Annotated in this window: 52 protein-coding genes (2 of these 52 cut by a window edge); 15 read left to right on the top strand and 37 right to left on the bottom strand. The window is 58.3% G+C overall.

The genetic code is table 11. The features are described from left to right. The 3 genes in view from J0H39_24085 to J0H39_24075 are tightly spaced (at most 33 nt apart) and all read right to left on the bottom strand, a layout consistent with a single transcriptional unit that may run on beyond the window. Nucleotides 1-914: the 5' portion of a branched-chain amino acid ABC transporter permease gene (locus J0H39_24085; protein MBN9499840.1), read on the bottom strand. Its footprint begins 22 nt before the window's first position; 914 of the gene's 936 nt are visible here — the first part of the coding sequence; it begins with the start codon at nt 912-914; the stop codon falls past the left edge of the window. Beyond that, complete coding sequence (locus J0H39_24080) at nt 911-1,777, bottom strand: branched-chain amino acid ABC transporter permease (GenBank protein MBN9499839.1); 867 nt, start codon at nt 1,775-1,777, stop codon at nt 911-913. Before J0H39_24080 ends, J0H39_24085 begins: the two co-directional genes overlap by 4 nt. Nucleotides 1,778-1,810: 33 nt before the next feature. Next, a complete protein-coding gene (locus tag J0H39_24075) occupies nt 1,811-3,022 on the bottom strand; it encodes an amino acid ABC transporter substrate-binding protein (GenBank protein ID MBN9499838.1) in 1,212 nt (403 codons plus the stop codon). Nucleotides 3,023-3,180: 158 nt separating this feature from the next. Between J0H39_24075 and J0H39_24070 the strand changes: the two genes are divergently transcribed. The 5 genes from J0H39_24070 (at nt 3,181) to J0H39_24050 (ending at nt 11,033) form a co-directional block, all read left to right on the top strand. After that, complete coding sequence (locus J0H39_24070) at nt 3,181-4,083, top strand: LysR family transcriptional regulator (GenBank protein MBN9499837.1); 903 nt, start codon at nt 3,181-3,183, stop codon at nt 4,081-4,083. A 302-nt stretch (nt 4,084-4,385) separates the two neighbouring features. After that, nucleotides 4,386-5,480, top strand: a complete 1,095-nt coding sequence (locus J0H39_24065; GenBank protein ID MBN9499836.1) for a glycoside hydrolase family 3 protein — start codon at nt 4,386-4,388, stop codon at nt 5,478-5,480. 1 nt (nt 5,481) lies between these two features. After that, the gene (locus tag J0H39_24060; GenBank protein ID MBN9499835.1) at nt 5,482-6,066 is read left to right on the top strand and encodes a YdcF family protein; all 585 of its coding nucleotides are present in this window, start codon (nt 5,482-5,484) and stop codon (nt 6,064-6,066) included. Beyond that, on the top strand, nt 6,063-9,179 hold the full coding sequence (locus J0H39_24055; protein ID MBN9499834.1) for an AMP-binding protein: 3,117 nt from the start codon (nt 6,063-6,065) through the stop codon (nt 9,177-9,179). Before J0H39_24060 ends, J0H39_24055 begins: the two co-directional genes overlap by 4 nt. 108 nt (nt 9,180-9,287) lie before the next feature. Next, nucleotides 9,288-11,033: a dihydroxy-acid dehydratase gene (locus J0H39_24050; protein MBN9499833.1), complete on the top strand. Its 1,746-nt coding sequence runs from the start codon at nt 9,288-9,290 to the stop codon at nt 11,031-11,033. Nucleotides 11,034-11,065: 32 nt separating this feature from the next. Here the strand turns inward: J0H39_24050 and J0H39_24045 are convergent, their stop codons facing one another. From J0H39_24045 to J0H39_23955, 19 genes are all read right to left on the bottom strand, one after another. Beyond that, nucleotides 11,066-12,355, bottom strand: a complete 1,290-nt coding sequence (locus J0H39_24045; GenBank protein MBN9499832.1) for an amidase — start codon at nt 12,353-12,355, stop codon at nt 11,066-11,068. A 50-nt stretch (nt 12,356-12,405) separates the two neighbouring features. Beyond that, nucleotides 12,406-13,089 carry a DUF2848 domain-containing protein gene (locus tag J0H39_24040; GenBank protein ID MBN9499831.1) on the bottom strand — a complete coding sequence of 228 codons (684 nt, stop codon included), beginning with the start codon at nt 13,087-13,089 and terminating at the stop codon, nt 12,406-12,408. Then, the gene (locus J0H39_24035) at nt 13,073-13,771 is read right to left on the bottom strand and encodes an ATP-binding cassette domain-containing protein (protein MBN9499830.1); all 699 of its coding nucleotides are present in this window, start codon (nt 13,769-13,771) and stop codon (nt 13,073-13,075) included. Before J0H39_24035 ends, J0H39_24040 begins: the two co-directional genes overlap by 17 nt. After that, the gene (locus J0H39_24030) at nt 13,768-14,514 is read right to left on the bottom strand and encodes an ATP-binding cassette domain-containing protein (GenBank protein ID MBN9499829.1); all 747 of its coding nucleotides are present in this window, start codon (nt 14,512-14,514) and stop codon (nt 13,768-13,770) included. Before J0H39_24030 ends, J0H39_24035 begins: the two co-directional genes overlap by 4 nt. Then, complete coding sequence (locus J0H39_24025; GenBank protein MBN9499828.1) at nt 14,511-15,434, bottom strand: branched-chain amino acid ABC transporter permease; 924 nt, start codon at nt 15,432-15,434, stop codon at nt 14,511-14,513. The genes J0H39_24030 and J0H39_24025 overlap by 4 nt, the downstream gene beginning before the upstream one ends. Beyond that, nucleotides 15,434-16,330, bottom strand: a complete 897-nt coding sequence (locus J0H39_24020) for a branched-chain amino acid ABC transporter permease (GenBank protein MBN9499827.1) — start codon at nt 16,328-16,330, stop codon at nt 15,434-15,436. Before J0H39_24020 ends, J0H39_24025 begins: the two co-directional genes overlap by 1 nt. A gap of 65 nt (nt 16,331-16,395) precedes the next feature. Then, complete coding sequence (locus J0H39_24015; GenBank protein ID MBN9499826.1) at nt 16,396-17,691, bottom strand: ABC transporter substrate-binding protein; 1,296 nt, start codon at nt 17,689-17,691, stop codon at nt 16,396-16,398. Between the two features lie 56 nt (nt 17,692-17,747). Further along, on the bottom strand, nt 17,748-18,128 hold the full coding sequence (locus J0H39_24010) for a cupin (protein MBN9499825.1): 381 nt from the start codon (nt 18,126-18,128) through the stop codon (nt 17,748-17,750). A gap of 212 nt (nt 18,129-18,340) precedes the next feature. Beyond that, the gene (locus tag J0H39_24005; GenBank protein ID MBN9499824.1) at nt 18,341-18,859 is read right to left on the bottom strand and encodes a flavin reductase family protein; all 519 of its coding nucleotides are present in this window, start codon (nt 18,857-18,859) and stop codon (nt 18,341-18,343) included. A gap of 201 nt (nt 18,860-19,060) precedes the next feature. Continuing rightward, nucleotides 19,061-20,530, bottom strand: coding sequence for an aldehyde dehydrogenase family protein (locus tag J0H39_24000; GenBank protein ID MBN9499823.1), 1,470 nt, complete (start codon nt 20,528-20,530; stop codon nt 19,061-19,063). Between the two features lie 329 nt (nt 20,531-20,859). After that, nucleotides 20,860-21,438: a winged helix-turn-helix transcriptional regulator gene (locus tag J0H39_23995; GenBank protein MBN9499822.1), complete on the bottom strand. Its 579-nt coding sequence runs from the start codon at nt 21,436-21,438 to the stop codon at nt 20,860-20,862. Nucleotides 21,439-21,586: 148 nt separating this feature from the next. Beyond that, nucleotides 21,587-23,263: a thiamine pyrophosphate-binding protein gene (locus tag J0H39_23990; GenBank protein ID MBN9499821.1), complete on the bottom strand. Its 1,677-nt coding sequence runs from the start codon at nt 23,261-23,263 to the stop codon at nt 21,587-21,589. Between the two features lie 45 nt (nt 23,264-23,308). Continuing rightward, on the bottom strand, nt 23,309-24,811 hold the full coding sequence (locus J0H39_23985) for a tripartite tricarboxylate transporter permease (GenBank protein ID MBN9499820.1): 1,503 nt from the start codon (nt 24,809-24,811) through the stop codon (nt 23,309-23,311). Beyond that, the gene (locus J0H39_23980; GenBank protein ID MBN9499819.1) at nt 24,808-25,257 is read right to left on the bottom strand and encodes a tripartite tricarboxylate transporter TctB family protein; all 450 of its coding nucleotides are present in this window, start codon (nt 25,255-25,257) and stop codon (nt 24,808-24,810) included. Before J0H39_23980 ends, J0H39_23985 begins: the two co-directional genes overlap by 4 nt. A 75-nt stretch (nt 25,258-25,332) precedes the next feature. Further along, entirely contained in the window at nt 25,333-26,301 is a 969-nt protein-coding gene (locus J0H39_23975; GenBank protein MBN9499818.1) for a tripartite tricarboxylate transporter substrate binding protein, read from the bottom strand. A 53-nt stretch (nt 26,302-26,354) separates the two neighbouring features. Continuing rightward, entirely contained in the window at nt 26,355-27,779 is a 1,425-nt protein-coding gene (locus tag J0H39_23970) for a UbiD family decarboxylase (protein MBN9499817.1), read from the bottom strand. Between the two features lie 108 nt (nt 27,780-27,887). Further along, the gene (locus J0H39_23965; GenBank protein ID MBN9499816.1) at nt 27,888-28,418 is read right to left on the bottom strand and encodes a TIGR02444 family protein; all 531 of its coding nucleotides are present in this window, start codon (nt 28,416-28,418) and stop codon (nt 27,888-27,890) included. Nucleotides 28,419-28,456: 38 nt separating this feature from the next. Then, entirely contained in the window at nt 28,457-29,065 is a 609-nt protein-coding gene (locus J0H39_23960; GenBank protein MBN9499815.1) for a UbiX family flavin prenyltransferase, read from the bottom strand. Between the two features lie 359 nt (nt 29,066-29,424). Then, on the bottom strand, nt 29,425-30,921 hold the full coding sequence (locus J0H39_23955; protein ID MBN9499814.1) for a 4-hydroxyphenylacetate 3-monooxygenase: 1,497 nt from the start codon (nt 30,919-30,921) through the stop codon (nt 29,425-29,427). Between the two features lie 487 nt (nt 30,922-31,408). Here J0H39_23955 and atzF point away from each other — a divergent pair, with 487 nt between their 5' ends. The 4 genes from atzF (at nt 31,409) to J0H39_23935 (ending at nt 35,892) form a co-directional block, all read left to right on the top strand. Further along, entirely contained in the window at nt 31,409-33,205 is a 1,797-nt protein-coding gene (gene atzF / locus J0H39_23950; GenBank protein MBN9499813.1) for an allophanate hydrolase, read from the top strand. A 101-nt stretch (nt 33,206-33,306) separates the two neighbouring features. Further along, nucleotides 33,307-34,260 (top strand): NrtA/SsuA/CpmA family ABC transporter substrate-binding protein, encoded by a 954-nt coding sequence (locus J0H39_23945; GenBank protein ID MBN9499812.1) that lies wholly within the window; start codon nt 33,307-33,309, stop codon nt 34,258-34,260. A 128-nt stretch (nt 34,261-34,388) separates the two neighbouring features. Next, nucleotides 34,389-35,120, top strand: a complete 732-nt coding sequence (locus J0H39_23940; protein ID MBN9499811.1) for an ABC transporter permease — start codon at nt 34,389-34,391, stop codon at nt 35,118-35,120. Beyond that, nucleotides 35,113-35,892 (top strand): ABC transporter ATP-binding protein, encoded by a 780-nt coding sequence (locus J0H39_23935; protein ID MBN9499810.1) that lies wholly within the window; start codon nt 35,113-35,115, stop codon nt 35,890-35,892. Before J0H39_23940 ends, J0H39_23935 begins: the two co-directional genes overlap by 8 nt. Before the next feature lie 71 nt (nt 35,893-35,963). Here J0H39_23935 and J0H39_23930 read toward each other — a convergent pair whose 3' ends face one another. Beyond that, nucleotides 35,964-36,911 (bottom strand): LysR family transcriptional regulator, encoded by a 948-nt coding sequence (locus tag J0H39_23930; protein ID MBN9499809.1) that lies wholly within the window; start codon nt 36,909-36,911, stop codon nt 35,964-35,966. A 107-nt stretch (nt 36,912-37,018) separates the two neighbouring features. Between J0H39_23930 and J0H39_23925 the strand changes: the two genes are divergently transcribed. Continuing rightward, nucleotides 37,019-38,536 (top strand): CoA-acylating methylmalonate-semialdehyde dehydrogenase, encoded by a 1,518-nt coding sequence (locus J0H39_23925; protein ID MBN9499808.1) that lies wholly within the window; start codon nt 37,019-37,021, stop codon nt 38,534-38,536. 102 nt (nt 38,537-38,638) lie between these two features. Further along, on the top strand, nt 38,639-38,842 hold the full coding sequence (locus tag J0H39_23920) for a hypothetical protein (protein MBN9499807.1): 204 nt from the start codon (nt 38,639-38,641) through the stop codon (nt 38,840-38,842). Nucleotides 38,843-38,892: 50 nt separating this feature from the next. Here J0H39_23920 and J0H39_23915 read toward each other — a convergent pair whose 3' ends face one another. Then, entirely contained in the window at nt 38,893-40,329 is a 1,437-nt protein-coding gene (locus J0H39_23915) for an OFA family MFS transporter (protein MBN9499806.1), read from the bottom strand. A 502-nt stretch (nt 40,330-40,831) separates the two neighbouring features. Here J0H39_23915 and J0H39_23910 point away from each other — a divergent pair. Both J0H39_23910 and J0H39_23905 read left to right on the top strand, forming a co-directional pair. After that, nucleotides 40,832-41,731, top strand: coding sequence for a LysR family transcriptional regulator (locus J0H39_23910; GenBank protein ID MBN9499805.1), 900 nt, complete (start codon nt 40,832-40,834; stop codon nt 41,729-41,731). Between the two features lie 173 nt (nt 41,732-41,904). Next, a complete protein-coding gene (locus J0H39_23905; protein ID MBN9499804.1) occupies nt 41,905-42,330 on the top strand; it encodes an HIT family protein in 426 nt (141 codons plus the stop codon). A 42-nt stretch (nt 42,331-42,372) separates the two neighbouring features. Here the strand turns inward: J0H39_23905 and J0H39_23900 are convergent, their stop codons facing one another. From J0H39_23900 to J0H39_23885, 4 genes are read right to left on the bottom strand one after another with little or no spacing between them, the layout of a single operon-like run. Further along, nucleotides 42,373-43,071 carry an ABC transporter ATP-binding protein gene (locus J0H39_23900; protein MBN9499803.1) on the bottom strand — a complete coding sequence of 233 codons (699 nt, stop codon included), beginning with the start codon at nt 43,069-43,071 and terminating at the stop codon, nt 42,373-42,375. Next, entirely contained in the window at nt 43,068-44,978 is a 1,911-nt protein-coding gene (locus J0H39_23895; protein MBN9499802.1) for a branched-chain amino acid ABC transporter ATP-binding protein/permease, read from the bottom strand. The genes J0H39_23900 and J0H39_23895 overlap by 4 nt, the downstream gene beginning before the upstream one ends. Nucleotides 44,979-44,981: 3 nt before the next feature. Beyond that, a complete protein-coding gene (locus tag J0H39_23890; protein MBN9499801.1) occupies nt 44,982-45,857 on the bottom strand; it encodes a branched-chain amino acid ABC transporter permease in 876 nt (291 codons plus the stop codon). Nucleotides 45,858-45,897: 40 nt separating this feature from the next. Further along, entirely contained in the window at nt 45,898-47,244 is a 1,347-nt protein-coding gene (locus J0H39_23885) for a substrate-binding protein (protein ID MBN9499800.1), read from the bottom strand. 307 nt (nt 47,245-47,551) lie between these two features. On the opposite strand from J0H39_23885, the gene J0H39_23880 reads away from it, so the two are divergent. Together J0H39_23880 and J0H39_23875 are read left to right on the top strand one after the other, a co-directional pair. Further along, entirely contained in the window at nt 47,552-48,103 is a 552-nt protein-coding gene (locus tag J0H39_23880) for a hypothetical protein (GenBank protein ID MBN9499799.1), read from the top strand. A 158-nt stretch (nt 48,104-48,261) separates the two neighbouring features. After that, the gene (locus J0H39_23875; GenBank protein ID MBN9499798.1) at nt 48,262-48,735 is read left to right on the top strand and encodes a MarR family transcriptional regulator; all 474 of its coding nucleotides are present in this window, start codon (nt 48,262-48,264) and stop codon (nt 48,733-48,735) included. A 52-nt stretch (nt 48,736-48,787) separates the two neighbouring features. Here the strand turns inward: J0H39_23875 and J0H39_23870 are convergent, their stop codons facing one another. The 9 genes from J0H39_23870 to J0H39_23830 form a co-directional block, all read right to left on the bottom strand. Next, nucleotides 48,788-50,605, bottom strand: a complete 1,818-nt coding sequence (locus J0H39_23870; GenBank protein ID MBN9499797.1) for a chloride channel protein — start codon at nt 50,603-50,605, stop codon at nt 48,788-48,790. Nucleotides 50,606-50,982: 377 nt separating this feature from the next. Continuing rightward, nucleotides 50,983-51,756 (bottom strand): SDR family oxidoreductase, encoded by a 774-nt coding sequence (locus J0H39_23865; GenBank protein ID MBN9499796.1) that lies wholly within the window; start codon nt 51,754-51,756, stop codon nt 50,983-50,985. Further along, entirely contained in the window at nt 51,753-53,060 is a 1,308-nt protein-coding gene (gene hisD, locus J0H39_23860; GenBank protein ID MBN9499795.1) for a histidinol dehydrogenase, read from the bottom strand. The genes J0H39_23865 and hisD overlap by 4 nt, the downstream gene beginning before the upstream one ends. 15 nt (nt 53,061-53,075) lie before the next feature. Continuing rightward, complete coding sequence (locus J0H39_23855; protein MBN9499794.1) at nt 53,076-54,026, bottom strand: cyclase family protein; 951 nt, start codon at nt 54,024-54,026, stop codon at nt 53,076-53,078. A gap of 70 nt (nt 54,027-54,096) precedes the next feature. Further along, nucleotides 54,097-54,801 carry an ABC transporter ATP-binding protein gene (locus J0H39_23850; GenBank protein ID MBN9499793.1) on the bottom strand — a complete coding sequence of 235 codons (705 nt, stop codon included), beginning with the start codon at nt 54,799-54,801 and terminating at the stop codon, nt 54,097-54,099. Between the two features lie 4 nt (nt 54,802-54,805). After that, nucleotides 54,806-55,573 carry an ABC transporter ATP-binding protein gene (locus J0H39_23845; GenBank protein ID MBN9499792.1) on the bottom strand — a complete coding sequence of 256 codons (768 nt, stop codon included), beginning with the start codon at nt 55,571-55,573 and terminating at the stop codon, nt 54,806-54,808. Then, a complete protein-coding gene (locus J0H39_23840) occupies nt 55,570-56,556 on the bottom strand; it encodes a branched-chain amino acid ABC transporter permease (GenBank protein MBN9499791.1) in 987 nt (328 codons plus the stop codon). The genes J0H39_23845 and J0H39_23840 overlap by 4 nt, the downstream gene beginning before the upstream one ends. 13 nt (nt 56,557-56,569) lie before the next feature. Further along, nucleotides 56,570-57,454, bottom strand: coding sequence for a branched-chain amino acid ABC transporter permease (locus J0H39_23835; GenBank protein ID MBN9499790.1), 885 nt, complete (start codon nt 57,452-57,454; stop codon nt 56,570-56,572). Nucleotides 57,455-57,513: 59 nt separating this feature from the next. Further along, a protein-coding gene (locus J0H39_23830) for an ABC transporter substrate-binding protein (protein ID MBN9499789.1) crosses the window boundary here: on the bottom strand, nt 57,514-57,671 show its final stretch. Its footprint extends 1,090 nt past the window's final position; only the last 158 of its 1,248 coding nucleotides appear in the window; the start codon falls outside the window, past its right edge; it ends in the stop codon at nt 57,514-57,516.

The raw sequence follows: 57,671 nt of genomic DNA, 5'->3' as shown, positions 1-57,671 counted from the left end.
GACAGGAGACGGTCGCGGATCGACATCAATCCATGCGGGAAGAACAGGAGCAGGATGACGATGAGAACTCCCAGCACTCCACTGTGGATCTGGATGTAATTGCGCCAGACCACTTCCTCGAGGCCGAGGTAGACAAAGGCGCCGATCATGACGCCGAGCGGCGCCCCGAGCCCTCCGATCAGAGCCATGACGATCGGTTTCACCGAGTAGAGAATGTCGAACACGTCGGACGGATCGATATAGTGAACCCATGCCGCATAGACGCCGCCGGCGGCCCCAACGAAACATGCGGATAGTCCGAACGCGATGCTTTTGTAGAGAGTGGCGTTGAGCCCGATCATATTGGCTGCGGTCTCATTCTGGCGAATGGCGGCGAGACCGAATCCGAGCTTCGATCCCGCTACGATCACAACCATGATGGCTGTGCCGAGCAGCAGCGCCCACATCACGTAGAAAAACAGCATCGCGTCCGCCATGATGCCGGCGGACGACGTCACAGGAATGTTCAATCCCATTCCACCGCCCGTCAGATCGGTGGCGTTGTTCACCAATTCCCGAAACACCTCAATCAACGACAGGCTGGCGATTGCGAAATAATGTCCGCGCAGGCGAAGGAGCGCGGCGCCGAGAAGGGCTGCCACCGCAAAGGACATGACGCCCGCAACCACGACGGACACCGACAGCGCGGCTCCCTTCCCCATCAGCACGCCTGCGCTGTAAGCGCCAAATCCGAAGAATGCTGCCGTTGCAAATGAGGGATATCCCGCGAAACCGCCGACAACGTTCCACGACAGCGCCAGGATGCCGTACATGCAGGCGATGGTGCCCAGCCGTAGCGCATAGGAGCCGCCGAAGAGCGGCAGCAAGGCGATGCAAAGTATCAGTGCCAGCAGAAGGAGGTTTGAGCGTGTCATTCAAAGCCCTTCCGACCAAGCAAGCCTTGAGGGCGCACGATCAGGAACACGATCAGGATCGCGAATGAAAGAGTCGTGGCATGCGCGGGCCCGATCAGCGTCGAACCGATACCTTCGATCAGCGCCAGGAATATCCCCCCTGCCAACGCGCCGGACACACTGCCCAGGCCACCGAGGACACAAACCACGAAGGCCTTTCCGAGATAGGCCGTCGAGGTGAGCGGAGAGATAGGGAAGATCAGCGCCATCAAAACACCGGCGCAGCCAGCCAGTGCTGCGCCGAGACCGAATGCGAACGCATAGATCGAATTGACATCGACGCCCATCAGCTTGGCCGCGTCGCGATCGAGTCGGACAGCAACGATGGCACGCCCTACCCGCGATCGTCGCAGGATCAAATACAGCACACCCGTCAATGCCAGCGCCGCGACAGTGGCAACCAGACGATCGACCGGCACGACAACCCCGAAGATGGAAACCGATCCCATCGGAGGCGTCAGGATCAATTTCCGATAGTCGGCCTTGAAGTAGTAGATCATCGCGTTGTTGAGGATCAGGTCGAGACCGAACGTAAGAGTCAGCGTGACAAGAACAGGCGCAGTGATCACACGATTGAGGATTAAACGCTGCAGGACATAACCGAGAGCGAAAAACGCGGGCGCAGCGATGAAAAGCGCATACCACGGGGAAATATGCAGCAGGTTATAGAGCCACCATGCAAGGTAGGCGCCCAGCACGATGAATGAGCCGTGGATCAGATTGATAACGTTCAATACGCCCCAGACCAGCGAGAAGCCGATCGCGATACAGGCGTAAAGGCAGCCCAGAACCAGAGCATTGATCAGAACCTGGGCCGCCAGCATGTCGGACTTCCGCTTTCCTTGAGGCTATTGCGGTCAGTTCACGCCCAGCTTGAAGTCACCCTGCTTGATGATCGCCGGTGAGAGGACGACGGGTTTGCCACCCTGCAACTGAAAGACCGGCGGCTCGAGCGAGTTGATCTGACCGTTGGAACCAAACTTCACCGGTCCCCAGAAGGTCATCACGTCCATCTTGGCGAGTTCGTCACGTACCTTGTCACGATCCAGCGTACCCGCACGCTCGATGGCCATCTGGAACAAAGCACCGGACACGGATGCGGAAGCCTGCGCATAGTCAGGCTCGGACTTGTACTTCTCCTTGAAAAGTTTGACATAGTTCGCGGTCGTGCCGAAAATGTCCTTGCCCGAATATTGCGCCGCCGGATGCCACCAGGCTGCGCTGGTGATGTTGTCGCCGCTCGCACCCGCCGCGTCGATGAATTCCTGATAGGCAGGCCCGGCGATCATGGACACGACGCTGGCCTTGATTTGCTGATCCGTCATCTGCTTGCGAACCAGCAACAGGTCGTTGATGTAGCCGGTCACGAAGATCCACTGCGGCGCAAGGGACTTGATCTGCGACAGCGTGGCCGAATGATCGAGGGTATTGATGGCGTATTTTTCGAAATAAACTACCTCGAACCCGTTCGCCTTTGCCGATTTCTCCATTTCCTGAGCAATCGCCAGCGGGAAGAGATCGTTGCGCGCCAGAATGGCGACCTTCTTCACATCCGGAGCCTTGGCCTTGACGATCTGCGTCAACGGCGTGGTCAGCGTATCGTTAGGCGTGAAGGTGCCGAACAGATATTTGTAACCCTGATCGTAGACCTGCGCCGACGAAGCGGTCGCTGCGATGGTCGGCACCTTGTATTTCTCGGACACGCTGCTGGCCGCCTTGGCTGCGCCGGACCCGAACGCGCCGAACAGGAAATTGACGTTGTTCTGCGTGATCATCTGCTCGCTGGTTTGCACCGCGCGCGGCGTGTTCGACTGATAGTCCGCGTAGACGATCTCGACCTTGTACTTCTTGCCGCCGACGGAAATGCCGCCTGCCTTGTTCGCCTGTTCGGCCCACAGGTCATATCCCTGCTGCTGCTTCACCGCCTCCGGCGCGAGCGGCCCCGTCAGAGGAAGGGGCGCGCCAAACTTGATGACGTCCTGCGCCATCGCCGCAGGCGCGAATAGTCCGACGCTGGATACGAGAAGAAGTGAACTCAGGCGAGGCAACATAAGCCGGAAGCGAGTCATCTGGTTTCTCCATCGAGAACAAAAGCGTGACTTGCCGCGAAGCATGACAAATTAGGAGATCGAATAAAAGCATTGAAATTCGAAGTCAGAATTCTAAAAATTAGACCCATGTGCAGACATGCTGCATTTGCGAGCAAGCTGCCTCAAGGGCTGAAAGCATGATTGAATCAACTGCATTGCGTTATTTTCGCGAGGTCACTCTGCGGGGATCGATCAAGCGCGCTGCGGAATCGCTCAATATCGCGCCCAGCGCCATCAGCCGGCAAATGCAAGGACTTGAAGACGAACTCTCGACCAAGCTGTTCGAGCGCGGATCACGCGGCATGACGCTGACTGGCGCGGGGCAGTTGCTCTATCGTTATGCAGTCGAGAGCGAAGACAAGCTCGACCGGATTCGTGCGCAGGTCGAGGAGTTCGATACGCTGCAGCGTGGCCACGTCAGGATCGCAACTGTCGAAGGTCTTCTCGCAAGCTTCGTCTCAGACTTCGTTGTCGATCTTTCCAGGGACTATCCCGGCATATCGATCACCGTCACAACCGCCGGCACCAATCGGGTCGCGGAAATGGTCGGACAGCACGAGGTTGACCTCGGACTTGTATTCGGCCGCGCGCCTCGTCGGGATCTGATCGAACTGGCGCGCATGCGCCAATCCTTGTGTCTGATGGTCGCGCCGCATCACCCGATGGCGACACGAGAATTCTGCACCGTGAAAGATCTGGCAGGCCTGCGTGTGATCCTGCCGGACCCTTCCTTCGGCATCCGTCAGGAAATCGATCGTGCTTGTGCCAAGGCCAACATTCAACTCGATCTCTATAGCGAGACGAATTCCATCGCATTCTTGCGCACGATCGCCATGAAAACCGGCATAGGGACTTTCCTGCCCCGCGACTCCGCAATGCCCGAACTGATTGCGGGTTCATTGATCGCGATTCCCCTCCGCGACAAGCGCCTGGAGGCAACGCAAATCACTCTCGTGCAACTGGCGACGCGAAATACGACGCCTTCGAGCCTTCGTGTCGCAAAGCTTCTCATCGAACGAATGAAGGAGAGAAAGAACTAGTCGGAGCTTTTGCAGACCAGGGCCCGGCAAATGCCGGGGCGACCCAAGTCCACTTATGTTCTGCACAGGCAGTCGGACGCCATTCAGAAATAAGGCCCGGGCCTGCACTTGCCCGGAGTTCTATTGATTTAGTTGTTCTCTTCGTCCCACATGATGGTGACTAACCCCCTTTTTTCTGAAAAAAGTGCAGCTTATCGGGGCTGGCTTAATAGGTGCATGGTGCACGTAGGGTCACGCGTGCCTCTCCGGCCAAGCGGGCTGAAAGGCATCCGTTTGCCAGTCGGCTGCCCAAAGGAACGACAATGCGCCGCCGTTTATTTCTAACGGGCATGGCCGGAGCTGCCGCTGTGATCGGCGCGACCGGGGCATTTCGCCGTCCTTCGATATCTGCCAACTCCGACGTGCAGAACAGCACGGGTCAGATTTTGATCTGCGGGTTTGACGGCCGCGACGCCAGCTCCAGATCGGCCCAACTGCTCGCGAGGCAGATACGCGACGGCCGCGCTGGAGGGGTCATCTTTGTCAAAGACAACATCGGCAGCAAAAGTGACGTACTTGGTCTGACGGCGCTTTTTTCCGACAATGCCCCGCAGAAGCCGATCCTGGCGATCGATCATGAGGGCGGAGCCGTACAAAGGCTGGTCGCGGCGCATGGCTGCACCCCCTTGCCGTCCGCCAAGACCATGGCTCAGGACTACTCCATCGACCAGGCGCGAAACCTCTACGAAGAGGCCGGTCATGCCCTGGCGCGACTTGGCTTCAACTTGAATTTGGCGCCGGTTGTCGACCTGGATGATCCGCAAAACCCGGCGGTTGGTCATTTTGGAAGAGCCTTCAGCACCGATCCCCAAATTGTGACCACCTATGCAAGAACGCTCATGGCAGGCTTTGCCGCGGCTGGAATATTATGTTCCCTCAAGCATTTTCCCGGACAGGGAGGCGCCAGGTACGACCCCCATCTGGCGCTTCGGGACGACGTTTCATCATCGCGATCTGATCGAGATCTCTCGCCGTTCAGGGAACTCATTCGCGATAGGAGCGCTGTGATGGTGATGAGCGGACATTTGATCTATGAGGGTCAGCCTGCCGTTCTCTCCCGCACCGTCGTGACGGATATACTGCGAGGTACGCTCGGTTTTGAAGGCGTGGCACTAACCGACGATCTCGACATGGGGCTTGCCGGTTACGGCTTTGAGCGCCCCAGCATCGCTCGCAAGGCATTGAAAGCAGGCAATGACCTTTTCATCATCAGAAATCGTAGGAACTACGATCAGGATCTGCCTGCATCTTTCGCTGCATGGATCGCCGAGAGTTTGGCAGACGGAGACATCACAATGGACGATCTGAAAGCATCCGTTGCGCGCGTGCGCAACCTTCGCAAGACGATCTCGATCTGAAATGGGCATTCCGAACGTGCCGATGGATACCGATCTGATCGGAAGCTGCTTGTTTCTCGAAGACAATCTGATCGAGGCGGAAGTCGCGATTGTCTTCGGCATGAATGACTGGCAGCGCCCGGCAGAGCGTGCGATTGAGCTATACCGGTCCGGCAAAGCCAGATTTCTTCTTTTCACCGGCGGTTTCAATAGCAACTTGGGAGAATGCGAGGCGGTTGCCATGTCCGACTTCGCACGGAAGGCGGGTCTGCCGGATCGGGCGGTTCTCGTGGAATCTCGGGCCGCTCACACGGAAGAGAACATGCTCTTCTCCAAGGAAATCCTGGAGACGCATCCGGAGTTCCGCGATCTCAGATCCGCTATTCTTGTGACCATCCATTATCATCTGCGCAGGGCGATCCTGGCGGCAAGGCGACATCTGCCTGCGTCAATTGAGCTTGGATGGACGACTTACCCCAGCCAATATTATTCGGCGTCGGACTGGCACAAGTCAGCCCGCGGAAGATCGAATGCCACATCGGAGATCGCAAAAATCGGCAGATACTACGCCGTCTCATTGACCGATCTGGCTGGTCAGCGGCCATGACACCCGCCATTTCTCGCGGCGAGCCTGCAAACCGAGTCCCCTATTCCACACTGACTCACGCCCTCCTCGACGCGGTCGATCGATTTCCCGAAGGCCAGTTCGTCCACGCAATAAGACATGGCACTCTCTCGACCATATCCTATCGGGACACGCTGCAAAACGCGAAGCGGCTCGCCCTCGCCCTTCAGCGACGCGGCCTGAAGGCAGGCGACGACCTCGTCATCAATCTTCGGAACAGCGAAAATTTCATTCCCGCGCTTTGGGCTGCGCTTCTCTCCAATCTCTTGGCTGTGCCTCTCGTCCAAAACGCAAGCAAGCAGTTCGGAGCAACACGACGCAGAGAGATATTCTCCTTTTTGAACTCGGTCCTAAGCGATGGATATATCCTCACCGATGATCCAGACCTGACGGACACACCGGATGCGGCCGCATCGGGATTGAAGATTCTCCAATTCGACGAATTAAACAACGAAAGGCAGCCTGCCGAGATCGCTATGATCTCTGAAAATCAAGGCGGTGCGCAGCTTGCGGTGCTGACGTCCGGAACGACAGCACAGCCAAAGCTCGTGGGGTTGACCGCAGATGCCGTCCTGGCACGCTGGTGGGCGAAGGTGCCTGACGCGCGGGACGCGGTAACCTTCCTGTCGTGGTCACCCTTCGACCATATCATGGGCCTTGGCCTTGCAGCGCCCAACACCGCGCGCAAGATCCATCTCGATGCTGAATGGTTCGCGGCAAATCCGCTCTCTTGGCTCGATGTTGTCGAACAGACGGGCACCACGCACGCGACCATGACGAATTTCGGCATGTCACTGATCATCGATGCTCTCAAGAGCCAACCGGGACGGAAATGGGATATTAGTCGCGTCCGGAAAATCGGCATCGGTGCGGAGCAAATTTCCCGGCCCCTGTGCCGCAGCTTTCTTAACCTCCTGACACCATTCGGCCTGCCTGCCGACTCGATCATTCTCGGTTACGGCCTCACGGAATGTGGCCCCGTGGCCGGAGGCGGCGCCGTCTTTTCGCCAGATCTAACGGAGGAAGGACCGGTCGTCCTTGATCGACCGACCGCAGGTCATGCCGTACGGATCGTCGACGACAATGGGACCATCTTGGCGGAAGAAGCCATCGGCCTTGTCGAGGTGCAGGGTCCGACCATGACGTGCGGCTATCTGGGAGACGAAGAAGGCACCGCCGACCTGCTGACGGACGATGACTGGCTGCGGACCGGCGATCTAGGCTTCCTCCGCAATGGTCTTCTCACAGTTGTCGGCCGCGAGAAGGATCAGATCGTCATCAATGCCAAGAAATTCTCATGTCTGGAGATCGAGAAAACTATCGCCTCCGAAAGCCGATTTCGCCAGGTTTATGTCGCGCCGTTTCGGGAAAGTCTGATCCGGCGCAGCCCGGCCTCAGGGAAACCGGTAGCCATCTTCGCTGTGGCCGAAAACGACGAAGCTTACGAACTGGCAGATGCAGCCGCCGAGATTCGCTCCATCGTGACCTCGGCCTATCATTTTGTTCCTGCAGTCGTCGGATTGATCAGAAGCGAGGACGTGCCACGAACACCCCTTGGAAAGGTACAGCGCTTTTCGCTTGCTGCGATGGTTGGCGATCCACGCTTCAGCGAACAACTTCACGTTCTCGCTGGACCATCTAACAACGAGGTGCCGGATACGAAATTGATCGGTATCGAACAGATTGTCGCCGAGATCTGGTCCAGGCTTTTGAAGTGCGGTCCGCTCAGTGATTCACACGCCGACTTCTTCGCGCTGGGTGGAGACTCCGTGCTCGCGCTTCAGATGTGTTTCGCGATTGAGGAGCGTTTCGGCCTCTATCTTTCCCCGGAAGATTTTTCTGAACATTCCAGACTATCGGACTTCGTAAACCTCGTTTCCGCCCGGACAAAAGAATCTCCGGGATATCAGGACAACAAGCTCTCACCGGAAAATGCACCGTCCCTTCCGGAATGGGTCGGCGAGAGAATGAGCGAGTTTCTGGCCCAATGGCCGGGGCGGCCCGCTTCGGAGGGAGGCTTCCTGCGTCGCGTGGGAACGGCACAAGCCGGAATTCCCCTCTTCTGGTGTTTGCAAACCAAAGAGGAGGCCTTGCAGTTCGGCCGGATCGTCGGTTCGCGCCGACCGGCCTATATGATGAGGTCTGGATATTTATTTCTCGACTACAATGCACCGGCAGCGAAGGCATTCGTCACTCGCTATGTCGACGAGATCAAGAAGGTTCACCCGAAAGGGCCTTATGTGATCGGAGGCAATTGCCAGGGCGCCATGATTGCGCTCGAAGTGGCACGCGCACTTCTGGCGGAGGGGCGCAAAGTGCAACTCCTTGCAATTGCAGATACGCCCATCGTCGACTTATTCGCAGATCGTCCCTTTGAAGAACCTGTTGCGCTCTTTCTTCCCAATGGAAGCAAGTTCAATCCATACAGAAGGTTCAGATTTCCAAATGCCGGCCTGAAGAAGCTTTTTCCCGCTGGCCATAAAACCTCTGTCATATCCGCCGGCTACGCGTCCATCATGCGCGGTAAGGCATCCGAGCGATTGGCGGAGAGTCTGGAAGAAGCCATTGCGTGGTCTGCGCAACAACTGCCTTGCGATACCGGCCACAAGACGGCCGGCAGCTATCCTGAGTCGATCTACGCAGGCACGATAACGGGCCCCTATTCCAAATTGACTTTACGACCCGGTCAGCAGCTTCGAATCGACGTTGCGATACAGAACCGCAGCCCGCTGGACTGGAAGCCTTTTGATGAAAGCGGCATCGCGCTCGGCAACCATTGGCTGTCGCGCAATGGTGAAGTGATCATCTGGTCCGATGGAAGAACACCCCTGACGCAAACGATCAAAGCCGGTGCACGCAGCCGAATGTTGATCGACACCATCGCACCTCATAAACCCGGCGAGTATCTCCTGGAGCTTGATCTGGTGGAGGAAGGGGTCCGCTGGTTCAGCGAAAAGCATATGTTTCCTTTCCACATTTCCGTTGCGGTCGAGGATAGTCTTGCTGCACTCGCGAGCGATATCTGGAAAACGGGCGGCTGGCGAAGGTGGTTACGAACCGCCTGGCGTTCTCTGTCAACGCGACATCATCGGTAGCTTCTGCTAACGAGAATCCCCTGACAATATGAACACGCCGGAAGCACGTGACCGGCTGAAGTAACGATGTCCTTTTGAGGCTGACTGCCACTCCTTGTTGAGGTTGCTATGTCGAATGATTTGAAGCGTCGGCGCCCTGAAACAGCACAGGATTTACGGAGCCACCGATGGTTCGGTCCGGATGACATGCGCTCGTTCGGCCATCGTTCGCGCATGAAGCAGATGGGCTACGCGCAAGAGGACTTCGAGGGAAAGCCGATTATCGCGATCGTCAACACGTGGAGCGGATTTGCACACTGCCATGCACATTTTCCGGATCGCGTGGAGGACGTGAAACGCGGCGTGCTGCAGGCCGGAGGATTTCCGATCGAAATCCCGGTGATGGCTCTGCCGGAGAATTTCGTGAAGCCATCGACTATGCTGTATCGCAACCTGCTCGCGATGGAAGTGGAAGAAAATCTCCATGCGCAGCCGGTCGATGGCGCGGTTCTGATGGGCGGTTGCGATAAGACAACGCCAGCGCTGCTGATGGGAGCCATCAGCGCCGGACTGCCTGCGATCTATATGCCCGCCGGCCCCATGCTGCGGGGTAACTGGCATGGACAGGTCCTCGGTTCGGGAAGCGATCTGTGGAAGTACTGGGACGAACGGCGCGCCGGAAACGTCAGCGACGCTCAGTGGAACGAAATGGAAAGCGGCATCAATCGCTCCAACGGCGTCTGCATGACAATGGGAACAGCCGCCACTATGACAGCAATGGCGGAAGTTCTGGGTCTGGCCCTTCCGGGCTCGTCCTCAATTCCCGCACCCGACGCCAGTCATCCCCGCATGGCAGCAGCTTGCGGACGACGGATCGTCGAGATGGTTTGGGAAGATTTGCAACCAGCCGACATCCTGACCGCGGGCTCATTCGACAATGCGATCATCACCAGCGCCGCGATCGCAGGATCGACCAACGCCATCATTCATCTGATCGCAATCGCCCGACGCGCCGGCATCAACCTCGCGCTCGAACGTTTTGACGAACTGTCGGCGCGCGTCCCCGTTATCGCTAATATCCGCCCGTCCGGAAAATACCTGATGGAGGATTTTTATTACGCGGGCGGGTTACCGGGCCTGATGAAGAGAATTTCAAACCATCTCGACCTGTCACAGAAGAACGTGCTCGGCCACACCCTCGCGGAGGTGCTGGACGAAGCCAATGTCTGGAATGACGACGTCATTCGCACGGTCGATCAGCCTATATCCTCTGCCAACGGTCTCGCGGTTCTGCGCGGCAATCTCGCGGCGGGAGGCTGCGTAATGAAACCTTCAGCCGCGGAAGCGCGGCTTCTCAAGCATCGCGGGCCTGCTCTCGTTTTTAACGATTACAACCATATGGCATCGCAAATTAATCGCGACGATCTCGACGTGACGCCCGATCACGTTCTGGTCTTGCGCAATTCAGGACCAAAGGGCGGCCCGGGCATGCCAGAATGGGGCATGCTGCCGATTCCGACCAAGCTGGTCAAACAGGGCGTGCGGGACATGGTTCGAATTTCGGATGCGCGAATGAGCGGCACGAGCTATGGCGCGTGCGTGCTCCATGTCGCGCCTGAAAGCTACGTGGGCGGCCCGCTGGCGCTCGTCAGGACCGGCGACATGATCGAGCTCGATGTTCCGGAAAGGCGCATCCATCTGGATATCGATGATGCGGAGATAGAAATACGCAGGGCCACATGGATCGCACCTCCGCCGCGTTTCACACGCGGATATGGCGCGATGTTTTCACAGCATATCGGGCAAGCCGATATCGGCTGCGATCTTGATTTCCTGCAGGCGGGCGCCGCGACGCCGGAACCCGAAATCCACTGAGGGGTGCTGTCGTGCCGTCAGGCGCCGGATTCTCAACGCTGCAGGATAGCCTCGATGGCAGCAGCTATCTCAAGCAGCTTGCGGTCCGCGTTCCTGCGGCCGATCAGCATGAGTCCAGCGGGAAGCCCGTTGATGGGCAAAGGCAACGATACCGACGGGCAGTCGAGCATATTGGCAACGCGCGGATTGCGCAGCACCAGTCCGTTGGCCTCATGGAATCCTGCATCGCTTTCGACCGCCGACAAGAGCGGCGCACGGATGGGCGTGGTCGGCACGATGAAGGCTTCGTCAGATTCGAACGACGCTTCAAAAGCACGAACCGCCGCATCGCGAAGCCGAACCATGCGAACGTAATCGACCGCCTTGATATTGGCACCTGCCTCGATGCGCACGCGCGTCTTGGGATCGATGCCATCGAGGCTGGTGACGCCGAGGCCGACGAGAGTCGCGCCCAGTTCGATCGAAGGAAAAGTCCCGATCTTGTCGATGGCGGCAACGTCATCGAGCGCCTTGTCCATCGAACCGTCCGCGATCCGGAGGCCCGCCTTGCGCAGCCGCGCCAAGGCATCTTCGAATGCGGCCAGGATTTCCGGCTCGCAGCGATCGAACAACCGTCCGTGCGCCACTGTCAACTTAAAGGACTCTGCAGGCGCTGCACTCAGCGCACCGCTGCCTTCTTCCGACAACACCTGATCGGTGAGCGCGCAGTCACGCACGCTCGATGCAATGGGACCAAGAGTATCGAGGCTCGAGGACAGCGAGAATGAACCGTCCAGCGGTACGCGGCCACGCGTCGGCTTGAAGCCGACAGCGCCGGACAATGCCGCCGGAATGCGGATCGAGCCACCGGTATCGCTGCCGATGGCGATCTCGGCCATACCATCCACCACCGAGACCACCGCGCCTGACGACGAACCGCCCGGCACCCACTGACGATCGCGCGGATTGCCCGGCGTGCCGTCATGCGGATTGGTGCCGAGTGCCGAGAACGCATATTCCGTCATCTGAGTCTTGCCGATGATGACCGCTCCTGCCGCACGCAAGCGCTGTACGACGGCAGCATCCTTCGCGGCAGGCGGCAGGCCGCGCAGAACCGCCGAGCCCGCCGTAGTCACCGTGCCCGCCACGTCGTACAGCGCCTTCACCGAGACGATGCGACCGTCCAGAGGCCCGAGCGACTGCCCTGACGTCTCACGCCGATCGGCTGCCTCGGCCTCACGCCGGGCGCTCTCCGTAAAGACAGCGGTGAAAGCCTTCTTCCCTTCCAGATCGGGCGAGGCAATGCGCGCAAGCGCGGCTTCCAGACGTTGAACAGCAGACATCGGCAAGGTCTCATGCGGGAGTTGGTGAGGAAGATGTATCCGGCCAGCGCTCAGGATACGACCGGAAGCACCTTGATATCATAAGCATAGTTCAGTGAACGCTTCAGCACCGGATCGTGCAGTTCCATCTCAAAGCGCGACGCCGGACGGATACCACCAATCGCGCCAGGCGTGCCGCAGAACATCAGCGTGCCGGGCTGCAATGTTTCGGCATCGGCATACTTGCGGATAAGGTCGCGCGGCGTCCGCAGGCTCGCGACCTTGCTCTCCTGATATAGGACGCGCGCGCCATCGATGACAGCCCACGAACGCAGGGTGAGTTCGTCCCAGTGTCCTTCGACATCCGCGTAGGACCAGAGCTGCCGCCCCACCGGCTTGCCGCAAAGCTGTTTTGACAGCGCAATACCAGCGGCTTCCGCCTTGCGGTCGGTGTGGTCGGAGCCGATGCCAATCCACAGACCATCAGCCATGGCGACCACGACCGGCTCGATCTCGCCGGAACTGTCCGGGCCGAGAACGGTAAGCTGGTCGGCCTGAGTCAGCGTCTGCGCCGCCACCCGGTAATAGAGCGGCGTGGTCGAAGGGCGCGGCACGCCGATCGCCGCCAATTCCTCAATATGATGCTCGATCGCGGCCACGTCACGCCCCGCCCAGCCGGCGATCACCAGAGTCTCGATGTTGATACCAATCCGGTCCGTTCGGTCCTTGGCGATGCGATCAAACTGCAGAAGCATTCTCGTTCTCCGCTAGATGCGTGGATTGTTCGGAAATTTCGCCGCGCTCGATCCGCAAGGTGCGATCGGCGATCGCATTGAGTAGCGCGGGCGTGGATTCGGTGATGAACAGCGCCAGATCCGGGCGGTGCTTGCGCAGTTCGCCCAGCGTCCGCGCATAGTCCAGCGCGAGCGCCGGAGCAAGCCCCTGAAACGGTTCGTCCAACAGCAGCACCTTGCGTGCGACCATCAGCGCGCGGCCCAGCGCCACCATCTTGCCCTGACCGCCGGACACCCCGCCGCCCGGCCGCAACCGCATCACATGCAACTGCGGAAGAAATGTATAGATCTCTTCGAGCCGTAGCTTGATCTCGGCCTTGTCGAGATCAAGCGCAAGCCCCGGAAGACGGATGTTTTCCTCGACGCTCATTTCCGGCACCAGACGACGGTCTTCGGGCGCGTAGCCAATTCCGGCACGCGCGCGATAATGCGCCGGCTGCTTGCGCAAATCCTCGCCATCGAGGCGGATGTCGCCGCCGTCGAGCGGCAGAAGCCCCATGATCGCGCGCAGCGTGGTGGTCTTTCCCGCGCCATTGCGTCCGATCAGAATCGTCGTCTTGCGTTCAAGAATCTCGCAGCAGACGCCGCGCAGGACCGGAACGCCTTCGATCGAGACCGCGACCTTGTCGAGCGCCAATGTCATGCGACACCTATGACATTTTTCAGGACGCGCTCATCCTTGAAGATTTCGTCGGGATGCCCCTGGGCCATGATGGTGCCGGCGTTCCAGACCAGAACACGATTGGCATAACGCGCCACCACATCCATATCGTGCTCCACGAACAGCGCGGTGATGCTGCGCTGACGAAGCGCGCTCATCAGCGATTCCATCAGCGAAAACCGTTCGAGCGTGCTGACGCCGCTGGTCGGCTCATCGAGCAGCAGCAGGCGCGGCTTCAGCGCCAGCGCCACCGCGATATCGAGCAGTTTGCGGTGACCTTCTGGCAAGGTACGGCTGACGCGATTGCGATCATCCCGCAATCCGATCAGGTCCAGCAGCGCTATCGCCTCGTCGCGCCGGGCTCGCGATCCGAGCGGGCGCACCATGGTCCACAGACCGTCCTTCGCCGCAAGCGCCAGCATCATGTTGTCGAGCACGGTCTGGTCAGAGAACAGTTGCGGGATCTGGAAGGCCCGCGCGACGCCACGACGCGTGATGGCGCGCGGCGTCAGCCCGGTAATCGCATGGCCGTCGAGAAGAACACTGCCTGACCTCGGCCGGACGTACCCGGTGCAGAGATTGAGCAGCGTTGTCTTTCCGGAGCCGTTCGGCCCGATCACCGCGAGAAATTCACCCTCATTGATGTCGAGGCTGACGCCGTCGGCCGCCTTCACACCGCTGAATTCAACGTGCAGATTTCTCGCCTGCAGAATCGGAGCGCTCATTGGGCCGAAACCTCGCTACGGGAGAAAAGACCGTAAAGCCCTTTCGGCAGGAACATGATGACGGCGATCAGCGTCGCCCCCACGATCAGATTCCAGGCATCGGTGTAAGCCGCGGCCTTGGTGTGCAAGAGTTCAAGAAACAGCGCCCCGATAAAGGCACCGGGCACGCCGCCGATTCCGCCGAACACCGCGACCAGAACGAGATGGCCCGATGCCGTCCAGAATGCGAAATCCGGAACCACGCGGCCGATAGCGAAAGCGGAGATCGCGCCGCCAATACCCGCGAGCATCGCCGACAGAACATAAGCAACCAGCAGAACAGCCCAGACAGGAACGCCAAGATATTCGAGGCGCACCTCATTGGTGTGAACCGCCGACAGGGCATGACCGAGCGGGCTATCGAGATAACGATGAACCAGAAACCCTACCAGCACCATTAACGCCACGCTGCCGTAGAACAACACGTTCTTGAAGGCAGGCTCGCTGAGTGCAAGGCCGAACACATGCGGCACGGGAACCGGCATGCCGTCGGTGCCGCCAGTGATGCCGTAAAGCTTGGCGAACAGCGCATAGAACACCATGGAGACCGCAAGGTTGAGCATCGCGAAAAAGATGGCGCGATAACGGACAAGAAAAGCGCCGACCACCGCTCCCGCCATCCCCGCAACAACCACCGACAACACCAGCAGGATGCCAAAATCCGATATGCCGCTCCCCGCGAAGAAAGCCACGCCATAGGCGCTGATGGCAAAGAACATGGCATGACCGATGGAGATTAGGCCGGCGCGCAACAGGATGGCGACACCGAGCGCAGCGAAGCCCTTGGCGATGGCGATCGTGAGCACGAATTCGAGCCAGGGCGCGACCGTGGGCGCAATGACAAGCGCAAGAACCGCGAGGACAAAGACAAGGGTGCGTATCATATCCGCCTCGCAGTGACCGAACCAAATAGACCATAGGGGCGAACCAGCAGGACGATCAGCATCGCGGCATAGGGTGCAACCGCATCCAGCGAGGGCGCAAAATAGATCGCAAGTACCCGCGCCAGCGCAACGATCAGCGCAGCGAGCGCGGCCCCCTCGATCTGGCCAAGCCCACCGATGGCCGCGACAGCGAATGCCAGCACCATCGTGTCTGCGCCCAATCCGGGGGCAACCCCCGAGGTCGGCACCGCCAGCGCGCCGCCGAGGGCAGCCAAGAAAACGCCGAGCGAAAAGGCAAGAATGAAAATCCTGTTGGTGTCGATGCCGATCGATTGAGCCATCTCCCGATCGAACACCACGGCGGTAATCAGGCGGCCATATCGCGTATGCTTGATGAGGAGGCGCAGACCGATAACGACGAGGACCGCCATCGCGATCAGGGCAATCTGATAGTTGAGATAGACAATGCCGCCGATGGCCGTCGAGCCCATCAACCGCATGGGCGCATCCTCGTAGAGAGACTGAACGCCGAACACGATACGCTGCACATCTTCGAGAATGAGAAACAGGCCGAAGGTGATAAGGATCTGAACGGCCTCGGACTTTCCGTAAGTCCAGCGGATCAAGGTGCTTTCGATCAGCGGCCCGAGGATCACGGCGACGAGAACGGCGCTGAACAGCAACACAACAAACGAGAGATAGGGATTGAGCTGCCGGCTAACGATAAAGAGGCAGAGCGATGCCGCGACATAAGCGCCGATCGAATAGAAGCTGCCATGAGCGACATTGAGGACGCGCAGCACGTTGAAAACGAGTGTGAGTCCCACTGCCGCAAAGAAGATCAGGGCAGCACTGGAGAGCGTATCCAGCGCGAGCGGGATGATTGCATTCATCGTCGGTTCCATGCTTTCCGGCACGGCCTCCCGCGGATATGTCGCGGGAGGCCAGCTGTCACGGATTACTTGTAGCTACCGGGCTTCGGAAGCGAAGCAGCAAAAGCCGGCGTCAAGGTCGAGATCCAGCCGATCGGATCCTGTCCTTCCTTCGGCATCAGCGCATCGCCTTTGTAACGCACCATCTCGCCGATCACCGGGAAGCTCTGGTTAGGCGACTTCACCGTCACGCCGACGATCTGATCGACCATGCCATCATTGTCCGCACGCGTCACAGTGGTGCCGGTGAGCGTCGGCACCTTGCTTCCGCGCATCGCATCGACGAGTTCGGCGCGGCTCGGCCACTTACCACCGTTCTTCTTCATCGCGGCTTCATAGGCTGCCTTCACGTAGAGCAGCGTATTCGCCATCTTGATCGACGGGAACACCGGATACTCGCCATACTTAGCCTTATACGCGTCGACAAACTTCTTTGTCTGCGCGTTCGCCGCAGCGTCTGGCGACATCCACCAGCCATCGCCGAGCACGCCGACGATCACACCCTCCGGCAGCGGCACGCGCTGCAGCACAGTTTCGCCGAGCGCAAGGACAACTTGGCTGGAGCTGAAAAGACCGCGCGGCTGCGCTTGCCGCACGAAGTTTTCGAGATCCGCACCCCAAAGGTTGGAGAACACGACATCTGGCCGCGCCGTGGTCAGGCGCGAAATTTCGGTCTGGTAGTTCGGCGAGCCCATCTTCGGGAAGAGTTCGGCCACCACCTGGATATCCGGGCGCAGGGCTTTCAGCGCGGCCTTGAAGATCGTCGCCGCATCATGTCCGAACGCATAGTCCGGATTGATGATCGCAACCGTCTTTACATCCGGCTTACGGGCCAGAAGGTAAACCGCATAGGCGACGAATTCGGGAACGGTGTTGCCGTTCGGACGGAACACATACTTGCTCTTGCCATCCAGCAGAAGATGATGCGTATCGCAATTCCAGCCCACCGTCGGCACCTGAAGCTGCTCGGCGAGAGGCGCCAGCGCGAGACAGTTCGCACTCGACAACGCGGCAATCATCACCTGATTGCTCGCCTCGCCAGACAGGCGGCGATACTCCGCGATGACGCCTTGGGCGCCTTGGGCTTCATCGACATAGGTCGGCACGATCTTCACGCCGCCGATGCCGCCGGCTGCGTTGATCTGCTCGATCATCAGGTCCGCAGCGTTCTTGCCGGGCATCCCGTAAGCAGCGGCCGGTCCGGACGTAAACGTGAAAATACCCAGCCCCAGCGAATCCGGCTTGGTCTGAGCGACCGCAGGCATGGTCGCTCCCAGGCTACCGACGAGCGCAAGTGCGGAAAGTGCCGTCCTCAACTTCATGATTGTCTCCTTAAAGTGAAAGCGGCCTTCGCGAACAAGTGAAGGCCGCCCTGTCCTCAGACCGGATCGAAATAATGGATTTCAACGAGCATGCAGCCATTGATGGACTTGAACGGTCCATGCTTCGCATGCGGCGGGCGGCAGGCGTAGGTGTTCGGCTGAAAGCTCTCGCCACCTTCGCCGTTCGCATCATTGCCAACAATCAGATCGCCGGAGATGAGATACACTTCTTCCCAATAGTCGTGGGAGAACGGCGCAGTTGTGTAGACGCCCGGTTCAAAGCGAAGCAGCCGCGTCCGTGTGCCGCGGTTGTTTGTCTCATCAAGAGAACCGGACAGAATCTTTTGCTGGATGCCTGCCGGATAGCCTGCCGGGGTTTCCCAACCGCTCTTCAGGTCAATCGTGTGGAATTCGTCATGCTTCTTGTTCACTGGCATTGTCGTTCTCCTTGAAGAATAAATCAGGCGGTCCTGCCCTGCGCGGCAACAATGCCGCTCGGGCCATAGAAATCAAGCGTCGGCCGGTAACGCGAACCGAATTCGGAACGAACCGCGCCCCGGCCGAGCGAGCAGAACGTCTGCGCGATCGAAGCAGCCTTGGCGATGGTCGGGTCTTTCCGATCAAAACAGGAATCTCCACTGCCGGCATGTCAGTAATGAATGGGGAGTGGCCACTCGGGTGTCCGCTCGGCTTCATCAACCAAATCGCGATAGCGGCCACGGAAGAAAACCAGCGGCGCGGGCGAGGACGGATGCGATGAATAGCGAACGACGCGCACCACGAAAATAACGTGGTCGCCGCCATCGTAAGTCGCATAGGGTTCGCACTCAAAATGAGCTAGCGCGCCGGAAATCAGCGGAGCTTCGGCATGACCGACGCTCGTCTTCACCTGATCCCATTTGTTGGAGAGAGCCCGCGCGAATTGATTGGAAACGTTTTCCTGCTCGCGCGCCAGCACGTTGATTGCGAAGCCTTTGGCTTCCTGCATCGCCGGCAGGCTGAGAGCCTTTCGATCGACGCTAAAGAGGACAAGCGGAGGATCGACGGAAACGGAATTGAACGAACTCATCGTCATTCCGACCAGATCATCGCCCCTGCCGCGCGCCGTCACCACGGCAACGCCGGTCGCAAATTCCCCTAACGTACGCCTGAAAGCACGATCCTGCACGGACGCAACCTCATTGACGAAACCAGCCCCATGTTCATTTGCAATATTAGCTTTAATATAAAGCCAATATGACGGCAGTCAACACGTTTTGCCTCTGCCTAGCAAGCCACTCCCGCCGCCTTTCTGCACCAAATATAGGGCAGACGCTGCTGTTGTTGTGGGCAGCGGCAAACGCAATGCGCCTCAGCCGGACATGCGGACTCACGACGTATAAGCGCAAACCGTCTTCAATTCGGAGTAGAAATCGAGCGACCACGTCCCGCCTTCCCGGCCGATGCCTGAACGCTTGAAGCCGCCGAAAGCCGCCCGCTCATCGCGCACCCGCCAGCAGTTCACCCATACCGTCCCGGTTTCGATTTCCGTGGCGACCTTGCGTGCCCGCTCCATGTTTTTCGTCCACACCGTCGATGCGAGACCGTAACTCGAATTGTTGACCCGCTTCACGACTTCGTCGTCATCATCGAAAACCGAAATATGTCCGCAGGGGCCGAACACCTCTCTTTGACAGACTTCCGCATCGTCAGGCAGGCCGGTCCAGATCGTCGGCGCGACCCAATAGCCATCCGCGAAAGACGCAGGCATCTGCAACGCGCCTCCGCCGGTGACGACCTGGGCGCCTTCCTGCTCGGCCCGGCGGTAAAAGCCCAGAACCTTGTCGCGTTGAATATCACTGATCGCCGGCCCCAAGGTCGTCACCGCAAGGTGCGGGTCGCCCGGCTGAAGCTTCTTCGTGAGATCCGCAAGACGCTCGACAAACGGCGCAAATATCTTGCGATGCACAAAGATGCGCTCGGTCGTCAGACACACCTGCCCGCAATTGTCGAACATGGAGCGGACCGTACCCGCAGCTGCGGCATCGAAGTCAGCATCATCGAAAATGACCGCGGCGTTCTTTCCACCAAGTTCAAGCGAAACCGGGCGCGGACCCATGGCCGCAGCCTTCATGATTACCTCGCCCGTTCGTGTTTCGCCCGTGAACGTGATCGCACCGACATCGGAATGCGACACGAGGAAACTTCCGGCCGCATCCGCGCCGTGACCGTGCACGACGTTGAGCACGCCATCAGGCAGCCCGACCGCATGCGCGATTTTAGCCAGCAGAACAGCGGTGCGCGGTGAATGCTCCGAAGGCTTCACGACAATGGTGTTGCCGCAGACAAGCGCTGGCGCAACCTTCCAGGTCAGAAGCAGCAGCGGGAGATTCCACGGCGCGACAATCCCGATGACTCCGATTGGCTGTCGCAGCACCATGTTGTCCGCGACGCCTCCCGCGAGCATATTCGTCTGAAATGGCTTGAGATGATCTTCGCGGGCAATCGCCGCGAACGCCCGGAAATTCGCGATAGCGCGCGGAATTTCGACATTACGGGTCGCGGTTATGGGCTTCCCGGTATCCTTGATTTCTTCGGCGACGAGTTCATCGATGTGCTCATCGAGCTTGTTTGCAAGGCGTTCCAGGAACGCAGCACGCTCGAGCATGGTGGTGTTCTTCCAGGGACCTGACAGCGCTTTGCGCGCAGCATCGACAGCACGATCAACCTGCGCCTGGTCCGACTCGACCACCTTCGCAATGACCTCTCCGGTCGCCGGATAGCGCTTCTCGAAATAGTTGCCGCCCTGCTCGCTCTTGCCGCCGATGAAACACGAAATCACGTCGAAGTTTTGCATCATTCACCCACGGGTCCAGCAGCAAAGGACGTTTACGATTCGTCAGGGAAACAGCGCGACGAAAATTCGCGCCAGAAGTTTTGGACTTAGCCACCTCAACGGCTTGCAAAAGCACACCGGAATGCCGACGCCGCGCGCCGTTTCTCCGACCGTCGAAATATCAAAAAATACTAGCTAACTTACAAAGCTAGTCAAGCAGCACGCAACTCGTCCCCGCGAGGAAAAATTTCGGTGCTGCAGCACAGCGAACATCAGCCACTCTGCAGCGTGCAAACGCGATCAACCGCTGGTCGGTCAACAATTGGATTGGAGGAAGGACGTCTTGCAGCCGATCAGGCTGCACGCCTTTTGCTTTTGCGCTTCTCTATGGAATTCGCAGACTTCACAGCTGGCGCCTTCGACCACTTCGACGTGAAAGCGAGCATCGAAACCGCCTTGTCGCCGCAAGGGACGAGGCGCGCCAGCATCGATGACAACAGCGCAAACTCGGCGGCGCTGAGACAGCCGAAAAGAGCGTCGTTGACGGGAGCCTGAATGCTGGCAAGCTCATCGAGCAGCCGCTTCGCTTTGGGCGTCACCGTCAGCAAGACGCGACGGCGGTCGCTTTCGTTGACCCGCTTCTTCACGAGATCGGCTTCGACCAGCTTCGACACTTCAATGGTGACAAATGCGCCCGACAGATGAAGGTGCTCGGCAACGCGGCTTACGCCGACTCCCTTCTCACCCTGCAGGTAGGCGATCGATATCAGGGTCGTATATGCGATGCCTGAAATTCCGAGACGCTCGCCGAATCCAACCCGGCATTGGTCGACACGCGCGCTAAATGCCAGAAAGTCGTGAATGAAGGTGCGAAAAACCGCATCATCCCCTCCGGGCATCAGTTCTGGTTTTGTCACCGTCGATCCCGGCACGCGGGGCAACTCCTGATAGTTCGACTGGAATCAATTCAGCTTACTGGCTAACTGTAGGTATTAATTCAACGAGGGACAACGCAATATTCGCGCTCCCTTGGCTGCGTCATACCTGCTGATCCGTGTTCCCGGCCTGCTTATGACCTCCTCAGAGCGAGCGATCCGGAGTCAGTTGCTTGCGGTTGACGCGAAGTTCGATGATCGCGGGGCCACCCGCGTTAACCGCACGCGAAAAGGCCGCCGGGAAATCGTCATGTGCGTCGATGGCTTCGCCATACGCACCATAGGATTTCGCCAGCGCTGCAAAATCCGGATTCAGCAGATCCGTCCCGCTGGGGCGGTTCGGAAAGCTCAATTCCTGATGCATGCGGATCGAGCCGTACATCGTGTTGTTGACGATGATGATGACGACCGGGAGCTTCTGCTGAACGACGGTTGCGAATTCCTGCGAGGCCATCATGAAACAGCCATCCCCGGCGAGACAGACAACCCGGCGTTCGGGATGGCGCAGTTGCGCGGCGACCGCGGCGGGCAGTCCATACCCCATGGTGCCGGACTTCGGAGCGATCTGGGTGCCAAGGCCGCGATAGCGATAATAACGGTGCAGCCAGACCGTGTAATTGCCGGCTCCGTTTGTTACGATCGCATCGTCAGGTAATGCGGTGTTGAGGTGATCAATCACCTTCGCAAGATCGAAAGGCGGAAAATCCGGTCGCGGCGCCTGATACTCGACATAGGCCAGACGCGATTCCGCCCGCCACGCATCCCAGGACGAATGATCGAGAGGATCGAGCTGCGCGAGAGCTTCGGCAAAGCGAGAGGAATTGGCAGGAATGCCGAGTGTCGGCACATAGACTCGCCCGAGTTCTTCCGGCCCGGGGAAAACATGAATCAGTGCCTGCTTCGGCGTCGGCACATCGAACAGCGAATAATGATTGGTGGTGACGTCGCCGAGACGATCACCGATCACAAGAAGCAGGTCCGCCGTCTTTACCCGCGCCATCAGCGGCCGGCTGCAACCGAGGCTGATGTCGCCGATATATTGTTCGGAGCGATTGTCGAGCACGTCCTGCGACCGGAATCCCGCGACAACCGGCAGATTGTTTTGCTCCACGAAGGTGCGGAACCTGGAAGCCGCCTCTACATTCCAACCGAGATTCCCAACAATAACCAATGGACGCTGCGCCTGCTGCAGAAGCCGACGTACATCGGCCATCTGTTGGGCCGACGGCGCGGCATCAATGGTCGTCGCCGGCGCAGCATCGGCGACACTGCTTGTCGCGCTCAGCACGTCTTCGGGTATCGACAAGACCACTGGTCCCGGGCGCCCCTGCATCGCGACATGGAAAGCACGGCTGACAATCTCGGGAATGCGATCGACGGAGTCGATCTCCACCGCCCACTTCGTCATATCATCGAACGTCCGGCTATAATCCATTTCCTGAAAGGCTTCGCGGCCGCGATGGCTGCGCGGCACCTGGCCGACAATCAAGATCATCGGCGTGGAATCCTGCCATGCCGTATGTAAACCTATCGCCGCCTGCATCGCGCCTGGGCCACGGCTTACCACGCAAATACCGGGCCGCTTGGAGAGCTTACCGTCAGCCTCCGCCATGTGGGACGCCGTCGCCTCGTGCCGGCACATAATGAACCGGACACCAGCATCAGGCTCATAAACAGCGTCGAAAATCGGCAGTGCGCTTTCACCAGGCACGCCGAACATGCGATCGGCTCCATTGCGCCGCAACGCAGACACCAGAATTTGCCCGCCATTGCGCAAGCCGGCTTCTCCGGTCACGGCCTGCGCCGATTGATGCTTGTTCATGTTGTTAGTCCCGATCTCAATTGGAGGCGCGACAACGAGCCGTCGTCACTCCTGAAAGACTTCCTGGCGGCGCTTGCTGATGGAAGGCATCAGGATCGAAATCAGCAATCCCAGTGACAACAGCAGCAGAACGAGGCTAATCGGCCTCTGCAGAAACACGGTCGGATCCCCATGCGCCGTGATCAGGCTGCGGCGGAAATTCTCCTCCAGCATCGGACCGAGGACAAATCCCATCAGCAATGGCGCCGGTTCGGCATTCAGCTTGCGCAGGATGTAGCCGAGCGCCGTGAACCCGACCGTCATGTAAATGTCGAAACTCGAGTTGTTGACCGAGAAAACGCCAATCGCGCAAATCACGACGATGACAAGATAAAGGATCCGGTAAGGCACGTTGAGCAGACGGACCCAGATTCCAATCATCGGCAGGTTGATGATCACCAGCATCGCATTGCCGATGAACATGCTTGCGATCAGCCCCCAGAACAGATCCGGCTGGCGCGAAATGATGGTCGGCCCCGGAGCAATGCCGTGCAAGGTCAGCGCACCGACCAGAAGCGCCATGGTTGCGCTGGTCGGAATGCCCATGGTCAGGAGCGGAACGAAGGACGTCTGTGCTGCCGCATTGTTGGCCGACTCCGGCCCCGCGACGCCCTCAATAGCTCCATTGCCGAAGCGCTCCGGCGTCTTCGAAACGCGCTTCTCGAGCGCATAGGAGGAAAAAGATGCAATGGTTGCGCCGCCACCCGGCAGAATGCCGAATAACGTCCCCAACAGGGTCCCGCGCGTGACTGCGCCCCAGGCGCCACGCAGTACCTTGAACGACGGCCAGATGCTGTTGATCTTGGAGTGATTGACAATCCGCGTTGAAACGCCTTCCAGATTGGCAATGACCTCGGCAACACCGAACAGACCCATCACCAGTGCAACGAAGTTGATGCCATCCGACAATTCGATCAGACCGAACGTCATGCGCGCTTCGCCGGTATTGAGGTCCATGCCGACCATGCCAAGCAGCAGGCCGAGGAAGATCATCGCGATCGCATGAAAAGCCGATCCGTTGGCGAGCACAACGGCGGAGACGAGACCCAGCACCATCAGCGAAAAATAATCAGGCGACGCAAATTTCTGTGTCATCACGGCCAACGGCGGTCCGAGCAGCGCAATAATCACGGTTCCAAAACAGCCCGCGATGAAAGAGCCGATGGCGGCGATGGCAAGCGCCTCGCCCGCCCGCCCCTGCTGCGCCATCTTGTAACCATCGATAGCCGTCACCACCGACGTGGACTCGCCCGGAATGTTGACAAGGATCGCCGTGGTCGAACCGCCATACTGCGCACCGTAATAAATGCCCGCGAGCATGATGATCGCACTCACCGGATCGAGTGCATAGGTCGCCGGCAGAAGCAAAGAAATCGTTGCCACCGGTCCGAGTCCCGGCAACACGCCGATCAGCGTGCCGCAAATGGCGCCGATCAAACAGAACAACAGGTTGAGAGGCGTGGCCGCGACAGAGAAACCGTGGCCGAGAGCAGCGAAGATATCCGTCATGGCAGCACGTTCACCGGAATCTTGAGAAGCCAGACAAAGACGACGGAAGACGCGACCGCCAGTGCAATGCCCGTAATGACGCTCGCAAGCCAGGTGCTTTCACGCGAGGCGAAATGCGCGATGGCGACCTGCATCAGAACCGCAATCACGAGGCCAGCACGTTCGATCAGCAGGCCGAACACCGCGAAGGACAGCAGGATAAAGAAGAGCGGGCGGAGATGAATGGTGCCGACCGGCGAGCCCGTCGCGGCAAGGCCCTTGACCACAAGGACAAGTCCCATGCCCAGCAAAATCAAGGCAAGACCGAGAGGAAAATAGCCCGGCCCCATGTCGAGCACGGTACCGATCGTCAGAGTGCGGATGTACAGCAGCGCCACAGTCGAGATGGCAACGAGAAGAAATCCCGAATAGACGTCGGTATTTCCACGCCGAGCGATAGATTTCATTGGCAAGCTCCCATGCCGCCGGAAGACAGAAGGCGAGCGGTGAGACCTAGCTCACCGCCCGCCGATCGCTGAAGCTCAGGTCTTCTTTTCCGAGATTTCCTTGAGCAGCGCCCGCCACTGATCGACTTCCTTGGCGATCTGCGCGCTATATTCGGCTGGCGTCGTGAACACGGTCGACGCGCCTGCGACCGACATCTGCTTCTTCACCTCGGGATCGGCTGCCATCTTCTTGAGGGCATCGGAAACCTTTGTGACAATCGCATCGGGCGTCGAGGCCGGTGCCATGACGCCGTTCCAAGACTCAACCGCATATCCAGGCAGGACAGTCTCGGCGACAGTCGGAACCTTCGGGGCGAACTCGCTACGGCCTGCCGACGTCACTGCGAGAGCACGAACGGTTTTCGCCTCGAGCTGCGGCAGGGCATCCGTCATGTTGGTGAAAGACAGGTTCACCTCGCCCGCGACCACGGCGGCAGTTGCCGGCGCTCCGCCCTTGAACGGCACATGAGTCATTTTTGTACCGACGCGGCTATCGAACAGCGCGACCGAGTAATACATCAGGCCACCGGCGCCGCTCGAGCCGAAGGTGAGCTTTCCGGGATTGGCCTTGGCATACTTAACCAGATCGTCCATCGAGTTGATCGGCAGCGACGGATTGACGATTACCATCTGCGGGATGGTGCTGACGATGCTGATCGGCTTGAAGCTTTTAACCGGATCGTAGGACGTGGTCTGCGCCACCGGAGCAATCGAGATTGCGCCCACGCTGCAGATGCAAAGCGTATAGCCGTCGCCGGGGGACTTCGACACCAGATCAGAACCGACGATGCCGCCTCCACCCGGACGGTTGTCGACGATCACCGTCTGCCCGAGTTCTTTTTCAAGAAAACGCGCAGTAATACGACCGACGGAGTCGGTATATCCTCCGGGAGCATAAGGCACGACGAGCTTGATCGCCGACTTGCTCGGCCATTCCTGCGCGGAAGCAGTAGAAACGCTTAGTCCGGTGCCCACAAGCAAGGCTGCTATAAGAAGTCGCTTCATTGGAGTTTCCGATCGTTGAGAGGTTTAGTGAGACGGCCTTATGCAACGTGAATTTATGCGATGTTCGATCCGTCGATCCCGAGCGACTGGATCGCCGTATTGGCACCCGGTGTAAAATCGCCAAGCTCGATATCGGTTTTGGCAAATTCAACACGCCGGAACTTGTCCTGATCCTCAAAAGGCACCGTTGCGTCGATACCGAGTTTGGTGCGGATACCATCCTTGCTGACACGAACATATTCGTGCCCACGCGCGCCGGGAATGAGGAATAGATCGCTCGACGCTTCCATGCGTGTTGCGATCGCGTACTCGACATCGATCGGGTCGCGAATATCGATATCGTGATCGACCACAGTGATCAGATCCAAATCCTTCAGCGCGCCGAACGCCGCGAGAATGGCGTTGCGCTGCAATCCATTGTGCTGACGGCTCCGCTTCTCGACCTGAATGATTGCATGAAAACGGTGCAAACCGCCCGACGTCATCTCAACATCCGTCACGATCGGGATTGCAGCCTGCAATACCTTGAGAAGGCTCGCTTCCAACACGTATTTGCGCAGGATAATCGTCTCGCGGCCGAAGCCGTTGATGACGTGATAGATCGGCCGCATGCGGTGGGTCACCGCCGTGACCTTCAGAATGGGGGCATCGGCCGCGGGAGCGGCGAACCCGACGAACTCGCCGAACGGTCCTTCCGGAGCAACCTCGTCAATCGAGATTTCGCCTTCGAGCACGAACTCGCATTCGGCCGGAACGATCATGTCTTGCGACACGGCCTTCGCAACCGTCAACGGCCGCCCCGCAAGGCCACCGGCAACTGCAAGCTCGTCAGCCGTCTCAGGCATCTGCGAGCCCATCGTGGCGGCGGTAAAATGCAGCGCAAGATCCGTACCGATACAGACGGCGACCGGCAGCGACTTGCCGCGCGCTTTGGCGCGTTCGAATGCCAGACGAAGATGCCGGCCGAAGTCGAGCTTGATTGCGAAGCGATCCGGCCCCAGCAACTGCAAGCGATGATAGGATGCGTTGTAGATACCCGTCTCAGGATCTTTGACGATCACGATCCCCGCGGTGACGTAGCGCCCTGCATCACCCGGCGCGTGGAAAAGCGCAGGCAGCAGCTTGGTGACATCGAATCCGGTTTTAAGAACAACCTCCTGCGAAGGCGCATTCGTGACGAGTTCCGGCGGCAATGGTCCGCCGAGCGCGCGCTGAACCAATCCGCGGATGCCACGAAAATCGAGATCAAACGCAGCCTCGCAATTCTCCTTCGAGCTGAGAAGATTACCGACCAGCGGAACATCGTATCCCTTGACTGCGGGAAACAGCATCGTTTGGCGGCCATCGTGCTTCTTCAAGACCGCTGCGATTTCAAGATGGGGGTCCGCCGTCTTTTCAAACGTCAGGATGCGATCTTTCTTGGCAAGACGCGCCAGCGCCGAACGAAAACGAGTATCGAGAATTTGCGGCTGCGCCATATCAGGTCCTGTCCCCACAAGAAATTGCATTGGACGATAGTTAAATTACAAAGCTAGTCAAGAACACGAAACAAGCATTCGCTGATTAAATTAACAGCGTGCACCGCACTATGCAGAGAGCCTGGCGGTCGCGCCGAGAATGACATCGACCTCAGCAGAGACTTCGATCGTTGAGGAATCGGCACCAAAGCACCGCACAACGTCTGCCAGAATGCCGCGGACCTGATGTCGCGAGAGTGCGGCCGGTGCCCGTGTTTTATGCTGCAGCCAGTTGCCGAGCAGATCGTTCTCGATCTGCTCAGCCTGAAGCTCATCGGCCTTGATGCGCGAACGCAGCTGGTCGGTTTCAGATGTTGGAGCGGGCGCCGGTCCAGACTTCAAAGCGGTTCGCAGCGCACGCAGAGGATGAACGACCTGCTCGCGCCATGGACGGCAAACACCGTCCAGTGCTTTCACATCTTCAAAGGACAATGAGATATTCTTTTGCGACGCAGCGAATAAGACAGCAAGAAGCATCATCACATCGACGCCCGCAATAGATTGCAAACGAAGGCACGCTTCGGCCACGCCGGACTCCGCATAGAGACGCAACGCGAAAGACCAGCTTTCGTTCGAGAAATTCTCGCCTTCCTTTGCCATTCGCGCCCTCCCCCAAAGACCCGTTGCAAATTAACCCGTCACTGATCTCGACTTTTACTCGGAGTAAGCCCTTCCCAGCGACGGACGACATCCGTCTTGATCGCGAAAAGATCCAGCACGCGCCCCAACGTCTGATCGACCATCTGATCGATGCTTGACGGCTTGGCATAGAAGGCCGGAACCGGCGGATAGACGATCCCGCCCATTTCAGTCACCGCAACCATCGATCTGAGATGACCGAGATGCAGCGGTGTTTCGCGGACCATCAAAACCAGACGACGGCGCTCCTTCAACACGACGTCGGCGGCGCGCGTCACCAGTGAAGATGTTGCGCCAGACGATATCTCCGCCATACTGCGCATGGAGCACGGCGCGATTATCATGCCCATGGTGGCGAACGATCCGCTGGAAATCGTGGCTCCGATATTCTCCGCCTGATGGACGACATCGGCGAGCGCGAGGACATCGGAAACCTTGATATCCAGTTCCTGCGCCAAGGTGATCTTGGCCGACTTGCTCAGCACAAGATGTGTTTCCACGTCAGTCTGCTGCAATAGCTGAAGAAGCCGGACGCCATAGATGGCACCGGACGCTCCGGTCATGCCGACGATCAGTCGCCGCGGCTCGGTTTCAGCTTGGATCGAAATGGCGCGCCTCCGTCAACACATGGCTTCCCGTGCAGGCCCCATGGGCCGCATTTGCCGCATGGCAAGTAGCTTCGTAGGCATTCGGTCAGCCGACCCCTCCCCGCATCTGAACCGGCGATGACGACATCGGCGGTGAACAGATGCACCTTTATATTCATGGACGAATGGTTCGGCTGTGTAAACGTCTGCCGCAGCGGATCATCATCCGCCGCACCATCTGGCTGCTCGATATCTTGGCTAAGCTCCGCTTACCGAACGCCGAGAAATATAGCCTCAGCACGCAACATCACGACGGATCGACAGCGCGCAATCCATCGTGAAGGGTGTCGGCGATAATGGCCGACCTTCGGTCTATCCGATCAAGCGACCGCGCGGGACGCCGGAGATTTTCCACCGGTTGTGAGTTCATCCGCCAGATCGTAGCTGGACAGCATCTTGTCGAGCAATGCAGTCGACTGCGCCCAATCGAAGGTGCGGAACGCATGGCCCTTGGTGACGAAGGTCGCGCCGGCAAAGAACATTTCGTATTGCGAATGCCGCGATGCAAACTCGGACCCCACCGCATCCCAGGCAAGCTTGTAGAACTTCACCTTGTCGACGGCATTCGCCGCCGGCGACTGCTGAGTCTTTCCGATCAACGCCGCCAGTTCGGGATTTGCGAAATCCTTCACCGAGGAAGGCAGCATGATCATGCCGCCGCCGGCGAGTTCGCGCAGTGTGTTGATGACCTTTGCATAGAGCTGCTGGGTCAGCACCTGTGCTCCGTACAGGAGCGCCCGGTCTGGCGTGAAGTATTGACCGCGCTGCGTGCCCTTGGCTTCCATGCCGAGCACGAAAGCTTCCACCATCGAGACTTCGGCGGCAAGCTGACCGAGCATTTCCCGAACCTGCGGGAAGCCGACGATGCCATTGATCTCGGCAGTGCGATGCGCGACACCGGTAAGAAAGCGCAGCTTGACCGTCAGCCGGATCATTGCCTGATAGTTCTGATATACATGCGCCGGCGTCGCATGGAACTGCTTCTGGCACATCGCGATGTCCTGATCGATGAACACGCGATCCCACGGCACCTTCACGTCATCGAAATAGAGCACCGCGTCGTTTTCGTCGAAGCGGCTGGAGAGCGGGCTATCGAATACCGAATTCGCGCCGGCTTCATAGGATTTGCGCGACAGGATCTTCAGACCCTTGGTATTCATCGGAATGGCGAAGGACACCGCGTACTTCTCGTCGCCGGGCTGCAGCGGTTGAATGCAGGTGACGAAAACTTCGTTGGCCATGATTCCGCCGGTGGCCAGCATCTTGGCCCCGCGGATGATCAGACCATCTGCCTCACGCGAAACAACGCCCGCCGACAGGAACGGATCAGCCTGCTGGGCCGCACTCTTGGAGCGGTCAGCCTGCGGATTGATGATGACGTAAGTCAGATAGAGATCGTTGTCGCGCGCATGGCGATAATAGTCAGCAAGAGCCTTTGCACGTTCGGGATTATAAGCCTCGAACACATCGAGCCCCATGAACATTCCCGCGATGCAGGATGCGACATGGTCCGGCGCGCGGCCCATGAATCCCGCATGAAGTTCGGTCCATGCCTCAAGGCCCTTACGGCGCTTGACCAGCGCGTCGTAGCTGCCCGGCAATTCCCATATCCGGTTGGCGCGGGTTCCGGTCTCAGTCTCGAACGTCATGAGATCGCGATTTTCCGGCGCGCTCTGGAAGTCGAACATACGTCCGATTGAAGCGACTGCTCCGCGATAGGCTGGATGGGTGGTAACGTCCTTGACCAGTTCACCATCGAGGTAAACCTCGCGGCCGTCACGCAGGCTGGCAATATGCTGTTCGCCGTTCTTGATCATGATGCTCCCCAATTCCTGCAATGCTCACCGGCATGGCGGCCACTCAATTAACTTTGATGCAAAGCTATAATGCCAAGTGAGAAGGCGTCAAGTGGCGACTGTCCCGTTTCACCCGCCTTCTCGGATCGATTCGGAGGGGCATGCTCAGCCGTTCCATTTGGTCAGGCGACATGGGCTGAAGCAGATGCTCATTTCCGATGCGCTGAACTGCTTACGTTATGTGCAACCGAACAAATTCCAGTACCAAGCTGGTTCCGCGGGCGAAATCATACGCTTAACCGCGATCTGATGGTTTGCGTCAATACGTGCGACGCGACTGGCTTAATCATGGCAAGGCATCAACGCCTTTATCTAAGCTGCTATCTGATTGCATCATTCGTCATTGCTTAAAGATCTCACACAATCCGCACGTCGGAAAACTGGAACACTCATTGCATGATCCTTGCATGGAGACGCGCATTTCGCGCAACCGATGCAGGAATAACAAGTGCCCGAAACTGTCGCCTCGATCCTTGCATCGCATCGTGCACGGACCGTTACGCCCGAGCAGACGATCGCGCGGACGATCACCCGTATCCGCGCGCATGGCGATGCGGCTATCTTCATATCGTTGCGTGACGAAGCGGATCTGCTTGCCGAAGCGCGGGCACTAGGCGCGAAGAACCCTGAGGATTATCCGCTTTACGGCATTCCTGTTGCGATCAAGGACAATATCGACGTCGCGGGTCTGCCCACCACGGCGGCCTGCCCTTCCTTCACCTATATGCCGCAGCATGATGCGACTGTTGTCGGAGGGTTGCGCAAAGCCGGCGCGATTATTGTCGGGAAGACAAATCTCGATCAATTCGCCACCGGCCTCGTCGGTACGCGCTCGCCTTACGGCATTCCGCGCAATCCCCTGAATCCGGACCTCGTGCCCGGCGGCTCAAGCTCCGGCTCCGCCGTCGCCGTGGCAGCAGGCCTGGTGCCGCTGGCTCTCGGCACTGATACTGCCGGTTCAGGCCGCATCCCCGCCGGACTGAACAATATCGTTGGCCTCAAGCCATCGCGCGGGATGCTCTCGACCACAGGCGTCGTCCCGGCCTGTCGCTCGCTCGATTGCGTGTCCGTCTTCGCGCTCACTGTCGACGATGCCTTTGCCGCACTGCAAGTCATGGCCGCTCATGATCCATCGGATCCGTTCTCGCGATCCATTCCGCCGGGTGAGCTGCTTCCGTCAAATCCTCACGTCAAAATTGGCGTCCCGCGGCTGCAGGATCTCCATTTCTTCGGAGATGCTCAAGCCGAAGCTTCATTTTCGTCTGCGATTGAAAATCTTGCCCAGTTGAATGCAGAGGTGATCGAGGTCGATTTCACCCCGTTTCTGGAAACAGCGCGTCTTCTCTACGAAGGGCCTTGGATCGCCGAACGCTACGCGGCGGTCGGCGCTTTTATTGAAGCTCATCTCCCCGATATTCATCCAATCACCCGCAATATCATCATGGCGGGAAAGACCCCATCTGCCGTCGATACGTTCCGTGCATTCTATCGGCTCGCAGAATTGCGCACGCAGGCTATCGGCATCCTGAAGACCATCGACATGCTGATGGTGCCGACCGTACCGGCTGTCTACACGGTCGCGCAGCTCGACGCCGATCCCATCGCCCTCAACAGCAATCTCGGCACCTACACCAACTTCGCCAATCTGCTCGATCTGGCCGCCATCGCCGTACCCAATCGCATCGCGGCAAATGGAACGCCTTTCGGGGTGACGCTGCTGGCGCCGGCCAGGCAAGACGCGACGATCGCCGGGTTTGCTGACAGGTTGCATCGACAGGCCGATTTGCCGCTCGGAGCGCTGGGGATCAAACGTCAGGCAAACACGAATCTTGGTCTCAACGCGTCGCATCCCGACAAAGTCGCGCTTGTGGTCGTTGGCGCGCACATGTCCGGCATGCCTCTCAACAACGAGTTGCGCATTTTGGGCGCGAACTTGATGGAGCGTTGTATCACCTCTCCGGATTATCGTCTGTTTGCTCTTCCCGGCACCGTTAACAAGCCGGGTTTGCTTCGCGTCAGCGACAACGAAGGTACCTCGATTGAAGCTGAAATCTGGTCGCTGAGCTTCGAGGCATTCGGGCGCTTCGTCGCCACTGTGCCGCCGCCGATGAGCATCGGAACAGTTCGCCTTGCCGACGGACGCATCGAAAAAGGCTTTCTCGTCGAAGCCGCAGCGATCAATGGAGCGCGCGACATTTCCGAATTTGGTGGGTGGCGGCCCTATGTCGCATCAGCAGGAGCTTGAGACGGTGATGATCTTGGCATCGCTCTTGCTTCGTCAGTATCTGACTGCCGCCATCTCAAGCGGCGAACCAACTGATTTCTATCCAGCAAGGAGCACCGAGCATGATTCGTCGTCGTGATTTTCTGATTGGCGCAGGTATCGCAACCATCGCGGCCCCTTCGATTCTTCGTGCTGAAGAACCTGTCGTTATCAAGATGGGCGCGCTCAAGCTGATCCATTCGATCGCGCCTTATTTCTACGACAAATTCACGCCCGCCGGATATCGCGTCGACGTCATCCCGTTCGAGAGTCCGACTGAAGGCAAAAATGCCGTTGTGACCAAGAGCGTCGATTTCGGCATGTTCGGCATCGCCGCCGCGACGCTGGGCGCGGCAGCGGGCGAGCCGATCACGGTGATCGCCAGTGCCTGCAATCGCGGCATGGCGGTGGTCGCAGGCGCAAATGACTCTAGCATCAACACAATCAAGGACCTGAAGGGCAAGAAAGTCGCGATCTGGCCCGGCTCCACGCAAGAGGTCTTCATTCTCGAACGATTGCGGATGGAAGGCCTGTCGATCAAAGACATCACGCCGATCCGTGTATCGTTCAGCGAAATGCATCTCGCGCTGGCGCGCGGCGACGTCGACGCCTATGTCGGCGCGGAACCCGGCCCCGGTGTCAGCCTCGCGAGCGGGATCGGCAAAATCGTCGAATATCCCTACAGCACGGCTATGGGCTCACTGAATATGGTGTTTGGCGCCCATCGCGATACGCTTTCAAGCAATCCGAAGATCACCACCGTCATTCTCGACATCCATCGTAAAGCTTCGGAGTTCGCGATGAAGAACCCGGGTGAGATGGCCGCGATGGCAACGGCAAAGCTCGGCCAGAAGCGCGAGGCCATCGATAAATCCGTCCCGAATGTCGAGCTGACCTGGAAGTTCGGCGACAAGGAAGTCGCTCAGTCCGAGACCTATGCGGAACACATGCTTTCCCTGAAACAGATCAAGCGACTGCCCGACTTCGCAACATTCTTCGACACCAGCTTTGTCAAGAAGATGGAGAAGCAGGCTTGAGTTCGTCGCTCGACACCGTGTCCAATATTACGCCGTCGCGAACCGAGGTGGAGCGATCGCCATCACGGATCGCGCCGATCTGGACAAAATTGCGAGGCCTAGTCCTCGCAATCCTGTTCCCTATTGCAATGCTGATCATCTGGCATCTTCTGACTTACGGTCGGAAATACAGCCTGATTCCTTCGCCCACCGACGTTGCACTGTCACTTTACGATCTCGCCTTTGGCGGGATCAACGACGATGCCTACAGCCAGTCGTTGATGACTCACCTCCTGGCATCTGTCAGCCGAGTCTATGGCGGCTTCGCCATCGCCGCGATTGCTGCAGTGCCGCTCGGGCTGATGATCGGGCGAATTCCGCTTATCCGCAGTCTGCTCGATCCAACTTTGCAGATCATGAGGCCCGTTCCGGTGACGGCATGGCTGCCGCTGTCGATGATCATGTTCGGGCTTGGCCCGCGCTCGGCATTCTTTCTGGTGTGCCTTGGCGCGTTCTATCCCATTCTGGTGAACACGATATTCGGCGTCCGCTCCGTCGATCCGCGACTTTTCGAAGCCGCGAGCATGCTCGGCTGCCAGGGACCCGCGCAGTTTTTTCGAGTCGTTTTGCCGGCAAGTCTTCCGGCGATTTTCACAGGCCTTCGCCTCGGTCTTGGATTTGCTTGGGTGGTGATTGTGGTCGGCGAAATGACCGGTGTTCAAACAGGTCTTGGCGCGATCATCATGGAAGCCCGCCAGTTGTCGCGCACCGAGATCATCATTTCCGGAATGATCATTATCGGCGTGGCCGGATTCCTGTCCGACCGCATGGTGATGTGGCTTGGTAAATCTCTTCTGCGATGGAGTCCAAATTTTGTCTAAAGCTCCGATCCCGATTATTGATATTCGCAATGTCAGCAAGCAGTTTGAAATGCAGGGCCAGCGGATCGACGCGCTCCGTGACGCCAATCTGCGCATCAACAAAGGCGAGTTCGTTTGCTTGATCGGCGCCTCGGGTTGCGGAAAATCGACTCTGCTGCGTATCGTCGCCGGTTTCGAGACCCCGACCAGAGGCGATGCGCTGATGTGGGATGTACCGATTCCTGGTCCCGGCCCGCAGCGAGGGATGGTGTTTCAGGACTATGGCCTGTTTCCATGGCTGACAGTGCGCGGGAATATTGCGTTCGGACCGAAATCGCGCGGACGCAGCACTGCAGAGGTACGAGACACAGTCGAGCGGTTTATTTCGCTTGTGGGATTGCAAAAATTCGCCGATGCCTATCCGCACCAGCTCTCCGGCGGCATGAAGCAGCGCGTCGCGATCGCCCGCGTGCTGGCGAACGATGCCGAAGTGGTGCTGATGGACGAGCCGTTCGGCGCGCTGGATGCGATGACACGCGACCGCCTGCAGGATGAACTGCTCGATATCTGGCAGCGCACAGGATTAACGGTACTCTTCGTGACCCATTCGATCGAAGAAGCGATCTTTCTGGCGGATCGCATCGTGGTCATGTCGCCCGGCCCCGGCCGCATCGATAGCGAGATGGAGATTTCGCTGCCTCGTCCGCGCGATGTTGTTGCTTCGGATTTCAACGACATCCGCCGCGAGCTATCGCTGCGTCTCCATAGTCACCACGGCCGCAAAGCTGCGTAATGGATTAGCGCAGTTAAACGATGAGCTATGTCTGCCTGTAAATGCAGGCAGGATGATTATCGCTAATATTATCAGCGGGCAGATGCAGCAGCGGTAAATCCCGTCTTCAGTTTCTTGCGCAGGAATTCAACGAATGCGCGAACGGCGCGTGGAACATGGGATGCATAAGGCCGGATCGCAAACAACTGATCGCCGAAGGCACCCACCGGGCGCCAATCGTCCAGCACCGGAACCAGCCGTCCCGCCGCGATATCATCCGCGGCACTGAAGTCGGGAAGCAGCGCGATGCCGAGGCCGGAAAGCGCGGCCTCGCGTAACGCTTCGCTATTGTTGGCCGCGAAAGGCCCGGAAATTTCGACATTGACTCGGCCGTCCTTGCCCTTCCCGCGCTCGAATGCCCAGGTCGGTGTCGTGCTTCCACGCAGATAATGGATGCAGTCGTGACGCATGAGATCCTCGGGGGCTTCTGGAGCGCCCCGGCGCCGTAGATAGCTTCGTGAGGCCACCAGCATCGATGTGGTCGCACACAACCGCCACGCGACATGCGTGTCCGGCACTGTGGCCACATGGCGAATGGCGAGATCGAATCCCTCCTTCGCAAGCGAAACCAGATGATCCGACAGTTCAAGCTCGACACGCACGCTCCCGTGCAGCCGAATGAACTCCGGGATCAATGGAACGATCCGCTGCCGCCCCAGCGCGACCGGCGCTGTGATTCGTAGCAACCCCTGGGGCTCGCCCGCGAGATCCTTCACCTCGGAGAAATGCCGCTCGATATCCGCGAAGGACGACCGCGTCGCGTCAACGAGAAACTGCCCGGCTTCCGTCAGCCGCACCGTTCGCGTGGTTCGACGGACCAGCGGCACGCCCGCCGAATGCTCCAGTTCGTTGATGCGCAGGCTGACCGCGGCCTTGCTGACCCCGAGGCGCTCTGCGGCCGCCGTAAAACTTCCCATCTCGGCCAGGATGCCGAGCCAGTGAACGTGCGACCAGAGGCCATCGATTTTCTTAGTCTTCATACGTCTATTGTTCACTATTCTGAACAGTAAGTCCAACTTATGCGCCTGTTTCTCCCGTCGAAGGCGTCTTAATCCTGCTCCCGATAAACATTTCCGGGAGACTGACAATGACCACCGCACCGTTCACAGCGAAAGACGACGTCGGCCACTATATTCACGGCAAGCGAACTGCCACCGCCGACGGCAAGCGCCAGCCGATTTACAACCCCGCCACCGGCGCGGTGTCCCGCCAGCTCGCCCTCGCCACTCCCGCTGAGGTTCAGGCCGCCGTTGAAAGCGCGAACCGCGCATTTCCGGCATGGGCGGACATGCCGCCGATCCGCCGCGCCCGCGTGCTGAACAAGTTCCTGCAATTGATGAATGAGCACACCGACACGCTGGCTGCGATGATCACCGCGGAACACGGCAAGGTCTTTTCGGATGCCCGCGGCGAAGTTGCGCGCGGCATCGACATCATCGAATTCGCATGCGGTATCCCGCATCTTCTGAAAGGCGATCATACCGACCAAGTCAGCACCGGCATCGATAACTGGACCATGCGCCAGCCTCTCGGCGTGGTGGCCGGCATAACCCCGTTCAATTTTCCCGTCATGGTGCCGTGCTGGATGTTCCCGGTCGCGATCGCGGCCGGCAACACCTTCATCCTGAAGCCAAGCGAGCGCGATCCCTCCCCATCAATCTTTATGGCCGAACTGTTGCGCGAGGCCGGATTGCCCGACGGCGTCTTCAACGTCGTTCAGGGCGGCAGGGATGTTGTCGACGCCTTGATCCAGCATCCCGACGTCGCCGCGGTCTCCTTCGTCGGGTCGACGCCGATCGCACATTATGTCCATCAGCAGTGTTCGGCGCATGGCAAACGCGTTCAGGCGCTCGGCGGAGCCAAGAACCATCTGGTGGTCATGCCGGACGCGGACCTCAATCAGGCTGTCGATGCGCTGATCGGCGCAGGCTATGGATCGGCTGGTGAACGCTGCATGGCGATCAGCGTCGCGGTCCTGGTCGGCGATGTCGGCGACAGGATCGTGCCCTTGCTCGCAGAGCGCGCCAAGGCGCTCAGAATCAAGAATGGCATGGATCCGGATGCCGAAATGGGCCCGATCGTGACACGCGAAGCGCTCGAACGCGTCGAAGGTTACATCGATCTTGGCGTCAAGGAAGGCGCCACGCTGGTCGTCGACGGCCGCAACCTCAAGGTCGCGGGCCATGAGAATGGCTATTTTACCGGCGGTACACTGTTCGACAATGTCACGCGCGACATGCGCATCTACAAAGAGGAAATCTTCGGCCCCGTTCTGTCGTGCGTCCGGGCCAAGGATTTCGCGGAAGCTGTGCAACTCGTCAACGATCACGAATTCGGAAACGGCGTGTCCTGCTATACGCGCGACGGCAATATCGCGCGCGAATTCGGGCGCCGCATTAAGGTCGGAATGGTCGGCATCAACGTCCCGATCCCGGTGCCGATGGCCTGGCATGGGTTCGGCGGATGGAAGCGCAGCCTGTTCGGCGACACCCATGCCTATGGCACCGAAGGCGTTCGCTTCTACACCCGACAGAAATCGATCATGCAGCGATGGCCGGAAAGCACCGAGAATGGTCCGGAATTCGCGATGCCGACTGCGCGCTGAGCCTTCGGCTGAGAAGTCATCGGAAAGCAAGATGCCGGCCCACGGGCCGGCATCCTTATGCAATCGTACTGGCTCATAACTCCAGTTTGATCGAGCCAAGACATGGAAGGCCCAGAGCGCAGCCTTCGTCGTGAAACCGGCCTATTGAAACAGCTTCATGGCATTGATGAGCGTTTGAGTTACGCCCGCGAGAAGCGGGATGCCTGCAATGCTCCAGGCCAGAATGAGACGCAAAGTGCTCGTATTGGTCTCAACATGCTCCATTTATCACTCCTCTTGCTCGAGCAAGTTTTTGATTTCAATTGATGGTCCATGCCGAGGCCCAACGCAATCGGCCTCGACATGGACATCACGTTTCAAGCGCGGCTGGGCACAGCATCGGCTGCACCCGCATCGACTTCGCCCGGCTTTTTCATGTGCCACTTCGAATCCACTGCGCGGATCGCCAAATTGCAGATGAATCCGACAATGAATAGACCGGCCATGATGTACATGGTGGTGTTATAGGCCTGCGCCTTCGGTACGCCGTGCGTCACGTTGTATTCACGGATGTAATTGATCAGCACGGGACCGGCGACACCCGCCGCTGACCACGCTGTCAGCAGGATGCCGTGGATAGCGCCGACGTAACGTGTGCCGAAAAGATCGCGCAGATACGCGGGCACGGTGGAGAAGCCACCGCCGTACATCGAGACGATGATCAAGAAGCAGCACACGAACAGCACGACATTTCCGCTGCCACCCGCGTAAGGCACCGTGATGTACATCACAAAGCCGAGGCACATATACACGAAGTACGTATTTTTGCGTCCGATATAGTCGGACAGCGAGGCCCATGAGAACCGGCCGCCCATGTTGAACAGACTCATCAAGCCGACGAGACCCGCCGCAGCGATTGCGGTGATGTGACCCGGGAACATTTCCTGGCTCATGGCGGAAGCCTGACCTAGCACGCCGATACCGGCCGTCGTATTGACGAACAGAACAGTCCAGACAAGCCAGAACTGCGGAGTCTTGACGGCGTCGTACACGAATACGTCGTTCTTCGTGACCATCTTCTTGCCGGTGTCTGCGGACGGCGTGTAGCCCTTTGGCTTCCAGCCGGGAGCAGGAACACGAACGATCGCCGCGCCGAACATCATGAAGCAGAAATAGACACAGCCAAGCACGATGAACGTGTTGAACACGCCGACATCCGTCGCTGTCTGGAATTTGCTCATCAGCCAGACCGACAGCGGCGACGCGATCAGTGCGCCACCGCCGAAGCCCATGATCGCCATGCCCGTCGCCATTCCGGGACGATCGGGGAACCACTTCATCAGTGTCGATACCGGTGAGATGTAACCAATCCCGAGCGCGCAACCGCCAATCACCCCATAGCCGAGATAGATCAGCCACAGCGTATGGGTCTTGATGCCAAGTGCGGAAATCAGGAAGCCGCTCGCCCAGCAGATGGCGGCGGTAAACATCGCCTTGCGCGGTCCCCCCTCTTCGACCCAGCGCCCAAACACTGCGGACGAAATTCCAAGGAACAGCATCGCAATGGAGAATATCCATCCGAGCTCGGTCAGCTTCCAGTCTTCCGGTGCGGACTGAGTGATGCCAAGCAATTTGGTCATGGGCAGGTTGAACACGCTGAACGCGTAGGCCTGACCGATGCACAGATGCACGCAGAGCGCCGCAGGCGGAATCATCCAGCGGCTATAGCCCGGCTTTGCAACCGTCCTTTCCCTGTCGAGAAATGGAATCCACGCCTTGGCGTAGGTCTCCGAGGTATCCATCATCACAGCCATTATGTCTCCTCCCGATGGGTCATTGCCCGTTTGCGCGGTTGTTGGTCCGCGTAACCTTCACGTTTATTTCCGGCGATCAGTTCACTGCAGTTTGTTGGCTGGACCGCTCATGGCTCAGTCCGAAGCCCATTCGCCACACGACGCGACATGTCCGTAAAGGCGTGCAAAGCGGTCCCTCCCGTTACATGCCTGCTTCCCGAAGCATGGAGCGGCACGCGTTATTGCTTGGGTACCGACCAGCATCCGTTTCTTCCGACGCGGCATCATCATGTGAAGCCGCTTCAGAGAATCCGGATATCGATCAGAACGATTTAAAAGATGGAGGGAGGTGAATAGTTTTGACAAACGAGAAATATTGGCGACATAAATCGATTATATCGAATTTATCGGCTACAATATTGATATTACGTGCTTATTTATCTCGAAATGCATCAAAATGAATTTGGTACGCCGATAGTATAAGCACTGATATTCATATATCCGATATTATTGGAGCCACGTGATGGACACCGAACTAGCGCGCACGTTTCTGACTGTTGTCGCATCCGGAAACTTCGTCAGCGCCGCAGAACAGCTCCATGTCAGCCAATCCACGGTCAGCGCTCGAATCCAATCTCTCGAAGAGCAACTGGGATGCACCCTGTTCGTCCGCAACAAGGCTGGCACCATGCTGACTCAGGCAGGACGTCAGTTTCAACGCCATGCCTCTACTCTCGTTCGCACTCTTGAACTCGCACGACACGACATCGGACTGCCGGCTGGCTTCACTGGAACGCTCACGATCGGCGGGCGCATCGGACTGTGGGAAGAATTCCTGCTGCGATGGCTGCCTGATATGCACCGGAGCAACCCCACCATCTCCATCCGCATCGAAAGCGGTCTCGAGCCTGAGATCATGCAGGGACTGATCGAGGGGCGGCTGGATATCGGCGTAATGTATACTCCGCAAATCCGCCCGGGCCTGCAGATACAACAACTCTTCGAGGACCGCCTGGTGATGGTCTCAACGGAGCCGAGCAGCCCGCCCACACCGCAAGCCGGCTACGTCTATGTCGACTGGGGACCGGAATTCTATGCACGTCACAGCGCCAGCTTCCCAAGCTTCGGCGGCTCCGCGCTGAGCGCCAATGTCGGCTGGCTTGGAATGCAACACATCATCAAGAACGGAGGATCCGGCTATTTCCCGGCACGCATCGTTGCAAATCATATCGCGGCCAAGGAACTTCATATCGTCGCGGGAGCGCCCGAATTCTTTATGCCGGCCTATGTCGTATTTCCGATCGATCGCGATGACAGGGTAATCGACAACGCTCTCACGATCATCCACCGCATCGCCAGTCAACAGAGCATAAGCCCCCGCGAAAGCCAGCGACCAAAACGAACACGCGCCGCCAAATTCTGATCAATTAAGTCAGATATCTTTCATCGTTGTTTGCGTCATCCAGCGAACAACACATCGGTCATAATACGGCACAGCTCACAGAAAGACTTGAGTGGACGAATTGTGATGTTCTGTGTGATGATTGATGAAACCACCTCCTTCAGCGGGACACGCTCTTTACGGATAGGACCACGATGACCGCCTACGATACGCAAAACGTCTTTGCCAAGGTTCTTCGTGGCGAGATCCCATCCTACAAAGTTTACGAGAACGACCATACTTTCGCGTTTCTGGACATCATGCCCCGGTCACCCGGACATACGCTTGTGATCCCCAAAGCCCCTGTTCGTGGCCTTCTGGATATTTCGGTCGATGATTTCACCGAGGTGGCCCGCACCACAAAGAAAATCGCTGTTGCCGCCGTGAAAGCTTTCGGCGCGGACGGCGTCATCATTCAACAGTTCAGCGAGCCGGCCAGCGGCCAGGTGGTCCTTCACCTTCACATGCACATCATGCCGATGAAGGAAGGAATTGAGCTTCTTCCGGCCCAGACCGTGAAGGCAGATCCCGGCGTGCTGGAGCAGCATGCCGCCACGCTCATTGCGGCACTGGCTGACTAGAATGATGCCGCAGGGATCTTTCCCTGCTCTCCATCAAAACCGTCAGACGCCCAGATAGCGCTGGAGAATCTCAGGACGCGCCTTGATCTCCTGCGCTGGCCCCTCATGGGCAATATGGCCGTTGTTGATGATATAGACGCGCTGCGCGAGAGCCAGGGTCGCAGCCAAATTCTGCTCCACCAGCACGATCGTTTGGCCCGCAGCTGCCAGATTACGGCATGCCGTCATCAGATCGCGGACGATCACCGGCGCCAAGCCTTCGAACGGCTCGTCCAGCAGGACGATCTTCGGATCCCGCACCAGAGCCCGCGCGATGGCCAGCATCTGCTGCTCGCCGCCCGACAAATCCGTCCCGCGGCTGGTACGGCGCTCCTTGAGGCGCGGAAACATTTCGTAGATGCGGTCCAGCGGCCAGCGGCCCGATGCAGTCAGCCCGGCAAGGATGATATTTTCCTCAACATTCAGACTGCCGAAGATCCGGCGATCTTCATGAACCAGTTGCATACCGGCCTGGGCAATCGAATGGCTTTTCTTGCCGGCAATATCCACGCCATCGAACACGACCGAGCCCGAGCGCGGAGTGATGACTCCCATCAGGCTCTTTAGGGTCGTACTCTTGCCTGCACCATTGCGGCCGAGCAGCGCCACCACCTCGTTGCGCTCCACGCGCAAAGAGACATCAAAGAGAATATGCGAGTCGCCGTAGTATGAATTCAGGCCATTGACCTCGAGCAAACTCATGATTCGAGCACTCCACCGAGATAGGCTTCCTGCACCTTGGGATTGCTCTTGATTTCCTCCGGTGTGCCTTCGACCAGCACGCGACCTTCCTGCAAAACCGTAATACGGCCAGCCAGTTCGAACAGTGCATCCATGTCATGATCGATAATGATCATGGTCCGTCCCTGACTGATGGATTTCAGAAGCTTGACCGTCTCGATCCGCTCGCGCGGACTCATGCCTGCGAGAGGCTCATCAAGCAACAGCAGGCTTGGCGAATTCGCCAGCGCCAGACCGATTTCAAGCCGCCTCTTCTCGCCATAAGCCAGTGAGGAAACCAGAGCATCCGCCCGCGCCGTCAGATTAACCATCGCCAGGGTGTGATTCACCTGATCGCTGACGCCCGGAAAGGTCTCGGCGTTGCGCAACACATCCAGCCGGAATTTCCCACGTAGCTCAGCAAGCACCGCAATCGTTACATTCTCACGCACAGTCAGGCGGGAGAAAAGCTGGTTGACCTGATAACTCTTGGTCAGACCGAGCTGGCAAACATCGGTGACGTTCTTGCCGGTAATGTCGTGGCCTTCAAAGATGATCTTGCCGGATGTGGGCGGAATCTCGCATGTCAGCATCTTGAAGAAGGTCGACTTCCCAGCGCCGTTCGGGCCGATCACGCCACGTAACTCCCCGTGCTGAACAGTGAAATCGATATCGCTGTTCGCCATCAGCCCGCCATAGCGCTTGCTAATCCCGGTCGCCTGCAAAATAGGGCCGCTATAGCCATCCAGTGCACGATGCCGGGGCGGCATCGGAGCTACGGCCGCCTCCGCAATGACTTCCGCTTTAGCGGCCTTCTGCTCCTGCTCTGCCGTCAAACCAGAAGCGGCCTCATCCGGTTCAGCGACGACTGTCTTCCGCCCGAAAGAAAGATCGATGAGATCCTTGAGACCGCCGATAATGCCGCGGCGCAGGAAGCAGACGAGCAGCACGAAAATAACACCGAGCGCCAATTTCCACGAGGCGCCAAGACCGACCGTGTCCTGCAGGAAGTCTCGAAGATAAAGCCAGACCGCGGCGCCCACCAGCGGGCCGAACAATGTGCCGAGGCCGCCGATCACCGTCTGCATCACGAGCTGACCGGACGTGTCGAACGTGAAGGCATCCGGCGGCATATAGCCCTGCATGACGCCGAGCAGACCCCCGGCCAATCCCGCATAGGCCGCAGCAATCACGAAGACGAGCAGCTTATAGCCATGAACGTTGTGACCAAGGGCAGCGGCCCGCAGCGGATTATCGCGGATCGCCACGAGAATGTGCCCGACGGGCGAATGCACGATACGCCGCGCGATGACGATCCCAATCAGGTAACATGCGGCCAGAAAACCATACATGGTCCAACCGCTGCCAATAGCGATACTCTTAAATCCAAAATTGAAGATGGGGGCCGGCACACCCGGAAGGCCGTTTTCACCGCCGGTGAACGCCGCCAACGGCGAGTTCTCGACGAAGAAGAACACCTCGGCGATCGCAACCGTGATCATCGCAAAGTAAATTCCGGTACGGCGCAACGCGATCAGACCGACAATATAGCCGACGACCGCCGCAACCAGCATTCCGATCACGAGAGCGGCCACAACGCTCGGGAAGCCCATGCGCGTCAGCAAGTATGCAGCGACAAAACCGCCCGTACCAAAAAACGCCGACTGTCCGAACGACAGCAGGCCGGTGTAGCCAAACAACAGATCGAACCCGATACCGAACAGACCGAGCACCAGAATACGGCTCATGGTATCCGGCACGAAGCCGAAGCGCGGCAGAATGAATGGTGCGGCGACAAGAACAGCCAGGGTGATGACGTCGGGGAGCCAGCGCATGCGCACCCAGATTGATGGCCCGGACGAACCAGGCTTTGAGGACGGTGTTGACATCATTCAGTTCCGCCCTTGCGATCCAAGTAACCCGTGCGGCCGCGCAACCAGCACGATCGTCATCACGATGAACAGCATTGCGTAGGAATAGCCGGGGTTGATCATCGAGGTGATGCTGAGAATTTCGCCTGCGATCAGGCCTCCCAGCACGGCACCGGGGAACGATCCGACGCCACCGATCACGATGACCACAAACGTCTGCACCAGAATGGCGTCACCAATATCCGGCGTAATGGGAGCTACAGGCAGGTTTACGATGCCGGCAAAGCCGGCCGCCATCGCCCCGATGCCGAAGACGATCATAAAAATCCGGTACACATTGATGCCCAGAGAATCGACCATGACCGAGTCTTCGATGCCCGCACGAACAATCATTCCAAGCCTCGTGCGGTAGAGAACGAGATACAGCGCCAGAAGCGCCACCGCGACGATGCCCACCACCGCGAGGCGATAGGTCGGATAAAACATGAAACCAAGCGACGTGATGCCAGACGCCCATGGCGGCGAAGGCATGGAGCGCGACAGGCTTCCAAAGAAGAAGCGGATGATTTCCACGAAACAAATGCCGAGACCGAACGTCACCAGGATCTGGTCTTCGTCCGGGCGGCTGTAGAAATGGCGGATGATAACCCGCTCCATAACGACGCCAGCCAGCAATACGAACAGCGAACCGCAGAGCACAGCGGCGACGAAGGATTCGGTGTAGCTATAGCCGACATAGCCGGCGTAGCCGCCGACCATGAACATCGCTCCGTGCGCGAGGTTGAGCACGCCCAGCGTGCCGTAAATGATGGTCAGGCCGGAGCTGATGAGCGCCAGAAGCGCCCCCAGCACCAGGCCGTTGAACATCTGTGAAACAAGATTAGCCCAGTTGACCACCAGAAGCCTCGCGCACGGAAAGCAGAATGATGACGCGAGATCAGGTGTAACTGCCGAGCTTGCAACCGAAAGCATCGGGTGCCTGCATCAACGGCCCGCCTTCCACGATGTCGAGCACTTCGTAGAAATCTTCCGGATTCTTCATGCTGCCCGGCTTCTTGCCGCGTGTAATGACCACCGGCCGGATCAGCTGATGATCGGCTGCGCGGAACTGAACTTCGCCGACCATCGACTGAACCTTCGCGCCGGCCTCGTAAGCCTTGATCACATCCGGCGGATAGAACGATTTGGCGCGCTCGACCGCATCCGCCCACATCGCAAGCTGCAGATAGCCGCAGCATGCACCCCATTCCGGATTGCTCTTGTGCTTCGCGCGGAAGGCCTCGTTAAACAGTTTTGCGAGCGGATACTTGTCTTCCATCGTCCACCAGTAATCGGTGGCAGCAATCACACCCTGCATGTTTTCCGCACCGACTTCCTTGGCAAGGAACGGTGTGTTGTACGGCAAGGTGAGTGTCATCTTGCTGAGAATGCCGAATTGCTGCGCCTGCTTTGTCGACAGCACGGCGTCGCGGCCGAAATTGATATTAACGACGACATCGGCGCCGCTGTTGGCGACGTTCAGCAGATAGGATGAGAAGTCCGTCGTGCCGAGCGGCGAGATCTGGTTGGTTACCGTCGTCCAGCCACCCTCTTTCATGTGATTTTCGACCGATTCACGCACCGTATGACCATAGGTGTAATCCGGCGTCAGGAACGCGACCTTCTTGTTCTTGCCGAGATTCTTGATCAGCACCGGCACGATCGCCCGGGCAGCTGTTTCCGCGTAAAAGCATTCGCGGAAGGAATAGCGCACGCAGTCCTTGCCCGTGGTATCGTTGGAGCCCGAGATGCCGGGCAGATAGATGACCTTCTCGCGATCCGCGGTCTTGTTCATCGCAACCGCTTCGGCGCTCGATACCGATCCGGTAATCACAACCGCCTTGTCCTGACTGATGAACTTGGAGAAGTTTTGCACCGCAGTATTTGGCTTGGCTTCGCTGTCCGCGATGCCATGCTTGACCTGCTTGCCGAGCACGCCCTTCTTGATGTTGGGCGAAATCTTGGTCATCAACTCATGGCCAGCATTGAGATGATCGATCGCGAGCTCATAGCCTTTGATCAAATCCTCGCCCTGCGCGGCATAAGTGCCGGTGCGTGGAACGGAAATGCCAACAAAAACCGACGATCCCGACGATCCGGCAGGATAGGTTCCAAGCGCCGGGTGATCTTCGGCGAGCGCAGGAACCACCATTCCTGCTGGCAGGATCGCACCACCGGCCAATCCTGCAGCGGTCTGCAACAATGCGCGGCGCGAAACCGCAAAACCCTGAATATCTTTCTTCATCACGTTTATCCTCCCGAGATATTTTGTTGTGTGATGTGCGACGTTGTCGGTCGCCAAATGCGGAACGAAAGTCCGCTATCGCAAAAACTCATCGTTCTGCGGCGTAAACTCCTGCGATTCGTTCAAGTGATGCTGTTCCGCCCGATCGCGAACCAGCTTTGTGTATGCGGCGGCCATATCGCCTCACGAGAAACGAGGCGTCAATGTCACTTTCGTCGTATGAACTATCGCATTACGATACGCTCATAGTACGATGTATCTAAGGATATTGCGCCGCAATGAATCCTCAAGACGCCATGGGACGCATATGAGCACAAAGCTTAAACGCGCTGCCGCGCATCAATCCGCTTCATTGTCGGAGACAACAGCATCCGGTGCTGTGACACTTGCGAAAGCCGCTGAGAAGAAACCCCGGTTGATCAGCGTTGGCGGTGTGACGACATCTTCTGCTCCCGCGCCTATGAATTCGCTGAGCAGTCGCGCACTCAATGTGCTGAAGCTGCTTGCACCGGAGCTCACGGGAGAGATTCCCCCCAAGGGAAAATGGATTCCCACCAACTCGCTGCTCGAAAATCTCACAATGAAGCGGCTTTCCACCGCGCGCAATTGCGGCCCTCATACCGCGGACGAAATCGTCAAATGGGCCGCTTCCCAAGGGGTGACGATTCAGCCCATCCGGCACGCAGGCAAATCGCTTTCGACCATGTGGAAGGATCTCGAGCAGAAATTTGCAGCAGGAGCGCTTTCGACAATTGAAGTCACCGAGGCACTGGAACGATCCATACGCCGTCGAAGCACGAAAATTCCGCTTACATTCCAGATCATTCTTCTGAGCTTGATCAGTTCTGCCTGCGAATAAACCCTGTCGGTCAGGTCGTTTCGTACAGGTTTTATATTTAGATATACATACGTGACTAGCCGTCATGGGCTCTGGATTCCGGTGATATCGGAGCCATGTCGCGCCGAGAACCGGTGCGATGGCCTCCTCGGCTGTTTATCGGCTATTCGGGAAAATACATGCCTCCGTCAAAGCCAAAGCTGAAACGCAAAGCCCAGACTTCTTCGAGCCTCTCCGGCAACAGGACCCGGGCCGAAACCATGGATTACGAGTCATTGGCCAGCTTCCGTTTTGAGCTGCGGAAATTTTTGGCATTCAGCGACGCCGCCGCGGCCAAGGCCGGGCTGACTCCCCAGCAGCATCAGGCGCTTCTGACCATCAAAGGCTTCTCCAGCAAGATTCCCGTTTCGATCGGGGAACTGGCAAAACTGCTGTTTATCAAGCACCACACGGCTGTCGAGCTTGTGGATCGGATGACCAAGCTTGGACTTCTAAGCAGAGTCGTGGACGACACTGACGCCCGACGTGCCCTGATCAAACTCACGAGAGAAGGCGAACTGCGGTTGCGGAAACTGTCAAAAATTCACACGGCGGAGCTCGGCGCCGTGGGCCCGACCCTTATGAAAATACTGAAACCGTTCCGTCCGCGCTGAGTGAACGAAAGAGCTTGCGGCGATACAAGACCCCGCAAGCGGAGTTTCAAGTTCAAGTGCTGATATCCTCATTGCGAATCACCAAGCCAACATTTGAATCGGCCGGCCTTCGTGTCAGATAAGAAACCCGCTGAGCCTCTGCCGATTTTGCAGTCGCACGGATACGCAACAAGTCTTTGCGCGATACGAGACCCACAAGCCTCGACGTTTGTCGGTCGAGAACCGGCACACGCCCGATCTCATCCGCAACCATGCGATCTGCCAAATGAGAGACAGGCTCATCCGGATAACCAATGGTCAGCGACCGATCCGAGGCTCGATCGAACAACGTTTCCTCACCATGGGGCTGCTCGGATCGCCACTGCAGCACGTCAGACCTGCCGACAAGACCGACAACGCCTCCATCACTGTCGAGGATCGGATAGGACTTGTGCCGCCGTTCCTCACCGGAAAAGAAGGCTATGGCCTCGTCGATGCGCATACTCGCCGGCAACGTATCGACGTCTTTCACCATGACCTCGGAGACACGCAGCAATTCGAACGGGTCGATGCTGTATTCACGCACGACATGCTGACCGCGGCGTGCGATTTTCTCGGTGAGAATTGAGCGTTTAAGCAGCAGAACGGTCACGGCGTAAGCAGATGCCGTGGCGATCAACAACGGACCGAGCAACGAGAAGTTTCCTGTCAGTTCCGCGGCGAACAGAATGCCGGTGAGCGGCGAGCGCATCGTGCCACCCATCATTGCGGCCATGCCGACCAATGCCCAGGCGCCGGTGTCTCCGGGCAGCACCTGGCCTTCGAGCCATCCCGCACAGCCGCCGAAAATCAGCAAAGGCGCCAGCACACCGCCGGAGGTACCGGACGCAAGCGCAATGAGCCAGATGGCCGATTTGACGATCAGGATCGCAACGACTTCATTCGCTGTGGTGCGGCTGCTCAGCAGGTCGCTGATGATGTCATAGCCGACACCCAGAGCCCTTGGCTCGATCAGTCCTCCCAATCCGACGAACAGGCCGCCAATTGCTGGCCACCACATCCAATGGACGGGAACCTCTGCGAACAGATCTTCTGCCTTGTACAAAAGGCCAGTCAGCAGGCCGGATTGCAGTCCCGCGACAATGCCGACGCCCATACTGACAAACAGGCCCCACCATGGCAAATCGAGATGACCGGCGAACGGAAACAAAGCTCCGGAGCCTATCATAAAGGGGCGCCAAGCTGAGGAAACCGCACAAGCCGTAATCACTGGAATAAGGCTACGCGGCTTCAATTCGAAGAGCAGCAGTTCGACGGCCAGCAATACGGCCGCAATCGGCGTGCCGAAGATGGCGGTCATACCCGCGGTGGCGCCCGCGACAAGGAGCGTCTTGCGTTCTGCGGCGCTCATGCTGAAACACTGCGCAAAAAGTGAGCCGATTGCGCCACCGGTCATGATGATCGGCCCCTCTGCGCCGAATGGCCCGCCGGACCCGATCGAGATCGCCGACGACACCGGCTTCAGAATCGCGACCTTGGGTTGCATTCGGCTTCCTCCAATCAGGATAGCCTCGATCGCCTCCGGGATGCCGTGACCACGAATCTTCTCCGAACCAAAGCGAGCCATCAGCCCAATGACCAATCCGCCCAGGACCGGAGCTATCACCATCCACGCGCCCGGCTTGATGCCTGACAACGGAATGTTTGCCGCGGTGAGCTTCTGGAACCACACCAGATTGGTTGTCAGGGAGATCAGGTGCAGCAGCACCCAGGCCGCGACGGCGCCGCCGGTGCCAACAAAAGCAGCCATCAAAACCAGCAGAAGAACGCGTCGATCGGTCGAAAAATCGCCAAGAGGCGGCGAAACGTGCGTGGAAGGAGAGCGATTCATAGTGAACTTTCAAGAAATAACGCGAAAGGGCGCGACCCGGCGCAGTGATTAGGCAGATGCCCGAGGCAACGCAATAATTATATCGTAAAGCGATATAAATGATGGCACATGACCGACAGACATGCTCGGAACTCATACCGGCAAGGCCTGTATCGTCAAAGATTGAAAGCCAAAGCAAGGGCTACCAGCCAACGGTCCGAGTGTTTTGGCAAGGCAGAAGCATTGAACGCGGGGTCCCGCGCTCAATGATCGGTATCGGCCGTCAGGCCGCACTCATTCAAAAAAAGATCGAAAAATCAATTACAAGCCGCGAAATGCGTGCTGCAACACACGTGAAATCACAACCGCACCCAACCCCGCGGAAACGAACCGCCCTGCTAGTCAGCTGTCCAGCCTCCATCCATCATCAAGGACGAGCCCGTCATCAGCGACGAGGCGTCACTGGCCAGGAAGACGATGGCGCCCATCAGGTCCTCGACCTTGCCAAGTCTGCCGAGCTTGATCTTCGACAATACGCTCTCCTTGAACGCAGCATTCTCAAAGAACGGCTTCGTCATCGGCGTTTCGATGAAGGTCGGGCACAGCGTATTGACCCGGATGCCCTGTGCGGCAAGATCAAGCGCCATTGCCTTCGAGAAGCCCTCCATCGCCCATTTGGAAGCACAGTAGAGCGAGCGGTTGGCGCCGCCGACATGACCCATCTGGGATGACATATTGATGATCGAGCCGTGAACCCTGCCAGCAATCATCCGGCGCGCAACAGACTGAGCCGCAAAATAGGCAGCCCTCACGTTCAGATTCATGACAGCGTCGAAATCTTCGACCGGAACATCGATAAACGGATTGGGCCGATTGGTCCCGGCATTGTTGACAAAGATGTGGAACGGATCCTGTGCCTCGACCGCTGCGCGAAACGCCGCGAGATCGGTCACATCGAGCGCCAATGCGTCAGCCGAAAAATTCTTCTCGCGTAATGCTGCTGCAGCTTCATCGATCTCGCTTGCGGTGCGTGCGCACAAGGTCACATGCGCTCCTGCTTCGGCCAATGCGGTTGCCGCAGCCAGACCAATGCCCCGCCCCGCTCCGGTGACCAAAGCGCGCCGCCCCTCCAATCGGAGAGACGGCGTTGTTGGCAGCGATAGGTCGCTCATTCCGCCGCGCTCGCATAAGGGACGTTGCGCCCGCCGTAACGACGCACACGAACGTTGGCCTGTTCGGCATGGCCCGCGAAACCTTCCAGCATGCAAAGGCGCGAGCAGTATTCGCCGATCATGGCAGAAGCCTTGTCGGTCAGAACGCGCTGATAGGTCACGGTCTTGAGGAACTTGCCGACCCACAATCCTCCGGTGTAACGCGCAGCTTTGTTCGTAGGCAGCGTATGGTTGGTGCCGATCACCTTGTCGCCAAAGGCCACATTGGTGCGTGGCCCGAGGAACAGCGCGCCATAGTTGGTCATGTTCTTGAGGAAGTAATCCGGATCGCGAGTCATCACCTGGACATGCTCGGATGCAATGCGGTCTGCTTCCTTCACCATTTCCTCTTCGGAATCGCAGAGAATCACCTCGCCGTAGTCTTCCCAGGCCTTCGCCGCGATCGCACCGGTGGGAAGAATTTTGAGAAGACGCTCGATCTCCGCGACGGCTTCGCGCGCAAGCTTTTCGGAATTCGTGAGAAGAATGGCCGGAGAATTCGGCCCGTGTTCAGCCTGCCCGAGCAGGTCGGTCGCGCACATTTCGCCATCCACGGTATCATCCGCAATGACCAGTGTTTCAGTGGGACCTGCGAACAAGTCGATACCAACGCGCCCATAAAGCTGGCGCTTGGCTTCCGCAACGAACGCATTGCCCGGCCCGACCAGCATATCCACCGGCGCGATCGATGCCGTTCCGATCGCCATTGCGCCGACCGCCTGAATGCCGCCGAGACAATAGATGACGTCAGCGCCGGCGAGATGCTGGGCGGCGACGATGGCCGGAGCCGGCTTGCCCTGAAATGGCGGCGCGCAGGTGATGATCCGCGAAACGCCAGCGACCTTCGCAGTGATCACCGACATATGCGCCGAGGCCAGAAGCGGATACTTGCCACCCGGCACATAGCAACCGACCGAATTGACCGGAATGTTCTTGTGACCGAGCACAACGCCCGGCAGCGTCTCGACCTCGACGTCCTTCATCGCATTGCGCTGATGCTGGGCGAAGTTACGCACCTGCTCCTGCGCGAACTTGATGTCATCTATATTCCGCTGGGATAACTGACTGACGCAGTCCTTAATTTCGGCATCAGTCAGCCGGTAGTCTTTCCGATCCCACTGGTCGAACTTGACCGACAACTCGCGAACAGCATCATCGCCGCGCGTTTCGATATCTTTGAGGATCGATTCAACAGCCGAACGGACCTTTGAATCGTCCTCGGCGCGCTGGGCGGCATCGCGGCTGCGCTTGAGATACTTTGCCATGATAGACCTCCGCGATTACTTGATGGCCTGAGGATTGATCGGCGACCCTGCCGCACCCGGCAGATGCATCGGCGGGGCGCAGAAAAAAAACTCATAGACCTTGTCCTGCGCACAATCTTCCGCAAGTTCCTTCAAATAGAAGATTTCACCCATCGAAATGCCGATGGCTGGAATCACCACCCAATGCCACGGCTGATTGGCCTCATTGGTCTCGTTCGGACGAACCTCGCAACCCCACGTATCGGTGCAGATGGCCGCAATGTCCTTCTCGCGAATCCAGTAGCACGTCTCGAACGCAACGCCCGGCGCATCACCGCCACCATATCCGCTCCAGTCCTTCTTCTTCAGGCAACGCTCCTGATGGCCGGTTCGGACAATGACGAAATCCCCCTTGCGAATTTCGACACCCTGATGCTTGGCACAGGCGTCGAGATCCGCATTGGTGATCGCATAACCGTCGTCAAGCGACTCGACGCCCTTGAACCGGGCGACGTCGAGCAGAACACCGCGGCCTGCCATCTTGTCACGCACATGCTCGATCCCGAGCTTCTTGGCGCCGCGCGCATCGACAAGCTTAGCGTCAAAACCATTGTACATCTTATCGTCGAGAAAGATGTGGCAGAGCGCGTCCCACTGCGTTGAGGCCTGACACGGCATGTTGATCGCGTCATCGGCATAGCGCAGATACGGCGACGGAATATCCTGATTGCCGGCAGCGGCATCGGTGCCTGTCGCCAGCATGGTGTGGATCGGATTCCAGCGGCCGCCGAACAATCCGGACTGGATAGGTTCCTTCAGGGACAGGCCGAGCGCGAAGACCTTCCCCTTCTTGATCAGCTTGCCGGCATTAATGACGTCTTCAGGGCTGATGTTGTTCAGCGTCCCGATCTGATCGTCCGCGCCCCAGCGGCCCCAGTTGGAGAGCTTCTTGGCGGCTTCATAGATAGCGGCTCTGTCGACTTTCATGAGAGTGACCCCTTTTATTTATCGATTGATAACTATTCGAGCATGCCGATGCGCCGGTTCGTCCGTTGGACTAGACCGAGCAGTAGCGCTCCTTGATTTCGTCGTCGGCCAGCAAAGCGGCTGCTGTTGCGTGATGCACGACGGATCCCTGATCCAGCACGTAGGCCCGATCGGCAATGCCGAGCGCCAGTTCCACGTTCTGCTCGACAAGCAGGATTGTCGTTCCTTCCGACTTCATTTTTCGGAACAGTTCGAACATCTCGTCGACGAGCACCGGCATGATGCCTTCGGACGGTTCGTCCAGCATGATGAGGTCCGGTTTGGCCATCATGGCGCGCGCAATAGCGAGCATCTGCTGTTCGCCACCAGACATGGTGACCGCTTCCTGATCGAGGCGCTCCGCCAGACGGGGGAAAATCTTGGCAATCTCGTCGATCCGGCGAGCTTCGTCCTTCTTGTGCGGCGATGCGACCATGCCAAGCCGAAGGTTTTCCTTCACGGTCAATCCCTGCACGATCCGGCGCTCTTCAGGCACATAAGCGAGCCCCAGGCCGAAGCGCACGTGCGCCGGCTGACCCAGAACTTCCTTGCCCTTGAAAGTGACGGAACCGCGTGTCTTGTCCAGAAGGCCGATAATCGACTTCAGGGTCGTCGTCTTGCCCGCGCCATTGCGCCCAATCAGACAAACGATTTCGCCTTTGCTAACCTCAAGACTAACGTCCTGCAGGACATGGCTCGCGCGGTACCAGGAGTTGAGCTTTTCAACACGCAACATAGTTTCAGTGCTCCCGCTGGCCAAGATAGACCCGCTTGACCTGTTCATTCTGGCGCACATCCGCCGGTGTCCCTTGCGCAAGCAATTCGCCATGATGGAGCACCAGAACCCGGTCACTGATCCCCATGACCAATTTCATCTTGTGCTCAACCAGAATGACGGTGCGCTCTTGAGCCAGCTTGACGATGAGGTCCATCATTACGCGCGTTTCTTCCGGGCTCATGCCGGCGGTCGGCTCGTCGAGCAGCAGCAGGCGCGGATTGCTGGCCAGCGCCATCCCGATTTCGAGCGCGCGCTGCTCACCGTGCGCAAGCTCCTTCGCCAATCGTTCTCGGCGATCCCATAGTCCCACTTGCGCGAGCAGGGCATCGGCTTTTTCGACAAGTCCAGGCAACGAGGCGCGAGGCTTCCAGATATTATAACGCGAAACGAAAGCCTGCAGGCCAACACGGATATTTTCACGCGTTGTCAGCAGCGGAAACACGTTGGTGATCTGAAACGACTTCGCGATACCCATATGTGCGAATTCGTGCTGCGCGATGTTCGTGACATCCCGCCCCTCGAACTCAACCTTTCCGCTCGACGGAGCGAACGCACCCGACAGCAGATTGAAATAAGTGCTCTTGCCGGCGCCGTTCGGCCCGATGATGGACGTGATCGCATTTCGCGAGAATTCGGCGGAGATGTTGTTCAGGGCCACGAACTTCCCGAACGATTTGCTCACCCCGGTTGTGCGCAGAATGACCTGCGAAGATGTGTCTGCCGATGTCATTTATTGACCCACTTCAAGATCGTTCCCCAGATTCCGGCCGGGAAGAACAGCACGCAGATCATGAAGACCGCGCCGACGAACAATTGCCAATGAACGGTCCAGAGCGAGACCATGTTTTCCAGCATCAGGAAGACCGCCGCGCCGACGAAGGGACCGAAAAACGTGCCCATGCCGCCGAGCAACGACATCATCACCACCATGCCAGAGGTTTCGATATGCAGGATTTCGATCGGAACGATGGACAGATGCAGCGCCATCAGCGCTCCGGCCAATCCGCAGAAGGCACCAGACAGGATGAAAGTGATGAGCCGGGTCAGGGTAACGTTATATCCCGAGGCACGGGCACGGGCTTCGTTCTCGCGAACCGCCTCGATCACCGCGCCGAACGGCGACGCAAGAATCCGGGAAAGCACGAACAGTGCGAGGATGACAAAAGCCGCGATGACATAATAACGCTTCAACGGATCGATGAAGTCGAGCTTCAGGCCGAAGATATCAATGACGCGAACGTTAATGCCGCGCAATCCGTTTTCACCGCCGGTCCAGTCCACCGCCTGGTAGAACAGATAGAAAACGCACTGCGACAGCGCCATCGTCACCATTGCGAAGTAGATACCGCGGGTACGGATTGCCAGCGCACCGATGGCCGCAGCCATGACGGCACCGGCGAGCGTTCCCACAATGATCGCCGCGTACCAGGGCAATCCGAAATGCACGATGGCAATGCCGCAGAGATAGGAGCCTGTGCCGAACAGTGCGGCGTGTCCGAATGACAGCAGCCCGAGATATCCGAACAGCAGATTGAACCCGACTGCGTAGAGTCCATAGATCAGGATGTTCACGGCCAATGCCGTGAACGGCATCACCAGAGGGAAGAGCAACACAAAGATGCTGGCAAGGATGGCCCGGTGACGCTTGGCGAAATCGAACCAACTCGCCGATGCAGCGCCTGGCTGCGCGAGAGTTTGGGATAGTTCATTCATGATTCTGTTCGCCTTAGCTCATGAGTCCGGCGCGGCCGAAGAAGCCTTGCGGACGGACGAGAAGAACAACTGCCATCAAGGCAAAAATCGAAACCTTGGCCATTTCGGGCGCGAACAGCGACGTCATGCTGACCACCACGCCCACCAAGAGGCCCGCAATGACCGCGCCACCGATCGAGCCCATGCCGCCGACAACGGTCACCACAAACGCCTCGGCCAGAATTGTCGATCCCATTTCAGGGATAACGCCCTGAAGCGGTGCTGCGAGCAGTCCGGCCAATGCGGCAATTCCCGACCCGATGCCGAACACGAACAGCCAAACCCGCGAAACATTGACGCCAAGAACACGAACGATCTGAGGATCACGCGCGCCGGCACGGATAATCAGGCCGAAACTTGTGCGCTCCAGGAATAACCAGAGGCCGAGAAGGACCGCGGCCGCAACGCCGATGATGAACAGGCGATACAGCGGAAAGTAACCGACGCCGATATTGACCGCGCCCTGCAGGATTTCCGGCGTATCGAACGGATAGCCGCTTTTGCCGAAGGCAATCCGGACAAGTTCCACCATCACATAGCTAAGGCCGAAGGTCAGCAGCAATGGATAATCGATGCCGCGACCATAAAGCGGACGGATAAGGAATCGCTCCACGACAAGACCGATGGTACCGACGATCAGCGGAACCGCGATCAGACACAGCCAGAAATTTCCCCCCAGCGAGAGAAGAAAAAGTCCGACATAGGCGCCGACCATATAGAAGGCGCCGTGCGCAAAGTTCACAACGGTCAACATGCCGAAGATCAACGACAATCCGATGGCGAACAGCACATAGATCGCGCCAAGCGCCAGACCGGTGAACAATTGCAACGCGATCAGATCGAAACTCAAACCGGCCATGGGTATCTCCAGAAAAGACGCGCGCCCATCATGGACGCGCGTCCGTTAGTCGGGTTGGTTCAGGACTTGTGACCCAGCGCTTCGCAGGTACGCAGGTTCTTCTCGTTGGGCTCTTCTGTCGCAACCACGTTGAAGACGTCGGCGTCGCCATTCTGGGGTGCGGACTTGGACTCAATGATGAAAATCGACTGCACGGCCTGGTGATCGCACTTGCGGT

This window comes from Alphaproteobacteria bacterium (assembly GCA_017308135.1).
GTDB lineage: Bacteria > Pseudomonadota > Alphaproteobacteria > CACIAM-22H2 > CACIAM-22H2 > Tagaea.
This window is presented reverse-complemented; position numbering and strand designations above follow the sequence as displayed.

Excerpts from the sequence above, each read along its gene's own strand:
- J0H39_23920 (MBN9499807.1), top strand. The coding sequence starts at position 38,639 with ATGGAAGGCCCAGAGCGCAGCCTTCGTCGTGAAACCGGCCTATTGAAA.
- J0H39_24080 (MBN9499839.1), bottom strand. The coding sequence starts at position 1,777 with ATGCTGGCGGCCCAGGTTCTGATCAATGCTCTGGTTCTGGGCTGCCTT.
- J0H39_24070 (MBN9499837.1), top strand. The coding sequence starts at position 3,181 with ATGATTGAATCAACTGCATTGCGTTATTTTCGCGAGGTCACTCTGCGG.
- J0H39_23885 (MBN9499800.1), bottom strand. The coding sequence starts at position 47,244 with ATGAAGAAAGATATTCAGGGTTTTGCGGTTTCGCGCCGCGCATTGTTG.
- J0H39_23955 (MBN9499814.1), bottom strand. The coding sequence starts at position 30,921 with ATGATCAAGAACGGCGAACAGCATATTGCCAGCCTGCGTGACGGCCGC.
- hisD (MBN9499795.1), bottom strand. The coding sequence starts at position 53,060 with ATGGCAAAGTATCTCAAGCGCAGCCGCGATGCCGCCCAGCGCGCCGAG.
- J0H39_24065 (MBN9499836.1), top strand. The coding sequence starts at position 4,386 with ATGCGCCGCCGTTTATTTCTAACGGGCATGGCCGGAGCTGCCGCTGTG.
- J0H39_23910 (MBN9499805.1), top strand. The coding sequence starts at position 40,832 with ATGGACACCGAACTAGCGCGCACGTTTCTGACTGTTGTCGCATCCGGA.
- J0H39_23870 (MBN9499797.1), bottom strand. The coding sequence starts at position 50,605 with ATGAATCGCTCTCCTTCCACGCACGTTTCGCCGCCTCTTGGCGATTTT.
- J0H39_24035 (MBN9499830.1), bottom strand. The coding sequence starts at position 13,771 with ATGACATTGGCGCTCGACAAGGTCGCGGTCTCGATCGAAGGCGTTCCG.
- J0H39_23895 (MBN9499802.1), bottom strand. The coding sequence starts at position 44,978 with ATGTCAACACCGTCCTCAAAGCCTGGTTCGTCCGGGCCATCAATCTGG.
- J0H39_24075 (MBN9499838.1), bottom strand. The coding sequence starts at position 3,022 with ATGACTCGCTTCCGGCTTATGTTGCCTCGCCTGAGTTCACTTCTTCTC.
- J0H39_24040 (MBN9499831.1), bottom strand. The coding sequence starts at position 13,089 with ATGCTTCTGCAGTTTGATCGCATCGCCAAGGACCGAACGGACCGGATT.
- J0H39_23880 (MBN9499799.1), top strand. The coding sequence starts at position 47,552 with ATGAGCACAAAGCTTAAACGCGCTGCCGCGCATCAATCCGCTTCATTG.
- J0H39_23925 (MBN9499808.1), top strand. The coding sequence starts at position 37,019 with ATGACCACCGCACCGTTCACAGCGAAAGACGACGTCGGCCACTATATT.
- J0H39_23975 (MBN9499818.1), bottom strand. The coding sequence starts at position 26,301 with ATGAAGCGACTTCTTATAGCAGCCTTGCTTGTGGGCACCGGACTAAGC.
- J0H39_24010 (MBN9499825.1), bottom strand. The coding sequence starts at position 18,128 with ATGCCAGTGAACAAGAAGCATGACGAATTCCACACGATTGACCTGAAG.
- J0H39_23835 (MBN9499790.1), bottom strand. The coding sequence starts at position 57,454 with ATGGCCGGTTTGAGTTTCGATCTGATCGCGTTGCAATTGTTCACCGGT.
- J0H39_24050 (MBN9499833.1), top strand. The coding sequence starts at position 9,288 with ATGTCGAATGATTTGAAGCGTCGGCGCCCTGAAACAGCACAGGATTTA.
- J0H39_24055 (MBN9499834.1), top strand. The coding sequence starts at position 6,063 with ATGACACCCGCCATTTCTCGCGGCGAGCCTGCAAACCGAGTCCCCTAT.
- J0H39_24020 (MBN9499827.1), bottom strand. The coding sequence starts at position 16,330 with ATGAATGCAATCATCCCGCTCGCGCTGGATACGCTCTCCAGTGCTGCC.
- J0H39_23990 (MBN9499821.1), bottom strand. The coding sequence starts at position 23,263 with ATGAACAAGCATCAATCGGCGCAGGCCGTGACCGGAGAAGCCGGCTTG.
- J0H39_23875 (MBN9499798.1), top strand. The coding sequence starts at position 48,262 with ATGCCTCCGTCAAAGCCAAAGCTGAAACGCAAAGCCCAGACTTCTTCG.
- J0H39_23845 (MBN9499792.1), bottom strand. The coding sequence starts at position 55,573 with ATGACATCGGCAGACACATCTTCGCAGGTCATTCTGCGCACAACCGGG.
- J0H39_23970 (MBN9499817.1), bottom strand. The coding sequence starts at position 27,779 with ATGGCGCAGCCGCAAATTCTCGATACTCGTTTTCGTTCGGCGCTGGCG.
- J0H39_23900 (MBN9499803.1), bottom strand. The coding sequence starts at position 43,071 with ATGAGTTTGCTCGAGGTCAATGGCCTGAATTCATACTACGGCGACTCG.
- J0H39_23985 (MBN9499820.1), bottom strand. The coding sequence starts at position 24,811 with ATGACGGATATCTTCGCTGCTCTCGGCCACGGTTTCTCTGTCGCGGCC.
- J0H39_23855 (MBN9499794.1), bottom strand. The coding sequence starts at position 54,026 with ATGAAAGTCGACAGAGCCGCTATCTATGAAGCCGCCAAGAAGCTCTCC.
- J0H39_24030 (MBN9499829.1), bottom strand. The coding sequence starts at position 14,514 with ATGAGCGCTCCGATTCTGCAGGCGAGAAATCTGCACGTTGAATTCAGC.
- J0H39_23945 (MBN9499812.1), top strand. The coding sequence starts at position 33,307 with ATGATTCGTCGTCGTGATTTTCTGATTGGCGCAGGTATCGCAACCATC.
- J0H39_23930 (MBN9499809.1), bottom strand. The coding sequence starts at position 36,911 with ATGAAGACTAAGAAAATCGATGGCCTCTGGTCGCACGTTCACTGGCTC.
- J0H39_24045 (MBN9499832.1), bottom strand. The coding sequence starts at position 12,355 with ATGTCTGCTGTTCAACGTCTGGAAGCCGCGCTTGCGCGCATTGCCTCG.
- J0H39_24015 (MBN9499826.1), bottom strand. The coding sequence starts at position 17,691 with ATGAAGTTGAGGACGGCACTTTCCGCACTTGCGCTCGTCGGTAGCCTG.
- J0H39_23940 (MBN9499811.1), top strand. The coding sequence starts at position 34,389 with ATGCTGATCATCTGGCATCTTCTGACTTACGGTCGGAAATACAGCCTG.
- J0H39_23865 (MBN9499796.1), bottom strand. The coding sequence starts at position 51,756 with ATGAGCGACCTATCGCTGCCAACAACGCCGTCTCTCCGATTGGAGGGG.
- J0H39_23850 (MBN9499793.1), bottom strand. The coding sequence starts at position 54,801 with ATGTTGCGTGTTGAAAAGCTCAACTCCTGGTACCGCGCGAGCCATGTC.
- J0H39_23915 (MBN9499806.1), bottom strand. The coding sequence starts at position 40,329 with ATGGCTGTGATGATGGATACCTCGGAGACCTACGCCAAGGCGTGGATT.
- J0H39_24060 (MBN9499835.1), top strand. The coding sequence starts at position 5,482 with ATGGGCATTCCGAACGTGCCGATGGATACCGATCTGATCGGAAGCTGC.
- J0H39_23840 (MBN9499791.1), bottom strand. The coding sequence starts at position 56,556 with ATGAATGAACTATCCCAAACTCTCGCGCAGCCAGGCGCTGCATCGGCG.
- J0H39_23965 (MBN9499816.1), bottom strand. The coding sequence starts at position 28,418 with ATGGCAAAGGAAGGCGAGAATTTCTCGAACGAAAGCTGGTCTTTCGCG.
- J0H39_23905 (MBN9499804.1), top strand. The coding sequence starts at position 41,905 with ATGACCGCCTACGATACGCAAAACGTCTTTGCCAAGGTTCTTCGTGGC.
- J0H39_24000 (MBN9499823.1), bottom strand. The coding sequence starts at position 20,530 with ATGATGCAAAACTTCGACGTGATTTCGTGTTTCATCGGCGGCAAGAGC.
- J0H39_23980 (MBN9499819.1), bottom strand. The coding sequence starts at position 25,257 with ATGAAATCTATCGCTCGGCGTGGAAATACCGACGTCTATTCGGGATTT.